At 63.4% G+C, this 43,374-nt stretch carries 39 protein-coding genes; 17 read left to right on the top strand and 22 right to left on the bottom strand.

The genetic code is table 11. From position 1 onward, the window contains the following. Window positions 1-228: 228 nt before the first annotated feature. The 8 genes from NKI32_RS30260 to NKI32_RS30225 all read right to left on the bottom strand — a co-directional run bounded on the left by NKI32_RS30260 (window position 229) and on the right by NKI32_RS30225 (window position 9,848). Window positions 229-1,173 carry an ABC transporter permease gene (locus NKI32_RS30260; protein WP_353004997.1) on the bottom strand — a complete coding sequence of 315 codons (945 nt, stop codon included), beginning with the start codon at window positions 1,171-1,173 and terminating at the stop codon, window positions 229-231. After that, window positions 1,170-2,225, bottom strand: coding sequence for an ABC transporter permease (locus NKI32_RS30255; protein WP_353004996.1), 1,056 nt, complete (start codon window positions 2,223-2,225; stop codon window positions 1,170-1,172). The genes NKI32_RS30260 and NKI32_RS30255 overlap by 4 nt, the downstream gene beginning before the upstream one ends. A 281-nt stretch (window positions 2,226-2,506) precedes the next feature. Next, window positions 2,507-4,018 carry an ABC transporter ATP-binding protein gene (locus NKI32_RS30250; RefSeq protein ID WP_023710191.1) on the bottom strand — a complete coding sequence of 504 codons (1,512 nt, stop codon included), beginning with the start codon at window positions 4,016-4,018 and terminating at the stop codon, window positions 2,507-2,509. Between the two features lie 175 nt (window positions 4,019-4,193). Then, complete coding sequence (locus tag NKI32_RS30245) at window positions 4,194-5,219, bottom strand: BMP family protein (RefSeq protein WP_023670460.1); 1,026 nt, start codon at window positions 5,217-5,219, stop codon at window positions 4,194-4,196. Between the two features lie 126 nt (window positions 5,220-5,345). Continuing rightward, entirely contained in the window at window positions 5,346-6,293 is a 948-nt protein-coding gene (locus tag NKI32_RS30240) for an ABC transporter permease (RefSeq protein ID WP_023698400.1), read from the bottom strand. A gap of 2 nt (window positions 6,294-6,295) precedes the next feature. After that, a complete protein-coding gene (locus tag NKI32_RS30235; protein ID WP_023694460.1) occupies window positions 6,296-7,267 on the bottom strand; it encodes an ABC transporter permease in 972 nt (323 codons plus the stop codon). Between the two features lies 1 nt (window position 7,268). Beyond that, the gene (locus tag NKI32_RS30230) at window positions 7,269-8,786 is read right to left on the bottom strand and encodes a sugar ABC transporter ATP-binding protein (RefSeq protein WP_023732918.1); all 1,518 of its coding nucleotides are present in this window, start codon (window positions 8,784-8,786) and stop codon (window positions 7,269-7,271) included. 48 nt (window positions 8,787-8,834) lie between these two features. Continuing rightward, a complete protein-coding gene (locus tag NKI32_RS30225; protein ID WP_023683930.1) occupies window positions 8,835-9,848 on the bottom strand; it encodes an ABC transporter substrate-binding protein in 1,014 nt (337 codons plus the stop codon). Between the two features lie 204 nt (window positions 9,849-10,052). Between NKI32_RS30225 and NKI32_RS30220 the strand changes: the two genes are divergently transcribed. The 9 genes from NKI32_RS30220 (at window position 10,053) to NKI32_RS30180 (ending at window position 23,735) form a co-directional block, all read left to right on the top strand. Next, window positions 10,053-12,473, top strand: a complete 2,421-nt coding sequence (locus NKI32_RS30220; RefSeq protein ID WP_353004994.1) for a glucan 1,4-alpha-glucosidase — start codon at window positions 10,053-10,055, stop codon at window positions 12,471-12,473. A 41-nt stretch (window positions 12,474-12,514) separates the two neighbouring features. Beyond that, entirely contained in the window at window positions 12,515-13,528 is a 1,014-nt protein-coding gene (gnd, locus tag NKI32_RS30215; RefSeq protein WP_023683928.1) for a phosphogluconate dehydrogenase (NAD(+)-dependent, decarboxylating), read from the top strand. Window positions 13,529-13,551: 23 nt separating this feature from the next. Then, on the top strand, window positions 13,552-14,925 hold the full coding sequence (gene zwf / locus NKI32_RS30210; RefSeq protein ID WP_352512748.1) for a glucose-6-phosphate dehydrogenase: 1,374 nt from the start codon (window positions 13,552-13,554) through the stop codon (window positions 14,923-14,925). A 116-nt stretch (window positions 14,926-15,041) separates the two neighbouring features. Continuing rightward, on the top strand, window positions 15,042-15,755 hold the full coding sequence (locus tag NKI32_RS30205) for an ROK family protein (protein ID WP_023745386.1): 714 nt from the start codon (window positions 15,042-15,044) through the stop codon (window positions 15,753-15,755). A gap of 214 nt (window positions 15,756-15,969) precedes the next feature. Next, entirely contained in the window at window positions 15,970-16,434 is a 465-nt protein-coding gene (locus NKI32_RS30200) for a Ros/MucR family transcriptional regulator (protein WP_023687743.1), read from the top strand. 133 nt (window positions 16,435-16,567) lie between these two features. After that, a complete protein-coding gene (locus NKI32_RS30195) occupies window positions 16,568-17,668 on the top strand; it encodes an aminotransferase class I/II-fold pyridoxal phosphate-dependent enzyme (RefSeq protein ID WP_353004992.1) in 1,101 nt (366 codons plus the stop codon). Between the two features lie 158 nt (window positions 17,669-17,826). Further along, the gene (locus tag NKI32_RS30190; RefSeq protein ID WP_353004990.1) at window positions 17,827-19,068 is read left to right on the top strand and encodes an MFS transporter; all 1,242 of its coding nucleotides are present in this window, start codon (window positions 17,827-17,829) and stop codon (window positions 19,066-19,068) included. Between the two features lie 360 nt (window positions 19,069-19,428). After that, window positions 19,429-20,535 carry an efflux RND transporter periplasmic adaptor subunit gene (locus NKI32_RS30185; RefSeq protein ID WP_353004989.1) on the top strand — a complete coding sequence of 369 codons (1,107 nt, stop codon included), beginning with the start codon at window positions 19,429-19,431 and terminating at the stop codon, window positions 20,533-20,535. Continuing rightward, on the top strand, window positions 20,532-23,735 hold the full coding sequence (locus tag NKI32_RS30180) for an efflux RND transporter permease subunit (protein WP_353004988.1): 3,204 nt from the start codon (window positions 20,532-20,534) through the stop codon (window positions 23,733-23,735). Before NKI32_RS30185 ends, NKI32_RS30180 begins: the two co-directional genes overlap by 4 nt. A gap of 30 nt (window positions 23,736-23,765) precedes the next feature. Here NKI32_RS30180 and NKI32_RS30175 read toward each other — a convergent pair whose 3' ends face one another. The 8 genes from NKI32_RS30175 to hemC form a co-directional block, all read right to left on the bottom strand. Beyond that, a complete protein-coding gene (locus NKI32_RS30175) occupies window positions 23,766-24,401 on the bottom strand; it encodes a LolA family protein (protein ID WP_353004986.1) in 636 nt (211 codons plus the stop codon). Window positions 24,402-24,458: 57 nt separating this feature from the next. Beyond that, a complete protein-coding gene (locus NKI32_RS30170; RefSeq protein WP_023670477.1) occupies window positions 24,459-24,722 on the bottom strand; it encodes a YMGG-like glycine zipper-containing protein in 264 nt (87 codons plus the stop codon). 188 nt (window positions 24,723-24,910) lie between these two features. Next, window positions 24,911-25,627 carry a glutamine amidotransferase gene (locus NKI32_RS30165; protein ID WP_353004985.1) on the bottom strand — a complete coding sequence of 239 codons (717 nt, stop codon included), beginning with the start codon at window positions 25,625-25,627 and terminating at the stop codon, window positions 24,911-24,913. Window positions 25,628-25,641: 14 nt separating this feature from the next. After that, window positions 25,642-26,121: a tellurite resistance TerB family protein gene (locus tag NKI32_RS30160; RefSeq protein WP_023702389.1), complete on the bottom strand. Its 480-nt coding sequence runs from the start codon at window positions 26,119-26,121 to the stop codon at window positions 25,642-25,644. Between the two features lie 75 nt (window positions 26,122-26,196). Beyond that, complete coding sequence (locus NKI32_RS30155; protein WP_353004982.1) at window positions 26,197-27,798, bottom strand: heme biosynthesis protein HemY; 1,602 nt, start codon at window positions 27,796-27,798, stop codon at window positions 26,197-26,199. A 10-nt stretch (window positions 27,799-27,808) separates the two neighbouring features. Next, window positions 27,809-29,299, bottom strand: a complete 1,491-nt coding sequence (locus tag NKI32_RS30150) for a COG4223 family protein (protein ID WP_353004981.1) — start codon at window positions 29,297-29,299, stop codon at window positions 27,809-27,811. A gap of 112 nt (window positions 29,300-29,411) precedes the next feature. Then, window positions 29,412-30,125 carry a uroporphyrinogen-III synthase gene (locus NKI32_RS30145; RefSeq protein ID WP_353004980.1) on the bottom strand — a complete coding sequence of 238 codons (714 nt, stop codon included), beginning with the start codon at window positions 30,123-30,125 and terminating at the stop codon, window positions 29,412-29,414. Between the two features lies 1 nt (window position 30,126). After that, window positions 30,127-31,050 carry a hydroxymethylbilane synthase gene (gene hemC / locus NKI32_RS30140; protein ID WP_023736796.1) on the bottom strand — a complete coding sequence of 308 codons (924 nt, stop codon included), beginning with the start codon at window positions 31,048-31,050 and terminating at the stop codon, window positions 30,127-30,129. Between the two features lie 120 nt (window positions 31,051-31,170). On the opposite strand from hemC, the gene tsaD reads away from it, so the two are divergent. Together tsaD and NKI32_RS30130 are read left to right on the top strand one after the other, a co-directional pair. Next, complete coding sequence (gene tsaD, locus NKI32_RS30135; RefSeq protein WP_353005000.1) at window positions 31,171-32,256, top strand: tRNA (adenosine(37)-N6)-threonylcarbamoyltransferase complex transferase subunit TsaD; 1,086 nt, start codon at window positions 31,171-31,173, stop codon at window positions 32,254-32,256. Beyond that, window positions 32,253-33,284: an NAD(P)H-dependent glycerol-3-phosphate dehydrogenase gene (locus NKI32_RS30130; RefSeq protein WP_353004977.1), complete on the top strand. Its 1,032-nt coding sequence runs from the start codon at window positions 32,253-32,255 to the stop codon at window positions 33,282-33,284. Before tsaD ends, NKI32_RS30130 begins: the two co-directional genes overlap by 4 nt. On the opposite strand, the gene NKI32_RS30125 is transcribed toward NKI32_RS30130, so the two are convergent. After that, on the bottom strand, window positions 33,265-35,034 hold the full coding sequence (locus NKI32_RS30125; protein ID WP_352626026.1) for a DUF7056 domain-containing protein: 1,770 nt from the start codon (window positions 35,032-35,034) through the stop codon (window positions 33,265-33,267). The two genes, NKI32_RS30130 and NKI32_RS30125, sit on opposite strands and share 20 nt — an antisense overlap. Before the next feature lie 238 nt (window positions 35,035-35,272). On the opposite strand from NKI32_RS30125, the gene NKI32_RS30120 reads away from it, so the two are divergent. Further along, a complete protein-coding gene (locus NKI32_RS30120) occupies window positions 35,273-36,121 on the top strand; it encodes a methyltransferase domain-containing protein (RefSeq protein ID WP_352512763.1) in 849 nt (282 codons plus the stop codon). A 54-nt stretch (window positions 36,122-36,175) separates the two neighbouring features. Here NKI32_RS30120 and NKI32_RS30115 read toward each other — a convergent pair whose 3' ends face one another. The 4 genes from NKI32_RS30115 to NKI32_RS30100 form a co-directional block, all read right to left on the bottom strand. Continuing rightward, on the bottom strand, window positions 36,176-36,778 hold the full coding sequence (locus NKI32_RS30115) for a class I SAM-dependent methyltransferase (RefSeq protein WP_353004998.1): 603 nt from the start codon (window positions 36,776-36,778) through the stop codon (window positions 36,176-36,178). A gap of 23 nt (window positions 36,779-36,801) precedes the next feature. Beyond that, window positions 36,802-37,293 carry a GtrA family protein gene (locus NKI32_RS30110; RefSeq protein WP_352512766.1) on the bottom strand — a complete coding sequence of 164 codons (492 nt, stop codon included), beginning with the start codon at window positions 37,291-37,293 and terminating at the stop codon, window positions 36,802-36,804. A gap of 4 nt (window positions 37,294-37,297) precedes the next feature. Further along, complete coding sequence (locus NKI32_RS30105) at window positions 37,298-38,218, bottom strand: glycosyltransferase (protein WP_353004973.1); 921 nt, start codon at window positions 38,216-38,218, stop codon at window positions 37,298-37,300. A gap of 73 nt (window positions 38,219-38,291) precedes the next feature. Continuing rightward, a complete protein-coding gene (locus NKI32_RS30100) occupies window positions 38,292-39,521 on the bottom strand; it encodes a glycosyltransferase family 2 protein (protein WP_352512769.1) in 1,230 nt (409 codons plus the stop codon). A gap of 388 nt (window positions 39,522-39,909) precedes the next feature. Here NKI32_RS30100 and NKI32_RS30095 point away from each other — a divergent pair, with 388 nt between their 5' ends. From NKI32_RS30095 to NKI32_RS30080, 4 genes are all read left to right on the top strand, one after another. Further along, window positions 39,910-40,206, top strand: coding sequence for a YciI-like protein (locus NKI32_RS30095; protein WP_352460307.1), 297 nt, complete (start codon window positions 39,910-39,912; stop codon window positions 40,204-40,206). Window positions 40,207-40,294: 88 nt separating this feature from the next. Beyond that, window positions 40,295-40,720 (top strand): EVE domain-containing protein, encoded by a 426-nt coding sequence (locus tag NKI32_RS30090; protein WP_023683904.1) that lies wholly within the window; start codon window positions 40,295-40,297, stop codon window positions 40,718-40,720. Further along, the gene (locus NKI32_RS30085; protein ID WP_352626027.1) at window positions 40,675-41,373 is read left to right on the top strand and encodes a class I SAM-dependent methyltransferase; all 699 of its coding nucleotides are present in this window, start codon (window positions 40,675-40,677) and stop codon (window positions 41,371-41,373) included. Before NKI32_RS30090 ends, NKI32_RS30085 begins: the two co-directional genes overlap by 46 nt. A 105-nt stretch (window positions 41,374-41,478) precedes the next feature. Next, on the top strand, window positions 41,479-41,898 hold the full coding sequence (locus tag NKI32_RS30080) for a DUF1761 domain-containing protein (RefSeq protein WP_023698384.1): 420 nt from the start codon (window positions 41,479-41,481) through the stop codon (window positions 41,896-41,898). A gap of 15 nt (window positions 41,899-41,913) precedes the next feature. Here the strand turns inward: NKI32_RS30080 and gcvA are convergent, their stop codons facing one another. Further along, window positions 41,914-42,834 (bottom strand): transcriptional regulator GcvA, encoded by a 921-nt coding sequence (gcvA, locus tag NKI32_RS30075; RefSeq protein WP_023683901.1) that lies wholly within the window; start codon window positions 42,832-42,834, stop codon window positions 41,914-41,916. Between the two features lie 135 nt (window positions 42,835-42,969). On the opposite strand from gcvA, the gene NKI32_RS30070 reads away from it, so the two are divergent. After that, a complete protein-coding gene (locus NKI32_RS30070; RefSeq protein ID WP_023670491.1) occupies window positions 42,970-43,209 on the top strand; it encodes a hypothetical protein in 240 nt (79 codons plus the stop codon). Window positions 43,210-43,374 lie beyond the last annotated feature (165 nt).

The raw sequence follows: 43,374 nt of genomic DNA, 5'->3' as shown, positions 1-43,374 counted from the left end.
CCTCCGGGTTCGAAAGCAGAATGTCTTTGACGGCAGCGCTGGTCGATTTACCTTCTGTCTTGGTCATGGTGGCGTTCCTTCCAGGAATCGGTGACGTTGAACATCACCAGCCTGCCATGACCGCCCTCTCTCAGCGAATTTGCAGAACTCTCAGCACACTACCCGTCGCTGCTTCGCAGCGCCACCTCTCCCCCCGGGGGGAGAGGAAGGGCGCCAAGTCCTACTCGCTTACCGCTCTTCTCGTCGAAACGGCTTCAGCAGCGCCGACGGCGCAACCGCGTTGCGTGACATCACGGCCATCGCGACGATGGTGAAAATGAAGGGCAGCATCAAGAACGCCTCATAGGGAATATGCCCGAGGCCGCTCGCCTGCATGCGCAATTGTAGCGCATCGACGAAGGCGAACAGCAGCGCCGCGCCCGCAGAGCGCCACGGGTCCCAGCGGCCGAACACGACCAGCGCGATCGCCACCCAGCCACGGCCCGACACGACACCAAAGGTGAAGGCGTTGAACTGTGCCATGGTGAGGAAGGCGCCCGCAAGCCCCATCAGCGCACCGCCGAGGATGACCGCCTGGAAGCGCGTGGCGATGACGCTCACCCCAGCGGAATCAGCGGCGCGCGGGTTCTCGCCGACCATCCGCACCGACAGCCCCCAAGGCGTGCGGTAGAGCACGAAAGCAGCGAGCGGGATGGCGATGATTGCCAAGTAGACCAGCGAAAACTGGTTGAACACCGCTGACCCCAGAACCGGAATATCCGACAGCAGCGGGATCGGCACCGTCTGAAAACCCTTGATGCTGGGCGGCACCGATTGCTGGCCGAAGATCAGCCGGTAGAGGAAATAGGCAAGGCCCGACGAGAACAGGGTGACGCCGATGCCGCAGACATGCTGGCTGAGGCCGAGCGCCACGGTGAACAGCGCATGCAGCGCGCTCATCGCCATGCCGGTCAACACTGCGGCCAGCACGCCGAGCCACAGGCTGCCGCTGAGGCTGGCGGCGGTGAAGCCGGTCATCGCGCAGAGCAGCATGATGCCTTCGATACCGAGATTGAGCACGCCGGCCCGCTCGGAGAACATTTCGCCCAGCGTGGCAAATGCCAGCGGCGTGGCGATGCGGATAATGGCGGCGAGGAAGCCGACCTGAAAAATCTGTTCGAACACCGCGCTCATAAGGCGGCACCGACGCGGCGGAAGCGATAGGCCGTGAACAGCAGCGCCACCAGCATGGCGAGCAGCGCCGTGCCCTGGATGACATCGCTGAGGAACGCCGGCACGCCGGTGGCGCGCGACATCGCTTCGGCGCCGGTCATCACGGCGGCCAGGAAGATCGCCGCCGGTACGACGCCGAGCGGATTGAGCCTGGCCAGCATGGCAACGACGATGCCGGAATAGCCATAGCCCGGCGAAATGTCGCTCATCACCTGGAAATGCACGCCGCCGACCTCGCCGACGCCGGCAAGCCCGGCCAGCGCGCCCGACAGCAGCGCCGTCGAGATCAGCACCCGCTCGACATGTATGCCGCCATAGCGGGCGGCTTCCGGGCTTTCGCCGGTGACCCTGATCCGGAAGCCGAGCGTGGTGCGCACGATCAGGAACCAGATCAACGGGGCCCCGATCAACGCGGCGATGACACCCAGATGCAGCCTTGTGCCTTCAAGCAGCACCGGAAAATTCGCCGAATCCTCGATCGGCGGCGAGATCGGATAGCCGCTGAACGAGTCCTTCCACGGCCCCTCGATCAGCGCCATCAGCGCATAGTAGATGACCGAGTTGAGCAGCAGCGAGCTGACGACGTCGTCCACCTTGAATTTGACCCTGAGCGTCGCGGGCACCAGCGCTACCGCGGCACCGGCAGCAGCGCCCGCCAGCGCCATCGACAGGATCGCCAGCGCGCCCGGCATTGGGATGGCGCCGACGAAGCAGCTGGCCACGGCGCCCGCCAGCAATTGGCCCTCGGCGCCGATGTTCCAGAATTTGGCCCGGAAGGCGACGGCCACAGCCAGCCCGGTGAAGATCATCGGGGCGGCGCGCACCAGCGTTTCGGTGATGGCATAGCTGTCGCCGAACGAGGCCGACAGCATCACGCCATAGGCCTCAAGCACGCCGGCGCCGGCCAGCGCGATGAGGCCGCTGCACAGGACCAGCGCTGCGCCGATGGCCAGCAGCGGCAAAGCGAGATTGAACCAGGCGGGGGCGGAACTGCGGGCTTCGAGGCGGAACATCAGCTATGCCCCTCCGCCGCCCAGACGGTCGCGCCGCCCTTCATCCGCCTGCCGGCACCTTCTCCCCGTATAGACACGGGGAGAAGGGATCTGGGCCCTATGCAACTCCCCTCTTGCAGCTGTGGTGATTGGCGAAACCATGGGTGAGAGCCCCTCTCCCCGTCTCTATACGGGGAGAGGATGCCGGCGGGCAGGTGAGGGGCAGCGCTGACGCTTAAAGTCAGCCAAAAGCGGGCAGTATTATTTGAGGTTTCTGCGAGGAACCGAGTGAGAAAGTCCATCTAGGCTCTGCCCTCCGCCCCGGTCATCAGCAGCCCAAGCCGCGCGATGGTCGCATCGGCGCTGTCCAGCGTGCCGGCGATGCGGCCCTCATACATCACCGCGATGCGGTCGCAGAGCACCAGCAGCTCTTCGAGATCCTCGCCGATGACGATGATCCCACAGCCCTTGGCGCGCATGTCGAGGAATTTTTCGTGGATGAAGCGGGCGGCACCGATGTCGAGGCCGCGCGTCGGCTGCGAGACGATCAGCACCTTCGGGTCGAAAGCCAGTTCGCGCGCCAGCAGCGCCTTCTGCAGATTGCCGCCCGACAGCGCGCCGGCGCGGGTCATCGGCCCGGGGCACCTGATGTCATAGGCCTTGATCTGTTCTTCGGCGAAGGCGCGGATCGCATCTGGCTTGAGCAGGCCCCGGCTGCTGAAAGCCGCAGTACCAATGCGCGGCAACACCATGGAATCGGCGAGCGGCAGATTGGTGACCAGCCCGGTCGTCATACGGTCTTCCGGGATGCGGCCAAGGCCGAGCGCCTGCACCTCGCGCGGCGAGAACCGCGTAACAGGTTTGCCGGCTATCGTCATCGCGCCGGCGTCGGGCGCGCGCGTGCCGGAAATCACCTCGGCCAGCGCCCGCTGGCCATTGCCGGAGACCCCGGCAATGCCGAGGATTTCGCCCGCGCGAACGGCAAGCGATACATCGCGCAGCGGCGTCCCCGAATGCCGTGAGGTGGAAATACCGTCGAGCGTCAGCACCGCCGCGCCTGGGGTCGAAGGTCCTCTTGCCGGCGGCACGATCTCATGGCCGCACATCAGCTGCGCCATTTCTGCCGATGTCGTGTTCGCCGGATCGTCGACACGGCCGGCGACGCGGCCGTGCCGCAATACGGTGCAGCGATGGGTGAGCGCCCGCACCTCGTTCAATTTATGCGAGATGAAGATGATGCCGAGCCCCTGCGCCGCCATCGAGCGCAGCGCCGAAAACAGCCCGTCGACCTCGCCCGGCGCCAACACCGCCGTCGGCTCGTCGAGGATTAACAGCCTGGCGCCGCGAAACAGCGCCTTGACGATTTCGAGCCGCTGCTGCTCGCCGACCGACAGCGCGGAGACAGGCAGGTTGGGGTCCAGCGTCAGCCCATGCTGACGGCTGATGTCGGACAACCGGGCAAGTCCGCCGGCGCGGTCGATGCGGCCGGATTTGCCGGGAATGCCAATCAGAAGGTTTTCCAGGACCGTCAGCCTTGGCGCCAAATGAAAATGCTGGTGCACCATGCCGATGCCGGCGGCCAGCGCATCGGCCGAACTGGTGATCCGCACGGTCTTGCCCTGGATAAGAATTTCGCCGGCATCCGGCGCATAGGCGCCGAACAGCACATTCATCAGCGTCGTCTTGCCGGCGCCGTTTTCGCCCAGCAGGCCGAGGATCTCACCTGGGGCGACGCTTAGATCGACAGCCTCATTCGCCTTGACGGCGCCGAAGCTCTTGGTGATGCCGCGCATTTCGATGAGAGGGGCGGACAAGGATGCTCCTGCGGAGATACCCCTCCCCCTCGAGGGGAGGGTGCCTAGCGAAGCGAGGCGGGTGGGGTCACCTCAACTGCCTCAACCCATGACTTAGCAGGATGGAGCACTTCGCGGAGGACCCCACCCGGCCCTGCGGGCCACCCTCCCCTCAAGGGGGAGGGGGTGCGCCGAGCTAATCCGAAACCGGCGTGTTCTCATCCACATCCACCCGGAAATTGCCTTCCAGGATCTCGGCCTTCTTCTTCTCGACCAGATCCTTCACATCCGCCGGCAGCGTCTTGTCGAATTTATGGTAGGGCGCCAGGAACGACCCGCCCTTGGCCATGCGCGAGAAATCGCCATAGTCCTGCGCGGTGAAGACACCGGCCTTGACCAGCTTGATCGCCTGCTCGACCGTCGGATACATGTCCCAGACCGGCCCGGTTATGACCGTGTCGGGGCCGAGGCTCGACTGGTCGGACATGTTGGAGATGGCGAGGATCTTCTTGTCCACCGCCGCCTCGATGACGCCGAAGCGCTCCGCATAGATGACATCGACGCCGGCATCGATCTGGGCGACCGCCGCTTCCTTGGCCTTGGGCGGATCGAAGAACGAGCCAATGAAGGCGACCTTCTTCTTGATGTTGGGATTGACCTCCTTGGCGCCGGCAAAGAAGGCGTTGACCAGCCGGTTCACTTCCGGAATGCCCATGGCCGCCACCGCGCCGATCGTGCCCGACTTCGACATCTTGCCGGCGATCATGCCGGAGAGGTAGGCCGGCTCGTGGATCCAGTTGTCGAAGACGCCGAAATTGGGCTCGGCCGGCCCGGCGCCCGAGCCGAACAGCCATGCCGTCTTCGGGAACTGCTTTGCCGTGCGGCGCGATTCACGCTCGGCGGCGAAGGCGTCGCCCAGCACCAGCTGATACCCGCCTTGCGCATATTCGCGCATGACGCGGCTGAAATCGGCGGTCTGCACCTTTTCCGACCATTTGTATTCAATGCCGAGTTCCTTCTCGGCCTTCTGAAGGGCGACGTGGATCTGGTTGTCCCACGGCTCCTCGATCGGCGTGGCGAAGATCGCCGCCACCTTCAGCTTCTTGTCCTTGGCGAAGGCTGCACCCGGCAGCATGGCTGCGGCCAGGCCAAGTGCGCCGAGTTCCAGCACGTCGCGCCGCGACAGGCCGGTCGATTGCGATTTGTTTTTCCGGTTTTCCATCTAGTGCCCCTCTGTTTGACAGCCGTGTCGAGCCGGCTGTTCCGAAATCAGACGCGGAACTATGGAACGGGTGCGGACTTTTGTCCACATGGTCAAATTTGGCCGTGTCGCTGGCAGGAGCCGGCGCTAGCGTACCGCCTTCTCGCCACCGGCTACGGTGATGACGCCGACGATGATCAGCCCGGTCAGCAACAGCCGAACGCCGGCGCTGACGCCGAACGTGTTGAGCATGGTCAGAAGCAGCACCAGGAACAGCGCCGCGCCCCAGACACCGGGAACATTGGCCTTGCCGCCGGCGACCGAGGTGCCGCCGATGACGACGACGGCGATCGAGGCCAGCAGGTACTCGTTGCCGATATCGACATTGGCGCCGCGGAAATAGCCGGCGAGCAGCGCCCCGTCCATGCCGCCGAGCGCGCCCGACAGCGTGTAAGTGAGGAAGCGGGTGCGGCCGACATTGACGCCGGCAAGCCACGCGGCGCGGATGTTCTGGCCGATCGCCAGCACCGAGCGGCCATAGATCATGCGCTGCAAGGCGATGGCCGCACCGATGGTGAACAATACGGTAAGGATCGCCAGCACTGGAATGCCCAGGATTTGCCAGTTGGCAAAATCGGCAAAGCCGGGCGGCGGCTTGATCTGCAGGCCACGCCCATAGCTGATGTCGATCGACTGGATGATGAAGCTGGCCGACAGAGTGGCGATGATCGGCGGGATCCTCAGCGCCCAGATCAGGAGATAGTTGACGGCACCGATGGCAGCGCCGCAGGCGAGCGCGGCGAGCAGCCCGACCACGATCATGGAATCGCTGCCGCCCATGACCTTCATGGCGACGGCACTGGCGAGCCCGATATTGGCCGGCAGCGACAGGTCGACATTGCCTGGCCCGAGCGTGATGACGAACATTTGGCCGACGCCGACGATCACGGTGAACACGGCAAGCGAAAGTGCCGCCGTGATCATGCCGCCGCCGCCATAGCCGCCGGTGAAAGCGATGGTCGCCAGCCAGACGAACATCGCGCCGATGAACGACCAGATCCAGGGTTTGGCGACAAGCGATTTAACCAGCGTCATCGCTACCTCTCCCTGCGGCTGATCAGGACGCGGGCTGCCAGCACGATGATCAGGATGGCGCCGTTGGCCGCGACCTGCCAGTCCGGCGGAATGTGCATGAAGGTGAGCAGAGGCGATGCCGCCAGCGCCAGTGTCAGCGCGCCGAGCACGGCGCCGATCGGCGACACCCGGCCGCCGACGAACTCGCCGCCGCCGAGAATGACGCCGGCGATCGCCAGCAGCGTGTAGCCATTGCCGATATTGGCGTCGGCCGAGGTGGTGATGCCGATCAGCGCCATGCCGGACAGAACGCCGAATAGGCCGGTCAGCGCAAACAGCACGATCTTGGTTCGAAGCAGCGACCAGCCAGCGCGCCTGAGCGCCGCCGGATTGCCGCCGGATCCCCGCAGGATGACGCCATAGGAGGTGCGCATCAGCCCAAAATGCACCACCGCTGCGATCGCCAGCGCGGCGATGATAGGGAACGGAATGAAGGGCGGCTTGAAGGCCATCAGCGACAAGAGCCAGTCCGGCGCCTTGCCACCGGGCTTGGGCAGCACCAGAATGGCAAGTCCCTGCCAGACGAAGCTCATGCCCAGCGTCACCACGATCGACGGCAGATTGCGCAGATGGATCAGTGCGCCGAGCAGCGCATAAACGCCTATGGAGCCGAGCAGGATGATCACGCCGAGCAGCGGCGCGTCCTTCAGCCAGGTCGCGGTGACGCAGCCGACAAAGCCGACAAAGGTGCCGATCGACAGATCGAGCTCATTGCCGGCGATGACGAACATCTGGGCGATCGTCGCCAGCGCGATCGGAATAGCGAGGTTCAACATCAAGCTGAAGCCGAAATAGCTGATGGCGCGTGGGTTGAGCCAGGCGATGGCGATAACCACCAGCGCCAGCGACAGCGCCGGCAACAGGCTGCGCAGCAGGCGCGCGCGGGCCGCGCTGCTGCGCGGCGAGGACGTAGGGCCGGGAGCGACTGCCGTCATCTCAGGCCGCGTCGCCGAATGAGGACTGGATGATCTTTTCCTCGGTCAGCTCGTCGCGCGTGAGATTGGCGACGATGCGGCCGTTCTTGAAGACATGGATGTGGTCGCAATTGTCGAGCTCTTCGGTCTCGGTGGTGTACCAGAGGAAGGTCCGGCCCTTGGCCGCCTCCTCGCGCACGAGATCGTAGACCTCGAGCTTGGTGCCGATGTCCACGCCGCGCATCGGATCGTCCATCAGCACGATCTGCGCATCGGAACCCAGTGCGCGGGCAAACAGCGCCTTCTGCTGGTTGCCGCCGGACAGCGAGAAGATGTTGTTGGTCATGTCAGGCGTGCGGATGCCGATCTTCTGCTTCCAAAACTCAGCAAGCTCGGCCTCGCGCTGCGGCGAGATCAGCAACCCTTTGCGCAGCCGCGCCAGCGAGCGGATGCCGATGTTTTCGGCAATAGACCATTGCGGGAAAATGCCGTCCGATTGGCGGTCTCCGGCCACCAGCGCCACCGGGGCGGTCACCTCGATATCAAGCCTTCTACGCGTCGCGGCGGCAAAGATCGCCAGCAACAGGTCGGTCTGGCCATGGCCGGCAAGCCCGGCAAGCCCGATGATCTCGCCGGCGCGAGCGACAAGCTCCTTGCCGTCCTGCTGCCGCTCGGGCCGCGCCCGCACCCTGAGCGGGCCCGCCGCCGGCCTGGCGGCGATCTCCGCCGCGATCTTCTCGCGCGCTTCCGCGCCGCCCATGGTGGCCACCAGCCGGTCGCGGTCGAACGCTTTTGCAACGTCCGTGGCGACCACCTTGCCGTCGCGCATGACCACGATGCGGTCGGCATTCTGCAGCACCTCGCCCAGCACATGCGAGATCAGGATGCAGCTGCCCCCGGTGGCTACGAAACGGCGCACGAAGGCAAGCAGCTGGCCCGCAGTATGCGCGTCCAGCGAAGAGGTCGGCTCGTCGAGAATGACCAAGTCGAGCGGATCGCGCGTCACCGTGAAGGCGCGCGCCACCTCGACCATCTGCCGCCGGCCGATGGAGAGATCGCCGGCAATGTCGTCTGCCGAGATGCCGTGATCCGGAAAGATTTCGTCCAGCTTGGCGGCAATGAGAGCAGCCGCCTTGCGTCGCCAGCCGAAGCCGGTGAGCGCCGGATGGTTGATGCGCGTATTCTCCGCGATACTGAGGTTAGGGCAGAGCGACAGTTCCTGGAACACGCAGCGTATGCCGAGTTTCAGCGCGCGCGCCACCGAGTAGTCGGTTTCGGCATTGCCACGCACCGCGATCTCACCGCCATCGGGCTGCAGCGTACCGGCCACCATATGCATCAGCGTCGATTTGCCGGCTCCGTTGTGGCCGACCAGCCCGACGCATTCGCCTGATACAACATGGAAGTCGACGCCGTTAAGCGCCCGAACGGCGCCGAAATGTTTTTCGGCGCCGTTCAGCCTGATGATGTCCAAATGGGCGGCGCCGAAATGTTTTTCGGCGCCGCCCAGTCTGATGATGTCCGTATTGGCCTCAGGCATGCTCAACGATATCCGGTCGGTCATGCCGCTGGCAATGAATGCAATGCATCACTTGATATTGGCTTTGATCGCCGCGATTGCGTCTTCCTGGCTGTATTCGTGGGTGGCGACGCCGCCCTCCTTGATTTTCGGCAGCTCGGTCTCGAAATTGTCCTGGGTAAAGGCGAGATACGGCACCAAAAGGTCATGCGGAATGTCCGTGCGGCCGTCGAGCACCTGCTGCGCCACCCAGAAGGCCAGCGACGACACGCCGGGCGCTATCGAAGCCGACCAGGTCTGGTAGCCGTCCTTGTCCTTCTGCTCCTTCCACCATTTCAGCTCGTCCTGGCGGTTGCCCATGATGATGGTCGGACGCGGCTTGCCTGCGGCGGCAAAGGCTTGTGCCGCGCCATAACCGTCACCGCCCTGGTCGACGATGCCGACGATGTCGGGCAGCGAAGGCAGGATCGTCGCGACTGCCTTCTGCGCCGTCGTCTGGTCCCAGTCGCCGGTCACCGAACCGACGATCTTGAACTCGGGATGGGCGGCGACGCCTTCGAGGATGCCGGCATGGATGGCATCGTCGATCGAGGTGCCGGCAAGGCCGCGGATTTCCAGGAGATTGCCGCCCTTGGGCTGGAATTTGGCCATCTGCTCGACTTCCTGCTTGCCCATGTCCTTGAAGTCGACGACGACGCGGTAGGCGCAAGGTTCGGTGACGGTCCCGTCGAAGGAGACGACGACGATGCCGGCATCGCAGGCCTGCTTGATGGCGCCGTTCAGCGCATCCGGCGAGGCGGCGTTGATGACGATGGCGTCATAGCCCTGCAGGATCAGGTTCTGCACCTGGGCAGCCTGCGTCGGCACTTCCTTGTCGGCGGTGGTGAAGATGTCGGCGGCGCCGACGATCTTATCCTCAACCGCCTTCTTGGTGACGATGCCGTAGCTGTCGAGCATCGCCTGACGCCACGAATTGCCGGCGTAATTGTTGGAGAAGGCGATCTTCTTGCCGCTGGTGTCGGCAAGCGCCGTGCCCGAGGCGAGCATCGCCGCCAGAGCGCTCAGGACGAGCAGTTTCTTCATGTCATAATCCTCCCATGGATTGTCGGCCCCGCCGACTGCTGCTGATGGTTTTGGCGTTGGCTGCCTGTTTTTTATCTATTGTCAGACAAATGCAGATGAGTTCGCTTGTCAACTGCGATCGGTTACGCTTTGGCGATCAACTTCAGGTGCGATGATTGAAAAGCCTTCGCCTGCTGGTCTAGGGAAGGGCCCAGGAGACCATGCATGGCAGCGACGCCGCCGACCCTTCCCCCCAGTGCACCCAAAAGAATGGGCGCGCCCGGAATTCCGGCGCGCTGGACGTCAAGCGCCAAGAGCGGCGTAGGTGCCGCGCTTTCGCCGGCGAGCCGCGTCTGGTTCACGCTCAGCCATGGCATCGTCAATGAAGTCTACTATCCCGGCCTCGACAGCGCCTGCACGCGCGACATGGGACTGCTGGTCACCGGTCCCGGCGGCTGGTTCTCCGAGGAGAAGCGTGACGCCACGCATGCCATCGAGCCGTTCGAGGACGGCGTGCCCGCCTACCGGCTGATCAACGCGACGGCGCGTTACCAGATCGAAAAGCGCATCCTGGCGGATCCGGCGCGCCCGGCCTTGCTGCATGAAACCAGCTTCACGGCACTCGAAGGCGTGGCCACGGACTACCGCGTCTACGCCCTGCTGGCGCCGCATCTGGTCAATGCCGGCATGGGCAACACCGCCTGGACCGACGAGCACAAGGGGAGGCCGATGCTGTTCGCGTCCGGGCGCGGCACCTGCCTGGCGCTTGCATCCTCGCTGCCCTGGGGTGATTGCTCGGCCGGCTATGCAGGCTTTTCCGACGGCTGGCAGCAACTCAGCCGCGCCGGCCGGCTCGATCCGGCCTGCCAAAGGGCGGAGGACGGCAATGTCGCGCTGACCGGCGAGATCGGCTTTTCCTTACGCAACAGCAAAGCCTTGCTTGCGCTTGGGTTTGGGGCAACGCCGGATGAAGCGGCCGAAAACGCCGCCGCCAGCCTGAAACGCGGGTTTGAGCCGGCGGCAAAGGCCTATGTCGCGAAATGGCGGAAATGGCAGGCAGGCCTGACGGCGCTCGACCACCATGATGCATCCGGCCTCAACACCTACCGCGTCAGCACAGCGGTGCTGGCGACACACCTGTCGCTGGCGAGGCCCGGTGCGGCCGTCGCCAGCCTGTCGATCCCTTGGGGGTTCAGCAAGGGCGACGACGACCTTGGCGGATATCATCTGGTCTGGCCGCGCGACCTCGTCGAAACTGCGGGCGGCTTCCTCGCCGCCGGCGATCCGGCGCAGGCGCTTGAGATCCTCGCCTATCTCCGTTCCATCCAGCAGCCGGACGGCCACTGGCCACAAAATGTGTGGCTCGACGGCTCGCTCTATTGGCCGGGCATCCAGATGGACGAATGCGCCTTCCCGCTGCTGCTTGCCGATGCGCTGCACCGCGCCGGCCACCTGCCGCGCGCAAAGCTCGTCGCCTTCATGCCGATGGTCGAGAAAGCAGCGTCCTATATCGTGCGCAATGGCCCCGTCACCGGGCAGGACCGCTGGGAAGAGGACGCGGGCTACAGCCCATTCACGCTCGCCGTCGAAATATCGGCACTGCTTGGCGCCGCCGATCTGTTCGACGTCAACGGCAAACCCGAGCCGGCTAACTATTTGCGCGAGGTCGCAGATTGCTGGAACGACCAGATCGAGCGCTGGACCTATGTCAGCGGCACACCGGAGTGCCACGAGGCTGGCGTCGACGGGTACTACATCCGCATCGCGCCGGCCGACGCTTCAGGCGCCGCATCGCCGAAGGACGGCTTCGTACCGATCAAGAACCGTCCGCCGGGCGATACCGACAAGCCGGCCGAAGCGATTGTCAGCCCGGACGCGCTGGCGCTGGTCCGCTTCGGCCTCAGGGCCGCGGACGATCCGCGCATCGTCGGCACGGTCAAGATCATCGACGCGCAACTGCGCTGCGATCTGCCGCAAGGGCCTCTATGGTACCGCTACACCAGCGACGGTTATGGCGAACACGCCGACGGCGCCCCCTTCGACGGCAACGGCCAGGGCCGACCCTGGCCGTTGCTGGCCGGCGAACGCGCCCACTACGAGCTGGCCGCCGGTAACAAGGACAAGGCGGCAAGCCTGCTCGACACATTCGAGGCTTCGGCTGGGGTGGGCGGTCTGCTGCCGGAACAGGTCTGGGACGGCGCCGACATACCGGAGCGCGAATTGTGGCTGGGCAAGCCGTCGGGCAGCGCCATGCCGCTGGTCTGGGCGCATTCGGAACACATCAAGCTGTTGCGCTCGCTCCGCGACGGCGCCGTCTTCGACATGCCGCCGCAAGGCGTCAAGCGCTATGTCAGGGACAAGACCGGCTCGCCGCTGAGGATATGGCGCTTCAACAACAGGCTGCGCACCATGGAAGCCGGCAAGACGCTGCGGGTTGAACTGCTGCAGCCGGCACTGATCCGCTGGAGCGGCGACCAGTGGCAGACCAGCCATGAAATCAACACGTCCGTGAATGTCTTTGGCGTCCATATGGCGGATCTGCCGGTGACCGATATTCCGCGAGGTAATACGATCGTCTTCACTTTTTTCTGGCCCGACGGCGACCGTTGGGAGAATGTCGACTTCACCGTCGGCATTGAGAACTAACTCGCCAGCAATTTCTTTCCTCAAGCGACTAGGACAACACCATGCAGATCGGAATGATGGGACTGGGCAGGATGGGCGCCAACATGGTGCGCCGCCTGATGCGCGACGGCCATCAATGCGTCGTCTACGACATCAACCCGGCAAGCGTTGCCGCCCTGGTTGCCGATGGCGCCATCGGCGCCGCATCGATGGAGGAGTTCGTCGGCAAGCTTTCCAAGCCGCGCAGCGCCTGGCTGATGCTGCCGGCGGCGATCACCGGCAAGATCGCCGACCAGGTGGCAGCATTGATGGAGCCCGGCGACATCATTATCGACGGCGGCAATTCCTATTATCACGACGCTGTCGACCAGGCGGCCGAGCTTGCGGCCAAGGGCCTGCACTATGTCGATGTCGGCACCAGCGGCGGCGTTTGGGGCTTGGAGCGCGGCTACTGCCTGATGATCGGCGGCCCCGATACGGCGGTCAAACACCTCGATCCGATCTTCGCCACGCTGGCGCCCGGCGCCGATGCCGGCGCCACGCCCGACAAGGCGGGCGGGACCGCACCCTTTGGCTACCTGCATTGCGGACCGAGCGGCGCCGGCCATTTCGTCAAGATGATCCACAACGGCATCGAATATGGCGTCATGGCCGCCTACGCCGAAGGCATGAACATCCTGAAATCGGCCAATGCCGGCAAAAGACAGCGCACGGCGGACGCCGAGACCAGCCCTTTGGAAAACCCGCAATACTATCAGTTCGACATCGACCTGCCGCAAGTGGCCGAGGTCTGGCGCCATGGCAGTGTGATCGGCTCGTGGCTGCTCGACCTCACCGCCGGCGCACTGAAGAGCGACCCGGCATTGGCCCAGTTCGGCGGCCGCGTCTCCGATTCCGGCGAAGGCCGCTGGACGCTGAAGGCGGCGATCGACACCGGCGTGCCGGCGCCGGTTCTGTCCTCGGCTTTGTTCGACCGCTTCTCCTCGCAGGGCGAATCCGAATTCGCCGACAAGCTGCTGTCGGCCATGCGCTATGCCTTTGGCGGCCATGTCGAAAAGCCGAAGGCCGGCAAGTGAAGGCCGCAGGGGAGACGCGCAAGATGAGCCCGGAACGGTCCGACACGCTGGTGCTCTTCGGAGCAACCGGCGACCTTGCCCACAAGAAGATATTTCCGGCCCTCTACCAGATGGTAGCCAAGGGGACGCTGACCGAGCCGGTGATCGGGGTCGCCTTCGATGCCTGGGACATCAACCAATTGCAGGCGCGGGCCCGCGACGGCATCGTCAACGCTGTCGGCAAGATCGACGAAAAGATCTTCGCCAAATTCGCCAATCTGCTGCGCTATGTCAGCGGCGACTACCGCGACGGCGCGACCTTCGAGAAGCTGAAGACGGCGCTCGGCTCGGCGCAGCGGCCGCTGCACTATATGGCGGTGCCGCCGACCATGTTCGAGACCGTTGTCCAGGGGCTGGAGCAATCTGGTACCGCGCATGGCGCGCGGCTGATGGTGGAAAAGCCGTTCGGCCACGATCTCCAATCGGCGCGCTGGCTGAACCGCGTGCTGCATCTGGTGTTCGAAGAGCAGTCGATCTTCCGCATCGACCACTATCTCGGCAAGGAGGCGATCCAGAACCTGCTCTATTTCCGCTTTGCCAATTCTTTTCTCGAGCCGATCTGGAACCGCAACTTCGTCGAAAGCGTACAGATCACCATGGCCGAGGACTTCGGCGTTGAAGGCCGTGGCAAATTCTATGACGATGTCGGCGCTATCCGCGACGTGATCGAGAACCATCTGCTCAACATCCTTTTGCTGCTCGCCATGGAACCGCCGGTCGGCCGCTCGGCCGACGATCTGATCGACGAGAAGGTGCAGGTGCTGCGCGCCATCCGCACGCTGACCAAGGACGACGTCGTGCGCGGCCAGTTCACCGGCTACCTCGCTGAACCCGGCGTGAAGCCGAACTCGCCGGTCGAAACCTTTGCCGCGGTGCGCTTCATGGTCGACACCTGGCGCTGGCAGGACGTGCCCTTCTTCATCCGCACCGGCAAGAACATGCCGGTGCATGTGACCGAAGTGATCGTGCGGCTGAAGCGGCCGCCGCTCGACGTCTTCGATCCGATCAAGCCCAGCGACGCCAATTACGTGCGCTTCCGCATCGACCCGCAGGTGGCGATCTCGATCGGCGCGCAGCGCAAGGCGCCCGGCGACGACATGGTCGGCGAGCAGGTCGAGCTCACCGCGCTGGACGATTCGAAGGGCGACATGCCGCCCTATGAGCGGCTGATCGGCGATGCCATGAACGGCAATGGCCAATTGTTCACCCGCCAGGATGCCAGCGAGCTTGCCTGGCGCATCGTCGGCCCGGTGCTGGGCGACACCACGCCGCCGCATATGTATGAGCCGAAGACCTGGGGGCCTGCCGACGCCATGGCCAGCTTCGGGCCGCCCAACGGCTGGATCAATCCGAGTTGAGCAATTCCAGGAAAAGTGCGAGCGGTCTTTCCGTCCGGAATTGCGTAAAACAAAGAGTTGGAGCATTCCCCGTTTCCCTGAAACGGGGAATGCTCCAAGTGAGCGGAGGAAACGACATGGCCAAGGCAGCCAAGGCAGCCAGGCCCGCGAAGGCCAAGGCCGAACCGATCGTACTGACGATCGATGTCGGCGGCTCGCATGTGAAAATCCTCACCAGCGCAGGCGGCGAGATGCGCCGGGCCGATTCCGGACCGGACCTGACACCGCAGCAGATGGTCGCCACGGTGAAGACGCTGGCCGAAGGGCTGGCCTATGACGTGATCTCGATGGGCTATCCCGGCCCGGTCAGGCACAACAGGCCTTCGCTCGATCCCGCCAATCTCGGCAAGGGCTGGGACGGCTACGATTTTGCCGCCGCCTTCGGCAAGCCGGTCAAGGTCGTCAACGACGCGCTGCTGCAGGCGATCGGCAGCTACGATGGCGGGCGCATGCTGTTCCTCGGCCTCGGCACCGGCCTGGGCGCGGCGATGATCCTCAACAATGTCGGCCAGCCGATGGAACTGGCGCATCTGCCGTACCGCAAGGGCGGCAGTTTCGAAGATTATGTCGGCGAGCGCGGCCTGGAGAAATACGGCAAGAAGAAATGGCGCAAATACGTTTTCGACGTCGTCGGGCGGCTGCGTGCGGCGCTGCAGCCGGATTATGTCGTGATCGGCGGCGGCAATGTCGACAGACTGGATGAATTGCCCGCCACATCCAGGCGCGGCGACAATACGCGCGCTTTCGAGGGCGGTTTTCGACTATGGCGCGACAAGGCGCTCATCGTCTGATAGTATTAAAATTCAGTATAGTTGTTCAAAATGACGTGTGGCGCGATGCGAAGTCATTGCGTTACGCAGATTTGGCGATTAGATCGGTGGCACCGGATGGAATCATCTGGCGCAACCGCACATATGCGGCAAGACAAATGACTAGAGCGGATTTCCGGCTCCGCTGGGACCACTCTGGGAGTTTCCGCCACCCCCATAGCGACGGAGAGATAAATTGGCCGACGACAGCAACGACTCTGACAAGGACATCGACCTGCTCGAGCTTACCGCCCATATCGTGTCCGCTTACGTCGAGAAGAACCGCTTGCCCGTTGCCGGCCTGAGCGATCTCATCGCCAGCGTTGCGGCGTCGATCGGCGGGCTCAGCCAGCCGCCGGCCCCAGTGGCGGCGCCGCAGATCCCGGCCGTCAATCCCAAGCGGTCGGTGACGCCGGATTACATCATCTGCCTCGAGGACGGCAAAAAATTCAAATCGCTGAAGCGCCATCTCGGCGTCCATTTCAACCTGACGCCGGAAGCCTATCGTACCAAATGGGGCCTGCCGGCCGACTATCCGATGGTTGCCCCCAACTACGCGGCGTCGCGCTCCGAGCTGGCCAAGTCGATCGGCCTCGGCCGCAAGGCTGCAGTGGCCGCGCCGGCGAAAGCCAAGGGTCGGAAGGCCAAAGTTCCGGCCTGAGTGGGATCAGCGCCTCGGCCCTGAGCCAATCGTTTGGACGACTGGAACAGAAGCCTGCCGGCGAATGAGCCTTGGCAGGCTTCGTGCTTTTATGGCTTGTACCTCTGAGTGTCAGGACTTTGGGGGAGCAGCCATGAACTACGCCAGAATGGTGATCGAGAAAGAGGCGCCGGAGGAATACGGCTACGACCGCATCCGCTTCAATCTCTCCGAAAGCTCGATCGCCGATCAGAAACTCTCCGACGTCGGCCTGTCGCTGCCGGATCTCACGCTGTTCTACGGCGAGCATCGCGGCGACAAGGAGTTGCGGGCGCTGATCGCAGCGCAAGACAAAGGCATCTCCGCTGACGATGTTCTGGTGACCGCCGGTGCGGCGGGCGCGCTCTTCATCATTTCGACCTCGCTTCTGTCGGAGCGCGACCACCTTGTCGTCGTCCGGCCGAACTACGCCACCAACATCGAGACCCCCAAGGCGATCGGCTGCGCCATCTCCTATGTCGATCTCGATTTCGACGCAGGCTTTGCCATCGATTTCGGCCGCGTCGCCGCCAGCATGCAACCGAACACCAAGCTGATCAGCGTCACCTGCCCGCACAACCCGACCGGCACGATGATGGGCCGGGCCGATCTCGACGCGCTGATTGCGCTGGCCGAAGCGAGCGGCTGCCATCTGCTGGTCGACGAGACCTATCGCGACCTCTCCTATGGACAGCGCCTGCCGGCGGCGGCTTCTCTCAGCCCCAAAGCGATCAGCGTCTCGTCGCTGTCGAAAGCCTTCGGCATTCCCGGCATCCGCATTGGCTGGCTGATCACCAGCGATGCCGAACTGCAGGAGCGCTTCCTCGCCGCCAAGGAGCAGATCGGCATTTGCGGCAGCGTCATCGACGAAGGCATTGCGCGCGGCATGCTGGGGCGCCGCGACGCTTTCTTGGGCGCGCTGCTGCCCGAGATGGCGAAACGCCGCGACATCGTGCAAGACTGGATCGACCGCGAGCCGCTGGTCGACTGGGTGCGGCCACAAGGCGGCGCCGTCGGATTTCCAAGGCTCAATGTCAGTCCAGACTTCGACCTCGACCGTTTCTACGTCAATCTCTTGGAAAACCACGGCACCTATGTCGGTCCCGGCCACTGGTTCGATATGCCCAAGCGCTTCTTCCGCGTCGGTTTCGGCTGGCCGAAAGAGGCGGAATTGCAGGGCGGCCTCGACGCCATCACCGCCGCGCTGAGGCAGTAACGTCCGCGTGCAATCGGGCGAGCGGCTGGAAAACCACTTGATCCAGGCCCGATTTTCACGCATACGCGCCCCGAACTTTGATAAGTTTCATTGGCCGGAACAGCGCCCATTTCCGGGAAGTGCCCCGCCGGCCAATGCAAGCAACGGGGCCTGTATCCATGACATCCCATTCCCATACACCGCCTGACCGGCGTTACGCCGCCTTCCGCCATCGCTCCTTCCTGAGCTATTGGGCGGCGCGTTTCCTGACCACCTTCGCCACCATGATCGTGTCCGTCGCCGTCGGCTGGCAGATCTATGATCTGACGCGCGATCCCTTCGATCTCGGCATTGTCGGCATCGTCCAGTTCCTGCCGTCGCTGCTGCTGGTGCTGGTCACCGGCGTTGTCGCCGACCGTTTCGGCCGCCGCCTGATCATGGCGCTGGCGACGGTAGTCGAGGCAGGTTGTGCGCTTGTCCTGTTGTACTTCACGCTGCGCGGTCTCGTCAGCCCGCTGCCGATCTTCATCGTGCTGGCGATGTTCGGCCTGGCGCGCGCTTTTTACGGACCGGCCTCGTCGTCGCTGTTCGCCAATCTTGTGCCGCCGGAAGATTTCGGCAATGCGATCGCCTGGAACTCGTCCGCCTGGCAAACGGCGACCATTGTCGGCCCGGTCGCCGGCGGCCTGCTCTATGGCGTCTCGGCCGAAGCCGCTTACGCCGTTGCCTCCGTGCTGATGCTGATGGCCGGTCTGCTGATCTTCACCATTCCGAAACCGGCGCAGCAGAGCGCCACCGACAAGCCGACGATAGAGACGCTGTTTGCCGGCTTCCGCTATATCTGGAGCGAGAAGATCGTCCTCGGCGCCATCTCGCTCGACCTCTTCGCCGTGCTTCTGTCCGGTGCCTCGGCGCTGCTGCCGGTCTATGCCCGCGATATTCTGGAACTCGGCCCCTGGGGACTCGGCCTGCTGCGCTCGGCGCCCGGCATCGGCGCCATCTGTGTCGCGGTCTGGCTTGCCGGGCATCCGCTGCGCGACAATGCCGGCAAGATCATGCTCGGCTTCGTCGCCGGGTTCGGCGCCTTCACCGTGCTGTTCGGCGTCTCGACCATCACCTGGCTGTCGATCCTGGCCCTTGCCGGCCTCGGCGCCACCGACATGTTCAGCGTCTATATCAGGGAGACGCTGATCCAGCTGTGGACACCCGACGAGGTGCGCGGCCGCGTCAACGCCGTCAACCAGGTCTTCGTCGGCGCCTCCAACGAAGTCGGCGAGTTCCGCGCCGGCACCATGGCGGCGCTGATCGGCACCGTGCCGGCGGTGGTGATCGGCGGCGTCGGTGCGATTGCCGTCGCCGGACTGTGGGCGGTGCTGTTTCCGCAACTGCGAACGGTGCGGCATCTCAACAGCCGCAACTGATCGGGTAAGCCGCGGGATCCGGCGCTCGGTCCAAATCAGCTTGCGCCGATGACGGCTGAGATGGGCCGGAAGCGGATGGGCGGTTCTGGGCGAACTAGCCAGACGGCGGGGCAGCCACAGGGTGGACATTTCAGTCCGTATGGAAAATGATCATGTTGCCATGCACAATACTGCAGTGCTCTGGTCTCGACGAGAAACCTTAAATATAGAAGAGAACCACCCGACCTCCGGGTCCAGCGAGCGGGGACGCAAATGGAGACTTTAGGGAATCGGCAATCGCATCGCGACGCAAGCGGGCGACCCAGCCGATCGGCCGGCTGGCCGGCCCGCGCCGCCGTCCCAGTGGCATTCCTGCTCGGCATGGCTTTCAGCAGCAACGCGTTTGCGCAGGACCAGCAGCTGCCGGTGGTGACGGCGGCCAAGCCGGTGGTGCGTGAAATCGTCGAAGACGACGAGTTCGTCGGGCGCTTCGAAGCCGTCGACGAGGTTGCCATCCGTTCGCGCGTCAGCGGCTATCTGGACAAGATCAGCTTCCAGGACGGCGCACTGGTCAACAAGGGCGACCTGCTCTTCACCATCGACCAACGTCCGTACCAGGCGGCCTACGATGCCGCCAAGTCGCAAGTAGACGTCGCCAAGTCCCTGCTCGAATTCTCCAAGATGCAGCTGGATCGCGCCGATGAACTCGCCAAGACCGGCAATATCTCGGCCGCTACGGTCGACGACCGCCGGCGGGAATACCTTTCGGCGCAGGCGCAGATGCAGGGCGCGACGGCGACGCTGACGACGGCCAACCTGAACCTGGAGTTCACCGAGATCAAGGCGCCCTTGTCCGGCCGCATCGACCGCCGGCTGGTGTCGGTCGGCAACCTCGTGCAGCCGGATTCCACCTTGCTGACGACCATCGTCACGCGCGATCCGATCGACTTCTATTTCGACGTCGATGAGCGCCTGTATTTCAGCTACGCCCGCGACGCGAAGGAGCGCGGCGGCAGCATGCAGGAAGGCGCCGGCGGGCTCGAGGTGGTGGTTCGCGTCGCCGACCGCGCGGAGGCGGTATTCAAGGGCAAGCTCGATTTTGCCGAGAACCGGATCGACAACGCGACCGGCACCATGCGGGTGCGTGCAAGGTTTGCCAACGCCGACGGCGTTCTACAGCCAGGCATGTTCGGGCGCATCAACGTGCCGGGGTCGCTGCCGCATAGCGGCGTTCTGGTGCCCGACGAGGCGGTCGGCGCCGATCAGGATCGCCGCATCGTGTACCTGGTGGATGAGGCTGGGATGGTGTCGGCGAAGCCCGTGCGCACCGGCCCGCTTCTCGACGGCTACCGGGTGATCCGCGCGGGCCTGACCGGCGACGAGACGATCATCGTCAACGGGCTGATGCACGCCAGGCCCGGCACCAAGGTGAAGGTCGAGATGGTGACGTTGCCGCCCAAGGTCGAGACCGCCGGGTTGCAGCAATGAGGTTCGCCCATTTCTTCGTCGACCGTCCGATCTTCGCATCGGTGGTTTCGATAGTCCTCCTGATCCTCGGCGGGATTGCTTATACCCAGCTGCCGATCGCGCAATATCCCGAGATCGCGCCGCCGACCATCGTCGTTCGCGCCCAGTACCCGGGCGCCGACGCCGAGACGGTCGCAGCGACGGTGGCAACGCCGATCGAGCAGGAGATCAACGGCGTCGAGGGCATGCTTTACATGTCGTCCTATTCGTCCGGCGACGGAGCGATGGCGCTGACCATCACCTTCAAGCTGGGCACCGATCTCGACCAGGCGCAGGTGCTGGTGCAGAACCGCGTCTCGGTCGCCGAGCCGCGCCTGCCCGAAGAAGTCCGCCGCCTCGGCATCACCACCATCAAGAGCTCGCCCGACCTGATGATGGTCGTGCACATGCTGTCCCCCGACAATACCTACGACCAGCTCTACGTCTCGAACTACGCCCGCTCGCGGGTGCGCGACATACTGCTCAGGTTGGACGGCGTCGGCGACCTCATCATCTTTGGCGAACGCGAATATTCGCTGCGCATCTGGCTCGATCCGGAAAAACTGTCCGCCCTGGGGATGACCTCGGGCGATGTGGTGCAGGCGCTGCGCGACCAGAACGTCCAGGTGTCGGGCGGCTCCATCGGCGCGCCGCCGACCAATACCGGCACGGCGTTCCAGTACACGGTCACCACGCAAGGCCGCTTCAACGACGCACGCGACTTCCGATACGTGATCGTCAAATCGGCCGAAGACGGCCGCCTGATCCAGCTGCATGACGTGGCGCGCATCGAGCTCGGCGCCAAGGATTACGTCACCAACTCCTATCTCAACGGCAAACCGGCGGTGGCGCTCGCCATCTTCCAGCGGCCAGGCACCAATGCGCTCGCCGCAGCCGCGGAGATCCAGGACAAGATGAAGGAGCTTTCCCAGGACTTCCCGAAGGGATTGAGCTACGACATCGTCTACAATCCGACCGAGTTCGTCGCCGAGTCGATCCAGGAGGTCTACAAGACGATCCTCGAGGCGATGGTTCTGGTCATCATCGTCATCATCGTCTTCCTGCAATCGTGGCGCATGGCGATCGTGCCGATCGTGGCGATCCCCGTGTCGCTGATCGGCACGCTGGCGGTGCTTTACGCCGCCGGCTTCTCCCTCAACATGCTGACGCTGTTCGGCCTCGTGCTGGCCATCGGCATCGTCGTCGACGATGCGATCGTCGTGGTCGAGAACGTCGAGCGCAATATCGCCAGCGGGCTGGCGCCCAATCCGGCGTCGCATCTGACCATGGACGAAGTCGGAACGGCGGTCATCGCGATCTCGCTGGTGCTGATAGCGGTGTTCGTGCCGACAGCCTTCATTCCCGGCATTTCCGGGCAGTTCTACCTGCAGTTTGCGATCACCATCGCGGTGTCGACGGCGATCTCGGCATTCAATTCGCTGACGCTCTCGCCGGCCTTGGCCGCGCTGCTGTTCAAGCCGCACCACACTGCTGCGGCGCCGCCGCGCTTTTTCCTGGCGCGGTTCGGACGGGCGCTCGCCGACGGCTTCAATCGCGGCTTCGACAAGGTCGCCCATTGGTATTCGAGCATCGTGCGCGTGTTGGTCGGCTCGCGGATAGCGATCGCCGCCACGCTGGCCGTTTTCGCGGCCCTCATCTACGCCACGGTCTATATGGTTCAGACGGTGCCGCGCGGTTTCATTCCGTCGCTCGACCAGGGCTATGCGATCGTCGTCGTCCAGTTGCCGGACGGCGCCTCGCTATCGCGGACCGATGCGGTCATCCAGCAGGCGTCGCAGATCATCCAGAAAACGCCAGGCGTCGACTACGCGGTCGCCTTCGCCGGCTTCTCCGGCGCCACCTTTACCAATGCCAGCAACGCGGGCGTGATCTTCGCCAGGTTCAAGCCGTTTGACGAGCGACTGGAAGCCGGCCAGTCGGCGACCCAGGTCATCGGCAATCTGTTCGGCAGCCTGCAAAGCATCAAGGAAGCCTTCATTATCGCACTGCCGCCGCCGCCGATCCGCGGCGTCGGCAATGCCGGCGGCTTCAAGCTGCAGATCCAGGAGCGCAACAGCGCCGACATGCGGCAGATTCTTGCGCTTGCCTATGAAATTGCCGGCAAGACCAACAAGACGGCGGGGCTGACCGGCGTGTTCACCACCTTCTCCGCGTCCAGCCCGCAATTCTTCCTGGCGATCGACCGCGACAAGGCGCGCATTCTGAACGTGCCGATTCCCAACATCTTCGAGACGCTGTCGATCAATCTGGGCACCGCCTACGTCAACGACTTCAACGCTTTCGGGCGCGTCTACCAAGTGCGCGCGCAGGCCGACCAGGCGTTCCGCCTCGATCGCGCCGACATCTTGAAACTGAAGGTGCGCTCGGCGACCGGCGCGCTGGTTCCGCTGGGCACGTTGATCGAGATCCGCGACGTCACCGGCCCGGCGCTGGTCCAGCGCTACAACATGTACGTCTCGGTGCCGCTGCAGGGCAACGCCGCCCCCGGCGTTTCCACCGGCGATGCGCTTGCCAAGATGGAAGCGATCACGGCACAGACGTTGCCGGCCGGTACCTCCTACGAATGGACCGAACTCGCCTATCAGGAGCGTAACACCGGCAATGCCGCTGTCTATATCTTCGGACTGTCGGTGCTGTTCGTGTTCCTGGCGCTGGCGGCGCAATATGAAAGCTGGGTGCTGCCGTTCGCCATCGTGCTGGTGGTGCCGCTCGGCGTGCTCGCGGCGTTGCTCGGCGTGTCGTTCCGAGGGCTGGACAACAACATCCTCGTGCAGATCGGCCTCATCGTGCTGATCGGACTTGCCGCCAAGAACGCGATCCTGATCGTCGAATTCGCGCGGCAGGCGCAGGAACGCGGCCTGTCGGCGGCCGAGGCTGCCGTCGAAGCCTGCCGGCTCAGGCTGCGGCCGATCCTGATGACCGCCTTCTCGTTCATCCTCGGCGTCGTGCCGCTGATGATTGCAACGGGCCCGGGCGCGGAAATGCGCCAGTCGCTCGGCACCGCGGTGTTCTCCGGCATGCTGGGCGTCACTTTCGTCGGCCTGTTCCTGACGCCGGTGTTCTACGTGACGCTCAGGTCGATGTTCTCACGGCGCAAGCCGCATGCCGAGGCCGAGCCTTCGGCACCGGCAGAGGTGCCGTCCGAGACGGCCGCCGAGTAGTGTTACACGGGCAGTTCGTGGCGCTGCCGACTATTTCGTTTTGGTGTTGAATTCACGGTTTGCAGCATAGTCGATAGTGAAGGTGCCCGCAGGAGCGCGAACGCCCTGCTTCACGTTGGATATGGTGACTGTCGAGGTAAGGCCCCTCTCGTCAGTCAGGGTCCATCTGCGTAGATCGAGCGATTCCCTGTCAAACACCATAGCGATATTCGAATTGCCGAAGGCCGACTTGTCGGCCAGCCTGATGATCACCTGGGCGCCATCGTCCTTGATACTTTTGAGGCGATTGCCGGAAAAGTTGACCTGATTGTCGAGGAGCAGCTTGAGCGGCGTCTTCGAGAGAGCATAAAGCCGCGATGTCTTGAGCTTCTTGTTATAGACCACCAAGGATTTTCCATCTGCGATTACGCTGACCCCTGATTGGCCTGCATAGTTGAACCGGATCTTGCCCGGCCGCTGGAGGAAAAATTTCCCTTTGGTCCTTTCCGCTCTTGGGCCCGACTGGACAAAGTCCCCGGACATGGACTTTACCGATGAGAAGTGATCGGCAATCGTCTTCGCTTCTACAGGTGCGGCCAAGGCCGCGGTCGAAAGGTCGGCGTTTATCGCGACAGCGCTGACAACGGCGAACCAGAAAGCCCGCAGTCTTTTGCTGTCATATGCCATTCAAGTTATCCTACCCCGAGCAGGCGCGTGATCGAAAGAGATCACGCGCCTTTGAGATCAGTAGCCGTCTGGGCACTGAGCAACGTAAACTCGACCGTTCCGACCGCGATATCTGCACTGGCCGGCTTCGCTGGCGTGCCCGATGACCGCCCCGGCCAGCGCTCCGACCGCACCGCCAACAACCGCCCCTTTTACCGGGTCGCCGGCCACTGCTGCGCCTACAGCTGCGCCACCCAAACCACCGACGGCAGCGCCTTGTTCGGTGCGGGAGCATGCCGCCAGCGGAATGAGTAGGCTCAAAATGAGCAGCGTCTTCTTCATTGATTCTCTCCTGGGGCCGTTATTAGCCGAAGCTTAAATGCGCCACGGAGTTTTTCGATCCATCGGAGTGTTTGGGGCGCAATCCAAATCTGCGGGAACGGGCTAAGGTCCCGGATCCATCCTACACGCCTCCCAGAGGTAAGTCGTCTTTGGGCAAGCTCGGCCGTTCAGAGTAGTTGGATTTCGCTCTATCCCTCAGTAGGCTTGCCGAAGATCAGGCTCAAAAATTCGCTCAGCCAGCGCTTGAGGTGCATATCCCAGATCAGCCGGCCGCCGAGATGGTCGCGGCCGGGCTGCGCGCCGGGCAATTCGAAACGGTGTGCGCCGCGCACCACCCAGCGCTGCATCATCAACCGGGTCAGTTCGCCATGGAACTGGATGCCCCAGGCATTGTCGCCATAGCGAAAAGCCTGGTTGGGGTAGGTTTCCGCCGTCGCCAGCAGCGTCGCATCCCTGGGCAGCGAAAAGCCTTCGCGGTGAAACTGGTAGACCATGTCGGGCCAGGGCAGCAGTTTCTTGCCGGCCTCGGTCGGCTTCAGCGGATACCAGCCGATCTCGACCAGCCCCTCGCCATGCCCCTCGACCTTGCCGCCGAGATGATTGGCCAGCATCTGCGCGCCAAGGCAGATGCCGAGGACGGGCCGGTTCTCCTTTAGCGGAACATTGAGCCAGTTGGTCTCGCGGCGGACGAACTCATCTTCGTCATTGGCGCTCATCGGCCCGCCGAACACCACGGCGCCGGCGTGTCCCTCCAGCGTCTCCGGCAGGCTGTCGCCGAGAGGCGGCCGGCGGATGTCGAGGTCGAAACCTTCCTCGAGCAGCATGTGGCCAACCCGGCCGGGGCTCGAAGTCTCCTGATGCAGCACGATCAGGATTTTTGGTTTCGAGCTCGGTCTGGGCGGCATGGAAAGGCGGAATCCTATTCGTCGCTCGACGTTCCGCTGGCGCCGGGCGCGGCGGCCGCCGCCTTGCGGCGCGCCTCGACGCGATCCTGGCGCTCGACGCCGATCAGTTCGGCAACGCGCCAGACGGTGTTGTCCTCCAGTTCATGCAGTTCGCCGTCGGCATAGACGATTTCCCACATCAGGCCGATGAAAGCCTTGCGCGCCTCGGCGTCGAGATGGCGCTTCAAGACGCTGGTGAAGGCATAGAGGTCGATCGCCTCATTGTCGGCGCGCTCGCCGGCGGCAGCCAGTGCATCGAGCTCGTCGCCGCTGATCGAATAGCTCTGCGCCAGCACCTGCTTGAACCGCTCCCACTCGACATCCTGGCGCACGCCGTCGGCATTCATCACATGATAGAGCAAAGCCGACGCCGCAACGCGCGGATCGTCCGCATTGGCGCGAGCCCCAGCCCCGGAGGGCAGGTCTTTCAGAAAGGCCAGGACGCGTTCGAACATGGTGCTCACTTCACTTTATTGGAGCATGATCTTTTCCAAAACCGCTATCCACTTTTTGAGATCATGCTTCAGGGATCAAAACAGGCGGAAGCGGCGCGGTGACTTGTCGGCTTCGTCGTCGGGGTCGACGCCAGGGTCGTCGGGCAGCCGGGCCAGTTCCTCGGCAGGTTCGACGGGTTCGGCATCGGGCGGTATTGCGGCGAAAGCGGCGGAAGTGACCGGTGTGACCTGGTCGTCGCCCACAGCGGACTTCGGCTCGATCGGCGCCTCGCTGATCGTCCTGGCGATGGCGGGATGATCGATCACTTCGGCTTCCTTTACCGGTTTGGCAGGTGCCGCAAGCACCGGCACATCGGCTTCGTCTTCATGGCTGTCAATGAGCTGGCCCAGCCGCTCCATCGGCGCGCGCCAGGCGAAAGCGTCGAGCTTGCCGCTGACCGGCGATACCGGCGCCCAGCGTTCGGAGACGACGCCGTCGGCGACCCAGGCCGGATCGCGCGGCGCCCTGACCGCCTTGGACAGCAATTGCCTGATCTTGCCCTGGTCGCCGGTCTCTGCCTCCTCGATGTCGGCCAGCAGCAGGTAAGCGCCTTCCCGGCGATCCATGCGGATCGCGGCTTCCGCCTCGCGGCGGGCGGTGGAAAAATCCTGCGCATCGAGCGCGGCGCGCCCCACCGTCATCGACGATTCGGCATTGTTGCGCTTCAGCTCCTGCAGCTTCTTCGCCCGGTTGAGACGATCGACCACGGCATCTCCCGGCCTTGCATGGGTGTAGAGCTCGGCGATCTCGGGATGCGGCTCCGCCTTCCAGGCTGCCTCAAGGATCTTCGAGCCTTTGCGCACATCGTTCTGTTTGAACAGAAGATTGGCGGCTGCAACCGCGGCCGGTGCGAAATCGGGCGCGAGCTTGTTGGCCTCGAGTGCCGCTGTCTTGGCTGCATTGGGGTCGCTATCGGTCAGCGCCTGCGCCTTGGCGGTCAACAGCACAGCGCGGCGGCGATTGGCGGCGTCGCGTTCGATCTGCCTGGTCGACTTCTGCGCCTCCACCAGCTTCAGCGCGCCGTCCCAGTCGCCGCGCCCGGTCAGATCCTCCAGCGTCGATTCGGCGGCCCAAGCCAGTTGCGGCGCGACGGAAGCGGCGCGCCCGGCATAGTGACGCGCCGCGTTGCGGTCGCCGAGCCGCTCGGCTTCGAGATAGAGCCCGCGCAGGCCAAGCAGCCGCATTTCGGGATCGTCGAGCATCGCCTCGAATTTTTCGCGCGCGCCCTCATGGTCGCCTTCGAGCAGCGAGGCTTGCGCTTCGAGCAGCTGGATCAGCGGCTCCTGGTCGGAGCGGATCAGTTTGGCGGCTTCCTTGGACTTCTTGCGGGCCAGCGCGCCATCGCCGGCGCCGGCTGCGATCATGCCGGTCGACAGCGCCTGATAGCCACGGTCGCGGCGGCGGACGCGGAAATAGCGCGAGATCGTGTACGGGCTGTTCCACAGCGACTTGATCAGCCACCAGACGATCATCACCGCTGCGACGACGGCAACGATCGCCACCGCCGCCACCATCAGGCTGACCTGGTATTGGTAACCGTTGAAGGTGACGACCATCTCGCCGGGACGATCGGCCAGCCAGGCAAAGCCGAGGCCGAGCGCGAAGACGGCGGCGAGAAAGATGAGAATGCGGATCATCGTGTCGTCCTCATGCCTTCATCGCACCCGCGATCAGCGCGTCGACCTGCGTCTCGACGTCGATGCGCGCCTTCAGTTTGCCGGCAAAGTCGGCGCCAGCAGCCTTGACCGCATCCGGCAGCGTTGCGTATTCGCTGAGCGCCTTGGCGTAGTCGCCCTGGTTGACCGCCACTTCGATGCGCGCCACGGTTTCCGGCGCGCCGGCGCCTTCGACGGCGCCGATCGGCCGGACCTTGACCAGCGATTCGGCGCTCGACAAAAGGTTCTGGAAGAAGCCGGCATTTTCATCGACCGGCGTCGCCGCCGCGACCATCGCATTGGCCGCGGCATCGCCCTCGCCGGCGATCTCGGTGCGGGTCGGGACGCCCTTTTCAGCGTAGGGGCGCAGCGCTGCAATCTGCGGTGCATCGGGCGAGATCGCCGCGAAGGTCTCCAACTCGGCGGCGAACGGCGCGCCGCGGTCAAGCGCCGCCTTCAAGGCCGAAGCGGCGATGGCCATCGCGATCTTTGGCTGCGAGGCCTGCGCATCGACCTTGCCGGCGAGCTGCGTCACCGACTGCTCCAGCGCGGCGATCTTGCCTTCCTGCGCCTTGGCTGCCTCGCCGGCCGATTTCACCAGTGCGTCGAGGCCCGCCAGTCTTTCATTGAGCGGCGCGAGATCGACGGGCGCTGCACCACCGGCCTGGCCAAGGGCGGCGACCGCCGTCTCTATCTGCTTGACCTTGTCGCCAAGCGCTGCAAGCCCGGCATTGTCGCCGGCGCCGCCCTTTTCGACCGCCGATTTCAGCGATGCGACATCGGCCTTGACCTGATCCAGCGCCGAAGACAGCCCGTCGACCTTGGCCGTTGCGGCGCCATTGCCGCTGGCTTCCCTGAGGTCGGCGATTTCGCGCTTCAGCGAAGCGATCTCGCCATTGACGCCGTCGAGCGAGACCGTGCCCGCCCCTGAGCCCGGAGCGCCAAGCACGCCGGCAAACTGCAGCCCCCCGGCGGCAGCCAGCGCGATGACACCGCCGATGATGCCGGCGGCAATGCCGTTCGTGCGCTTCGGTTGCGCGGCCATGGGCTGGTTCCCGGCTGTTCTTGGGGTTTCCTTGGGTGCACCCGGCTTGGGCGAGGCATCCTCGAAATTGTAGTCGGAGGTTCTGGCGCGCGGTGGCGCATCCAAAGCGGTGGGATAAGGCTGCTCCGCCTGGGTGGACGCCTTGGCATCGGCGCTTTCGGGAGCGGCGTGCGCCGCGGCGTCGGAGTGCTCCCACGGCTCGAGGTCGGCTTGATCGGCATGAACGGGCTCGTCAGGCGTCTCCGGCTGCGCATTGGCCATGGCAGCCGCATCCTCGGCCGCAACCGATTCTGCCGGGGCTTCGACGTCATCCGAGTTGGCGACATCCGTCTTGGCGGCATCCGCATCGGCAATGCGCGAGACAGCGCCGGGTTCGAGTTCGATGGTCACCGGCTCGCGGCGGCTTTTCGAATGTCGCATCTTCGGCGTCTTGACCATGCCTGGGCTCCGCAATCCTGCTTCGTCTGGGCGCCCGACGGCGCGTGATGGTTTGAAAAATGGTCTAGCACATCATCATCAGGTGAAAAGGGGCGGCGTGATGACACGGGGCTCAGTCGCCGCGATGCAACAGCTCAAGCAGCGCCTCCTCCTGCGGTTCCCGCGCCATGCGTATTTTTTTGGCAGCGGCATTGTCAAATGCCGCTGCCACGCGCTCGGAGAGCGCAAAAGCCTGCATGTTTTCAAAGAGATCGCGCAGCCCCGCCCGGTTGGTCAAGGCCTGCAACGCTGCCGCCGCCTTGGCTGAATAGAGCAGCACCGCGTCGACCGCCTGATCGGACAGGCGTGCACGGATTTGATCATCGGAATAATCGAGCGAAATCGTGTCGTAGGTTTCGACGGTGCGGACCTCGACGCCGACCTTTCGCAGCCGCGCCTCGAAGGCCGGAAACCGCACGCGCCCTGTGAGATAGACGACCGCCTTGCCGGAAAGGCCGGCAGCAATCGCCTCGGCCAGCCGCTCGGCGTCGCCCGCCCCTTCGCTGACCGACAAGAACCCTGCCGAACGTGCCGCTTCAGCCGTCCTGCGTCCGACGGCATGGCAAGGCAAGGCGGCGAGCGCACGAATGAGTTCTTTCGGCGCATGCCGCACGGCATTGGCGCTGGTCACAGCGACGGCCACGGCATTGTCGCTCGCAGCATCGGCGCCAACCGGCAGTGTCACCGTTTCGGTCAGCGGCAGAAGGAGCGGCTCAAATCCCAATTCCTGCAGCCGCCGCATGGTTCGCGACGCCCCGGGTTGCGGCCGCGTCACCAGGACACGCATATCAGACCCAGCCGTCGAAGAAGGTTTCGCCCGCTTTGACCCGCACCATCCTGGCCGCGTCCGTGCCGATGTCAGCGGCATCCAGCGCCAGGCCTTCGGCCTTGACCTCATGCGATTGCGTGCCATCGGGCGAAATGATCAGCCCAGCGAAAACCAGCCTGCCGCCCGAGATCGTCGCATAGCCGGCGATCGGCGTGCGGCAAGAGCCGTCGAGCGCCGCCAGGAAGGCGCGCTCACAGGCCAGCGCCTGGCCTGTCGGCACATCATGGATGGCCACCAGCATCTTTTCGACCTCGCTGTCGCCGATGCGGGTTTCGATGCCGATTGCGCCTTGTCCCGGCGCCGGCGGAAAAGCATCGAGCGGCATCAGATCGGTGACGACATGGCCGAGCCCGAGCCGCTTCAGCCCGGCATAAGCGAGGATCGTGCCTTCGGCGACGCCTTCCTCCAGCTTGCGCAGCCTGGTCTGCACATTGCCGCGGAACATGACCACGTCTAGGTCCGGCCGCATGCGCCGGATCAGCGCCTGGCGCCTGAGCGAGGACGACCCGACCTTGGCGCCTTGCGGCAAATCAACAATGCGCTTCACCGCCTTTCCGATGAAGGCGTCCCGCGCATCCTCGCGCGGCAGGAAGGCGGACAGCTCCAGCCCGTCCGGCAGCACTGTCGGCATATCCTTGGAGGAATGCACGGCGATATCGATCGTGCCGGCCAGCAGCGCCTCTTCGATCTCCTTGGTGAACAGGCCCTTGCCGCCGGCTTCCGACAGCGGCCGGTCCTGGATGCGGTCGCCGCTGGTCGAAATGACGACGACCTCGAAGGCTTCCGCCGGCATGCCGTGCGCTTCCATCAGCCGCGCCTGCGTTTCATGCGCCTGGGCGAGCGCCAGCGGGCTGCCGCGTGTTCCTATTTTCAAAGTTTGCATGGCGCGCGGTCCGTGATAACCCCCGGCTGGCTTTGCGTTTCCGGCGCTCTCCCTAGCGAGGCCCGCCTCTACTAACTAGGAAAGTCCGGCGACACAATCTCTGGAGACAGCGACGAATTGATCCGCGTTCTGGGCATTGAGACGAGTTGCGACGAGACCGCCGCCAGCGTGGTGACGCTGGACGGCGATTCCGTGCCGGTGATTGCGTCCAACATCGTGCTCAGCCAGATCGAGGAGCACGCCGCCTTCGGCGGCGTCGTGCCGGAGATCGCCGCGCGCGCCCATGTCGAGGCGCTGGACGGCATTGTCGAGGCCGCTCTTGCGGATTCGGGCGTAGCCCTGGCCGACATCGACGCCATTGCCGCCACTGCCGGCCCCGGCCTGGTCGGCGGGCTGATCGTCGGCCTGATGACGGCCAAGGCGATTGCAGCGGCCGCCGGCAAGCCGCTGATCGCCATCAACCATCTCGAAGGCCACGCACTGACCGCAAGGCTGACCGACGGGCTCGACTTCCCCTATCTGCTGCTGCTGGTTTCCGGCGGCCACACCCAGATCGTCGCCGTGCGCGGCGTTGGCGACTACCAGCGCTGGGCGACGACCATCGACGACGCGCTCGGCGAAGCTTTCGACAAGACGGCCAAAATGCTCGGCCTGCCCTATCCCGGCGGCCCGAACGTCGAAAAGGCGGCAATGTCGGGCGATGCGACGCGCTTTGCCTTTCCGCGGCCGATGAGGGGCTCGGCGCAGCCCGATTTCTCCTTCTCCGGCCTCAAGACCGCCGTGCGCCAGGCGGCGACCGCCATCCAGCCGCTAAGCGAGCAGGATGTCGCCGACATCTGCGCCTCGTTCCAGGCGGCGGTAGCCGACGCACTTGGCGACCGCGTGGCCCGCGCGCTGGCCCGCTTCCGCGGCGAATTTCCGGACAAGGCCGAGCCGACGCTGGTCGTTGCCGGTGGCGTCGCCGCCAACAGAGCGATCAAGGCGACGCTGCAGAAGCAGTGCGCCGAGGCCGGCTTCGCCTTTGTCGCGCCGCCGCTCAAACTGTGCACCGACAACGCGGCGATGATCGCCTGGGCCGGCATCGAGCGGTTGCGGGCAGGCCTGTCGCAAGAAAACGGCTTCGATTTCGTGCCGCGTTCGCGCTGGCCGCTGGACAGCATTTCGGCCCCGATGGTCGGCTCCGGCCGGCGCGGAGCAAAAGCATGAGCGCCGGCAACACAAGCGGCAGGGACAGAACCGGCTGGCGCGTCGCCGTGCTCGGCGGCGGCGCCTGGGGCACAGCGCTGGCGCTGGCGATGCTGCGCGCCGGTCACGATGTCCGGCTCTACGCCCGCGACGAAGAGACGGTTTCCGCGATCCGCCGCGGCGAGAACCCGCGTTATCTCCCCGGCATCGCCATTGAAACAGGCATTGCGGCGACGAGCGATATCGGCATGGCCCTGACTGATGCCGATTGCGCGCTGGCCGTGGCGCCGGCCCAGGCGCTGCGCGCCATGCTGACGACGGCAAAGCCCCATATGCCGAAAGGCATCTCGCTGGTTCTCTGCGCCAAGGGCATCGAGCGCGACACCGGCGCGCTGCTGTCGGCGATCGTTGGTGAGATCCTGCCCGAAACTCCGGTTTCGGCCTTGTCCGGTCCGAGCTTTGCCGCCGATGTGGCCAGGGGTCTGCCGACCGCTGTCGTGGTTGCTGCCCGCGACGACGCCTTGGCGGCCGAGCTTGCCGCGCGCTTTTCGGCGCAGAATCTGCGCTGCTATTCCAGCGACGATTTGATCGGCGTCGAGATCGGCGGTGCTTTGAAGAATGTGTTCGCCATTGCCGCTGGCGCCGTCACCGGCGCTGGGCTCGGCGCCAGTGCGCAGGCCGCCATGGTGACACGCGGCTTCGTCGAACTGCGCCGCATCGGCGCGTCCTTCGGCGCCAAGCCGGAGACGCTGATGGGGCTTTCCGGCCTCGGCGACCTTTTGCTCACCTGCTCTTCCGCCCAGTCGCGCAATTTCGCCTATGGGCTGGCGGTGGGGCAAGGTAAGCCCTTGTCCGGACTGCCGCTCGCCGAAGGCGTGCCGACGGCGGGGATCGCCGCTCGCATCGCCACCGAGCGCGACATCGACGCGCCGATCATCGCAGCGGTGTCGGCGGTACTGGACGGCACGATCACCATTCGGCAGGCTGTCACGGCATTGATGACCCGGCCGCTGAAGACCGAAAGCGGTATTAATTGTAAACTCCCGTGAACAGCTCGGCATTGTCCCCGCCAGGCACGATGCGGTTTTCATAGTGACCTTCCGGCAGCAGCAGTGCCTCGGCTGGACCGTTGCGCAGGACAACGTCGCTGGTACCTGCCTCCAAGGATAGGGGCGAAGAATGCGAGGTGCCGTTTATCTCGACCTCGCCGTCTGCAAGCTCCCCGCTGGTCGTGTACAGGCTGTATCGTCCGGCGACAGGCACCTTGAAAACGACCGGACGACCGGAATAGAGGCGACGACCAGCCATTCTGATGTTGGGAGCGATCTGGACGTAGCTGTCGCGGATGAGAGGCGCGATCACGGTATCGATCAAATCCATGCGATATGACCAGAGGACCATCTTGGGCGGGGAATCCGAGAGAACTTTGTAGGCTTCCGATTGCCTGCCTTCCTGCAATGTTTTCAAGACATAATGCTGGTCGAGCCAGAGTGTGGAGGGCTCCTGTCGATTGGGCAGCATGGCGATGCCGTCGAAATACTTCTCATCCGGTGCGAGCAAAGATTCCGCGCGCGAGACCAGTTCAAGCTGGGTCTGATTGTTGAGGCGTAGGTAAACGACATTGCTCGCGTAGCTCATGGCGATGGCTGTGATCAGCACCGCGAGGACAGGAACCCGGTAGCGCGCGTGGGTTGCGGTGCTGTCGAGAAGCTCCAACGACCAGAGCGCAACGAAGGGCAACGCCATGATGAAGACATAAGGCCAGGGCTGGTCGTGCGTGAATACCAGCACCGTGATGACGAGTGAAAAGATCAGCGCAATTCGCCTTCGACCATCGAGTTTCATGATCCGCATCAGTGACAGGGCCATACCGGAGAAACAGATCCCGTAAAGAAGGGCGTTCCGCGCCAGTGTCTGTAACACGAACTGCCTCAGTCCCCCGTAGTCACCGCCTCCACGCGTCGCAATCTCGACCGGGCCAAGTATAAGGTTTTTGGCCGCGAGAACAGGGGCGCCTCCACCGAAGATCAAGCAATAGACCATTATCGGAACGGCCCATCCAAGCACGAGCCACCCTCCGCGAACCGCCCCTGTTGCGTAGCGTCTCATCAAGGCTGCGTCAGCAACAAGGCCGATGCCGAGCGCAACGTTGAAGTAGACCGATTTCTGAGTGATGACGAAGGCAAGGCCACTTAGCATGCCGGCGGCAACAAGCTGCCTTGCCCTCAACCCAGGTGCGCGCAGGACAACCAGCAACGCCGCCACGGCGAAGAACACTGCCGGCGGTTCGGCGATGGTACGAAAGATGCGCTCCATGAAATTCGAAAAGCACAGGAGAACGAGGACGATCGTCAAAGCGCGCACGCGATCCTCGCCCAGAGCGCGAGCGCATGCGTAGATCAAAGAGATCGTCCCGCAGGCCAGCAACGCAGTCTGCATGCGGCCAGCAAGCAGAACCGACGTGGCATTCCAGCCGATCAGATGAGCAATCTCATAAAAAGCCGCATAGCCGACCGCCTTGGGATGCCAGATCGTATCGAACAGGCCGTTGGAGAAATATTTCGCCCATCCGAGTTGGACGAATTCATCCATGACGAAGCGGATGTTCCAAGCCAGAACGAACAGCAAGATGATCTTGAGTGCGATCAGGATATGCAGAAAAGTTGTTGTTGGGCGCTGCCCGAGAGCGAACAGCTTGTTTGGTCCCGGCTCCTGCGTATTCAAGACAACCCCCTCGATCGTGCCCAGGCAGACCAACGCCAGGCGTGCTGCCTCGCTGGGCGCAACGCCCTTCATCATCAGACAACAACTTCGAGGCCGGCAGCTCCGCTTGGCGAAGCATGGTTCCACCGCGGTTAATTTTCCGAGACTGTGCGGAACTGAAGCCGTCGCGCTTCGGATTCTTGCAGCGCTCCGCTCCAGCCTGTCTATACGTAGCGGACTTTAGCCGCTGTTAGCCTTTTGCTTGCTAAGAAGCGTTACGTTCAGACACGGCAACCTGCCTCTGCGACAATGCGGAGGCTTGAAAGGACATCGCGTGCTACAACCCAAGATGGCATCGGGCCTCGTCTGCCCAGTCTGCTATTCCAGGCTTGGCACAAGCCCGGTTGCCCTGACCTGCGAATCTTGCCCTGCCCCCTATCCCGTGCACAAAGGGATTCCGTTCTTTGTCGAGTCGCCGGTGAGGGAGGGCTTCGACGCGAGCTTCCATGAAGAGGCGTATGCCGGTACCAGTACGCGCGCCCGTCTCTACAATTCGCTCAAGCAGGTCATCACCAGCGAATATTCACCGCACGACACGCTAAATTCGTTTCTTGCCTCGATACCTCAGGACTCGATGATCGTTGAGTTCGGCTCCGGCGCACGGCGCGTCCGCCCCGATGTTCTCAACATTGACCTGTTCCCCACCCCGAACGTCGATCTGGTCGCGAATATCGAGCACACGCCGCTTGCGAGCGATTCCGTCGACGTCGTCATTCTGGACAGCGTGATCGAGCATGTTCCCAATCCGGTAGCGGTCGTCGATGAAGTGTTCCGTGTCCTGAAGCCGGGTGGGAAGCTGCTCTGCATCAACCCTTTCCTGTTCCCCTATCACGGCTATCCCGCCCACTACTGCAACTTCACAAAGGACGGGATCGAGCAGCTTCTCCAGCGGTTCGCAAGGGTAGAGGTCCAGACGCATCAAGGGCCGACAAGCGCGATCGTCAACATCCTTTCGGAATATATCGGCGTCGTTATCGGTCGAGAGAACCGAACCCGCTACATGATAGCGAAAGCCGCAATCCTGACGCTGACATTCCCGTTGAAGTTTATCGATAAATTTCTGGTCGATCGCCCGGAGAGTCACCGGATCGCCAGCATGCTCAGCACCATCGCGACCAAATAGCGTGTCGTTGATCCGCGCTTACCGCCTCGTGACACGCCGGGATCCACCCATCTGCTACCAGCTGAGCAGTTCACAATAATTCGGCCGGTCCGGTGATGCCGATACTCTCTTTGCCGTCGGGAAATGCCGCTTTGCCATGGCCGCGAAGTCCGAACGCGAAAACAAGACGACATGCTTGTCTCCGGTAATGTGCCGGTCCGCAAGAAGCGACAAGGTGGCGCGTATTCCACCAGGCTCGATGTCCTTGAGGATGATCTTCCGGCAGGCCCAGCGTTCGCAACTGTTGGCCAGCGATTTGAAGAACGCCTCGCGCCGATCCACCGGTACATGATGAATGACGTCGGAAATCGTGACGACATCGTAAGACCCTTGCACGCTGGAAAGGTCCGTCGCGGGCAGAAGTTCGACCTTCGCCCGATTTGCGTTGCTTAGAAACGCACCGATCGAAGGGGCGAGATCGCACATCGTAATCCTCAGGTCGGGGCGCTGATCGAGCAGCCGGTCGACGAGCGCTCCATCGCCGCCGCCGATATCCAAAACCTTCGCGCCGTTCGGCAATTCGCGATCGAGAAAATCCGCGATTGCATTGAGATTGACGAAAACGCGACGGTAGACGTCTCCGACCGGCTTGAAATGGCGGCCAAGAGCCCTGCGCATGATCTGACCTGGCGGTAGCATTCTTATTCCTCGTTTCCGGAAAATTGTCGTGTGGTTGAGCGAGATGCTGTCGGCGCGGTGGCGGACCGTAGACTGAACCGTGACAAGATAGCCAAATGCGCAACCACAACGTTCCAGATGAGTAACGCCACGGTGGCGATCGGAGACGCGATCGCAACACCAAGGCCAAGCCAGGAACAGAGAAGCACCATCATGGCTACCGAGATCGGGTAGGCCGCAGCCACGCCTGCCGCAAAACGCGCAAATGCCTTGAAGCGCAGCGGTTTGCCGAAGGTGAACCAGCTGTGCAGAGCGTAGCCGGTCGGCGTCACCGCCAGGAATGAAATCATGATGCCCAGCAGGTAGTGCCTGCCCAGCTGATCGACCGTAATCATGATGACATTGTGCGCAATTGCGCATATCGCTCCCACCACAATGTACCGCCGTCCCCGTTCCAGAAGCGGTCTTTCACTCTGGTCCACTGGGATGTCGGCGATCCTGACAGAGCTGGACATCGCCTCAGAAAGCTCCTGTCAGTTTCGCGCGAAGCCGGCACATGACACGCTCACGCAGCCGCGAATCGCGCAAATAGCGCCTCAATCCCGTCGGCCCGAGCGACAGCATGATACGAGCGGCTCGAAGCAAGGCCTTCAAGTCGCCGGCTGACGCAGCCGCCAGCGACACATTAACGCTGATCGATGCCCGAGCAGCAGATTCGATCCGGCGCCGGCTGCGCGCCGAAAGCCGGTCCAAATGGCGCTCCAGGACAGTCTGCATTTGCGAACGGAATTCGTTCGCATCGCGCGATCCGGTTACGGTCAGCGAATCGCCATGAACCCGGAAGGCCGTGGTTATCTCCTGGTGATAAATGACGGGTCCGGAAACGGCGAGCTTCGCCCATATATCCCAATCAGCCGTATACCAGAGCCTCTCATCCATACCCCCGCATGCCAGCCACGCATTCCGACGAAATATCGGAGCAGGCACGGACACGAAATTCTGTACGAGAAGCCGTTCCAGCAAGAAGTCGGATTCGAGCACCTTGTCGCTCGGCAAGGGACAGTTCCAGCATCCCATTCCCCGGCCGTAGCGGTCGACGATCGCAGTCGGGGCCAAGTGAAGCGCTGCTTCGGGCAGGTCCTCGAGCCAGCGTCGCGTGGCCTCGATGCGCCCGGGCAACCAAAGGTCGTCTTGGTGGAGTATGCAGACATAGTCGGCGGCGGCCAGCTCAACGCCCAGATTGGTCTTCGACTGCCAGGGCGCTAGATCCTTTCGCCGCAGCAGCCGGAAGGCCGGCCGGTGGAGAAATCGCTCGACAATGGCGGAAGTAGCGTTTGTCGGGCTGCTGTCGATAATGATTATCTCCAGGCCATCGCTCGGCTCTGCAGCAAGCGAGTCAAGTGTCGCTCCAATCCATGCCGCCCCGTCATGGACCGGCATGACAACCGACAGAAAAGGCTTTGCGGCCGCGCGGCTTGCCGCTTGAATTTCCGCTCGCAAGGCTGCTGGAGGGCTAGAGCTCACGTCTGCTACTCAACGTATCAAGCAGCAATTTGAGCACGAAGCCGGACAGCACCATCGACATGCCGGCCACGCAGATGGTGGTGACTACAAAGGTCAGGTGCACCGATTGCTCCATGGGGCCGCCAATAAGAATCCAATGTAGCGCGAGTGACACATCGGCCGCGAAGCCGGTTGCCGCGAGTACGCCACCGGAAAAAACCAGCCATTCCAAAGGCCGGCCGCGCGTCAGCCATGGCACAATTCGACCGCTGTAGACCGGGTGGTAGATGGCGATTGCCACCTTTGCCAGCATACCGAACAGGATCGCTGAAAGGCCAATCAACGTCGCCATGGCCGAAAGCGCGACGAAGTGAATTCCAAAGTACCATCCGCCGATGCGAACAGGCCCAGCCGCGAGAACGGCAAGGCCGGCAATGCCAGCGATCAACAAGGTCAGCCCAGGCACGAGATACATGGTATCGGGCGCATGGGCTATGATCAGCCGCAGATGTCGCCAACCGTCCCGGAAGGAACGCAGATGCGGCGCGCGGTTGCGCTTGTCGGGGTAGAGCTTGATCGGCACTTCACGAATGGCGAGCCCAGCGCGATGCGCATTGATGATCATTTCCGAAGCGAATTCCATCCCTGGCGAGCGCGCGCCGATTTTTAGAAATGCCTCGCGCGTGAAACCGCGCATGCCGCAATGGAAGTCGCGGACCGGAGAGTTGTGCAAACAGCGAGCGATGGTGGAAAGGACAGGATTGCCGAGGTAGCGATGCAACGATGGCATGGCGCCCGGCTGGATCCCGCCGGCGAACCGGTCGCCCATCACAAGTTCCGCACCCTGTTCCAACGCATCGACGAAATCGCCGAGCTGGCTCCAATCGTAGGAATCATCGGCATCCGCCATGATGAGATATTTGCCTTCGGCCGCTTCGACCGCGGCACTGATTGCCGCGCCATAGCCCTTTACCGGCTGATGAACGACCCGCGCTCCCAGCTTTTGCGCAATCTCCACCGACTTGTCCGCGGATCCATTGTCGCCAACGACGACTTCCCCCTTGATGCCGCGCATCGAGAAGGCATTGAAGGCTTTGCGAATGCAAATGCCGAGCGTCAGTTCCTCGTTCAGGCAAGGAATGATTGCAGAGACGAGAACACGCTCGGTCCCCATGCCGGCCGTGAAAGCAAGCGCGACGTCGTCGATCCGAACCGTCGTGTTGCGCGCGATGCTCTCCATTGCGACCTCTATTCAGGCGTTCTGAGCAGACCAGCCCATTTCACAATTGGCTTGCTGGAGTGTTGCGTATCGAAAATTGATTATTTTTGAATTTACGAAATACTCGGTAGTGTATTTATAGGCGGCGGCAAGCAAAGCTGGTGCGCTGTTGTGGTGCGCGACGCAGCCTGTCGCCTTCGTCCACTCTTTCGGCGACGCGGGTTGCGTTTGTGATTTTCATCAACCCAGGACTGTCAACTATTTCAACGCCTTGGCTTGAGCCATAGCGGAGATTCAATGCGTCGAGAGATCGTCATTTGGCATTGACCCGAAGCCAGCATAAAAGCAAAACCGCGATTTCGGCAGTTCAAGCGAGCTGTTGTCGCAATCCCAAAACGGAGTTTTAAAAATGCTGTTTGCGTTGATTTGCAAGGACAAGCGGGGCAGCCTGCAGGTGCGGGTCGATACGCGACCGGTCCACGTCGCCTTTCTCGAAGGCCTGAACGCCGACAACAAACTGGCCTTTGCCGGCCCGTTCCTCGACGCCGAAGGCAAGCCCAATGGCAGCCTCGTCGTCGTCGAAGCGCCCGATCTCGCCGGTGCGCAGGCGCTGTCGGCTGCCGACCCCTATGCCAAGGCCGGGCTGTTCGAAAGTGTCGAAATCCGCCAGTGGAACTGGACCTTCAACAAGCCGGCGGCTAGTTAGTTCCGACGGCGCCTAGAGCGATCCCAGGAAAAGTGTGGAACGGTTTTCCGTCCGGAATTGCGCAAAAAATAGTAGTTGGAGCAAAGACATGAACTACTGGCTGTTCAAATCCGAACCTTCGGTCTTCTCCTTCGAGGCGCTGAAGGCCAAGGGCAAGGCCGGCACGCAGTGGGACGGCGTGCGCAACTATGCAGCGCGCAACAACATGAAGGCGATGCAGATCGGCGATCTCGGCTTCTTCTATCACTCCAATGAAGGGCTGAACGTCGTCGGCATTGCCGAAGTCTGCGGGCTTGCCCATCCCGACAGCACCACCGACGATCCGCGCTGGGAATGCGTCGACATCCGAGCCTTCAAGGATGTGCCGAACCCGCCGACGCTGGAACAGGTCAAGGCCAATCCGAAACTCGCCGAGATGGCTCTGGTGCGGCTTGGACGGCTTTCCGTACAGCCGGTGACGCCGGCCGAATGGAAGGAAGTCTGCCGCATGGGCGGCCTGACGCCGGCTCCGTGACGGCCCTCACGCCGAACAGCGCGAAAAAGTTCATTCTCGACAACACGGCGCTTATGTCGCCGCCGCATGTGCCGGAGATTGTCCTCAATCTTGCCGACGAAGCGCATGACCTCTGGCAGCGCACGGAGAACGAGCTGATTGAAATCGGCCTGCCGCCGCCGTTCTGGGCCTTTGCCTGGGCCGGCGGTCAGGGCCTTGCCCGTTACGTGCTGGACAATCCGTCGGATGTGCGGGGCAAACGCGTGCTCGACTTCGCCTCCGGCTCCGGCCTTGTCGCCATCGCCGCCGCCAAGGCGGGTGCGGCGCACGTGATCGCCGCCGACATCGACCCGTTCTGCGAAACGGCGATCCGCCTCAACGCAGAGGCCAATGGCGTTGCCATCGACTTTTGCGGCACGGACTGCATCGGCACCGACGCCGGCTGGGACGTGGTGCTGGCCGGCGACGTCTTCTACGACAAATCCTTCGCCGACACGCTGATGCCGTGGTTTTCGACACTGAAGGCGCGCGGCGCTGACATCCTCGTCGGCGATCCGGGCCGCTCCTACATGCCGAAGGCGGGACTGGAGCCGCTCGCAGTCTACGAAGTGGCGGTGACGCGGGCGCTGGAGGACGCCCTGGTCAAGCGCACCACGGTGTGGCGCTTCGCTTGACGGCATTGCCGAACAGGCGTTCCATCGCGCATTGATTTGAAGAATACGCATGTCGTTATCCCAGAACCGTCAGGCTTTGGGCTGCATGCTTGAGGGGAGGACTTTATGGATTTTTCAGTGGTGAACTGGCTGGCGGTGGTTGTCGCGGCCGTCGCGGCGTGGCTGTTTGGCGCCGTCTGGTACACGGCCCTCAGCAAGCCTTGGATGAGGGCGGCCAGGATCGATCCGTCAACGTCAAAGAAATCGATATTGCCCTTCATCATCTCCTTCATCGCCGAGCTGATCATGGCGCTGGTCTTAGCCTTGGTCGTCGGCGCGATGACCGGCGGCGAGCCGGTCCTTGTCGCAGGGCTGGTCTTCGGCTTCGTCCTCTGGCTGGGTTTCGTCGCCACGACGCTGACGGCCAACCATCGCTATGAGAATTTCGGCTGGGACCTGACCCTCATCGACGGCGGCCACTGGCTCGGCGTGCTGTTGATCATCGGCGCGGTGATCGGCTGGTTCGGGACGCCGGTCGCCGGCTGAGGCCTGCAGAAGTCGTCAGGTCTGCGTCCTGGCGACTTCGTCGAGGATCCATTCACGGAAAGCGATGATGCGCGGATCGTTGGCAGTGCTCTCGGGATAGACCAGGAAGTAGCCGAACTCCGGCCCCACGCGCAGACCGAGTTCAAAGGGCTGCACCAGCCTTCCCTGGGAAAGGTCGTTTGCCACCATGGCGAACTCGGCGAGCGCCACGGCATTGCCGTCGAGCGCCGCCTGCACGGCATCGGTAGAGGTTCCAAACACGATAGTCCGGCTGTCGTCGAAATCGTTGATGCCGGCCGCGGCCATCCACATGCGCCAGTTCGGCCATGTCACGCCTTGGCGCGACCATTCGATATGGGCAAGCGTGTGGTTGAAGAGGTCGCGCGGTTCGCGCAGCGGCGGGCCGGAGGTCAGCAGGCTCGGGCTGCACACCGGAATGAGGATGTTGTCGAACAGGCGATGGGCGCGAAGCCCCGGATACTTGCCGACCCCGAACCGGATGCCGACATCGACGTCGTCGAGTTCGAAATCGCGCACTTCGTAGCCGATGTCGAACCTCAGCTCGATACTGGGCTGAAGTTTGCGAAAATCGTCGACGCGCCGCATCAGCCATTTTGACGCGAACTGCGCGTCGAGCGTCACCTTCAGCAATGCCGTGCCGCGCGTCAGCTTGCGCGCCCGCGACACCGCCCGGTTGAGCAGGTCCAGCGCATCGATCGAGGCCTCGAACAGCACCGTACCTGCCTCGGTCAACCGGATGGTACGACTGGTTCGCGTGAACAGCACCAGCCCGAGCTGATCCTCGATTTCCTTGATCTGGTGGCTGACCGCCGCCGGCGTCAGCCCGAGCTCGTCGGCAGCGCGGGTGAAATTGAGGTGGCGGGCGGCGGCTTCCAGAGTCCTCAGCGCGCGCGTTCCGGGCAACAGACGGGACATCAACGTATCCTCAAATAAAACTTGACGATCCGAAAAGAACTACTCGTTTCTCTCATGGATTTCAATGCGGCATGATGCATCCATCGAAACACCATCAAGCCGGATTTGATATCCGGCGGAACACGGGAGCGCATCATGTCCATCTTCGTTTTGAACTCGCCAGCAGCTCGCTCGAACTGGTTGCATGCCGTAACGGACTGGCTTCGCCAGGCGAAAGTCGCCATCAACCTGCCGCGCCAGGACGTGGAGGATCTGTCGGATCGCCAGTTGCGGGACGTCGGCGCGCAGCGCAAGGACGTGACGCGGGCCGTGGACCGGGAACTCGGCCGGCTTGGATTGCTGGACACTGGGTGGCAGAAGCCGAGAAGGCGTTAGGCAATGGTGAGTAGTGAGTAGTGAGTAGTGAGTAGTGAGTAGTAAAGGATTGAAACGACGCCGAGACCATCCTTACTCCCTACTCCCTACTCCCTACTCCCTACTCCCTACTCCCTACTCCCTACTCCCTACTCCCTACTCCCTACTCCCTACTCCCTACTCCCT

This window comes from Mesorhizobium sp. M0761 (assembly GCF_040320205.1).
GTDB lineage: Bacteria > Pseudomonadota > Alphaproteobacteria > Rhizobiales > Rhizobiaceae > Mesorhizobium.
The sequence above is the reverse complement of the archived record's forward strand: the minus strand, read 5'-3'. Positions and strand labels throughout refer to the sequence as shown.

Coding starts and splice junctions, on each gene's coding strand:
- NKI32_RS30220 (WP_353004994.1), top strand. CDS start 10,053: ATGGCAGCGACGCCGCCGACCCTTCCCCCCAGTGCACCCAAAAGAATG.
- NKI32_RS30170 (WP_023670477.1), bottom strand. CDS start 24,722: ATGAAGAAGACGCTGCTCATTTTGAGCCTACTCATTCCGCTGGCGGCA.
- NKI32_RS30180 (WP_353004988.1), top strand. CDS start 20,532: ATGAGGTTCGCCCATTTCTTCGTCGACCGTCCGATCTTCGCATCGGTG.
- NKI32_RS30115 (WP_353004998.1), bottom strand. CDS start 36,778: ATGCGCAGGGCTCTTGGCCGCCATTTCAAGCCGGTCGGAGACGTCTAC.
- NKI32_RS30240 (WP_023698400.1), bottom strand. CDS start 6,293: ATGACGCTGGTTAAATCGCTTGTCGCCAAACCCTGGATCTGGTCGTTC.
- NKI32_RS30235 (WP_023694460.1), bottom strand. CDS start 7,267: ATGACGGCAGTCGCTCCCGGCCCTACGTCCTCGCCGCGCAGCAGCGCG.
- NKI32_RS30245 (WP_023670460.1), bottom strand. CDS start 5,219: ATGGAAAACCGGAAAAACAAATCGCAATCGACCGGCCTGTCGCGGCGC.
- NKI32_RS30105 (WP_353004973.1), bottom strand. CDS start 38,218: ATGCCGGTCCATGACGGGGCGGCATGGATTGGAGCGACACTTGACTCG.
- NKI32_RS30130 (WP_353004977.1), top strand. CDS start 32,253: ATGAGCGCCGGCAACACAAGCGGCAGGGACAGAACCGGCTGGCGCGTC.
- NKI32_RS30165 (WP_353004985.1), bottom strand. CDS start 25,627: ATGCCGCCCAGACCGAGCTCGAAACCAAAAATCCTGATCGTGCTGCAT.
- NKI32_RS30095 (WP_352460307.1), top strand. CDS start 39,910: ATGCTGTTTGCGTTGATTTGCAAGGACAAGCGGGGCAGCCTGCAGGTG.
- NKI32_RS30205 (WP_023745386.1), top strand. CDS start 15,042: ATGGCCAAGGCAGCCAAGGCAGCCAGGCCCGCGAAGGCCAAGGCCGAA.
- NKI32_RS30090 (WP_023683904.1), top strand. CDS start 40,295: ATGAACTACTGGCTGTTCAAATCCGAACCTTCGGTCTTCTCCTTCGAG.
- gcvA (WP_023683901.1), bottom strand. CDS start 42,834: ATGTCCCGTCTGTTGCCCGGAACGCGCGCGCTGAGGACTCTGGAAGCC.
- zwf (WP_352512748.1), top strand. CDS start 13,552: ATGAGCCCGGAACGGTCCGACACGCTGGTGCTCTTCGGAGCAACCGGC.
- NKI32_RS30185 (WP_353004989.1), top strand. CDS start 19,429: ATGGCTTTCAGCAGCAACGCGTTTGCGCAGGACCAGCAGCTGCCGGTG.
- NKI32_RS30260 (WP_353004997.1), bottom strand. CDS start 1,173: ATGAGCGCGGTGTTCGAACAGATTTTTCAGGTCGGCTTCCTCGCCGCC.
- NKI32_RS30100 (WP_352512769.1), bottom strand. CDS start 39,521: ATGGAGAGCATCGCGCGCAACACGACGGTTCGGATCGACGACGTCGCG.
- NKI32_RS30155 (WP_353004982.1), bottom strand. CDS start 27,798: ATGATCCGCATTCTCATCTTTCTCGCCGCCGTCTTCGCGCTCGGCCTC.
- NKI32_RS30255 (WP_353004996.1), bottom strand. CDS start 2,225: ATGTTCCGCCTCGAAGCCCGCAGTTCCGCCCCCGCCTGGTTCAATCTC.
- NKI32_RS30195 (WP_353004992.1), top strand. CDS start 16,568: ATGAACTACGCCAGAATGGTGATCGAGAAAGAGGCGCCGGAGGAATAC.
- NKI32_RS30110 (WP_352512766.1), bottom strand. CDS start 37,293: ATGTCCAGCTCTGTCAGGATCGCCGACATCCCAGTGGACCAGAGTGAA.
- NKI32_RS30080 (WP_023698384.1), top strand. CDS start 41,479: ATGGATTTTTCAGTGGTGAACTGGCTGGCGGTGGTTGTCGCGGCCGTC.
- NKI32_RS30150 (WP_353004981.1), bottom strand. CDS start 29,299: ATGGTCAAGACGCCGAAGATGCGACATTCGAAAAGCCGCCGCGAGCCG.
- NKI32_RS30070 (WP_023670491.1), top strand. CDS start 42,970: ATGTCCATCTTCGTTTTGAACTCGCCAGCAGCTCGCTCGAACTGGTTG.
- NKI32_RS30230 (WP_023732918.1), bottom strand. CDS start 8,786: ATGCCTGAGGCCAATACGGACATCATCAGACTGGGCGGCGCCGAAAAA.
- hemC (WP_023736796.1), bottom strand. CDS start 31,050: ATGCAAACTTTGAAAATAGGAACACGCGGCAGCCCGCTGGCGCTCGCC.
- NKI32_RS30085 (WP_352626027.1), top strand. CDS start 40,675: ATGGAAGGAAGTCTGCCGCATGGGCGGCCTGACGCCGGCTCCGTGACG.
- NKI32_RS30175 (WP_353004986.1), bottom strand. CDS start 24,401: ATGGCATATGACAGCAAAAGACTGCGGGCTTTCTGGTTCGCCGTTGTC.
- NKI32_RS30225 (WP_023683930.1), bottom strand. CDS start 9,848: ATGAAGAAACTGCTCGTCCTGAGCGCTCTGGCGGCGATGCTCGCCTCG.
- NKI32_RS30145 (WP_353004980.1), bottom strand. CDS start 30,125: ATGCGTGTCCTGGTGACGCGGCCGCAACCCGGGGCGTCGCGAACCATG.
- NKI32_RS30125 (WP_352626026.1), bottom strand. CDS start 35,034: ATGATGAAGGGCGTTGCGCCCAGCGAGGCAGCACGCCTGGCGTTGGTC.
- NKI32_RS30190 (WP_353004990.1), top strand. CDS start 17,827: ATGACATCCCATTCCCATACACCGCCTGACCGGCGTTACGCCGCCTTC.
- gnd (WP_023683928.1), top strand. CDS start 12,515: ATGCAGATCGGAATGATGGGACTGGGCAGGATGGGCGCCAACATGGTG.
- NKI32_RS30160 (WP_023702389.1), bottom strand. CDS start 26,121: ATGTTCGAACGCGTCCTGGCCTTTCTGAAAGACCTGCCCTCCGGGGCT.